We start from the raw sequence: 57,671 nt of genomic DNA on the forward strand, positions 1-57,671 counted from the left end.
ATTTAAGGCGGTTATAGCGACGGGGCTCACCTCTTACCTTTCCGAACAGAGAAGTTAAGCCCGTTAGCGCCGATGGTACTGCACCCGTGGGAGAGTAGGTCGTCGCCTTTTTTGAAGCCCCCAGCATCATTTGCTGGGGGCTTTTTGTTTTTGGACACTTCACCATTTATGGCGCATATATTATTTTACTGATAAAATTGCCTCTGTTAACTTGTTTTAATTTAGATAAAGGGTATAATACTCTATATTTTCACGTTAATCGTATTGAAGGCCATTGTCCTATGTTCTAATATGAGTTATAGGGTAATCGTTAAGTCTCGTCTTCAACTTCCTAAGAGTTTGGGTTATACTTTATTAACAATACTTAAAGATGTAATCGATTGAAAAAGTTCAACTAATTCACAGTACTTTCTGTTTGACAACTTATTTGATTGCCTCATATTCTTTGGGATTCCAGTTGTATTAAGGTTCTGTTTGCTTATCTATTAAGCATTGGGCTGTAAATAGTGCATATCAGTAAAAATATGTTAGTTTTTTTGTGGATATGATAATTAATTTCTACTTTAGTGTAATCGATTACAACATTATCTGTTTTTTTATCGAGTTACTGGATAGGAGTTTAACTGATTGAAGCTAAGCCACCGAAATCGTAGTAAATGGAATGCAAGTAACCAACTATAATCATTTAATACATGCCTAATGGTTAAAAAACTACTTTCCCTATTAGTGTTGTTGCTATTGGCAACCGAAGTCAGTTATTCTCAAGAAACCTTAATTGATTTCAATTTTCAAGAAACCGATATGCCCGAAGGTATTACATCGGATGGAACCATTTCAACTGGTGGTCCAGTTAACAATTGTACAGAATGTTCTGAGGGACGTCTTGTGGTAAGTACTGGAGGTTATTTGCAAGCCGATGTGTCTAGTTGTGCAATTTTTTTGGTTAAAATGAAATCTTCCGGAAGCACACCAAGAACTGTTACCGTAAAGTACCAACATTGGGGTTCGGAAGATTATATAATTGCTGGAGATATTTCTGTGGTGCAGTCTGGAACTGGACTATATGAGCTTACAGATTTTTTTCCTGCAATTCAAACACCTGGGACTACTTCCATTCGTTTGGAAAATGCTCCTAGCGGTGGGCAAGTACATATTCATGATTTATATATAGAATCTAGTGCCGATTTGTTTTCAGAAGCGGACATTCTTACGTTTAACTTGGCTGGTCAGGTAGGTGAAGAAATAATCGATACAGATGCCAATACTATTAGTGTATCAGTTCCTATTGGAATGGATTTAACTTCAGTGATTCCTGAAGAAATAGAAATATCTCCTTCGGCAACTATTTCACCTTCGGTGGATACAGCGAGGGATTTTTCTGTAGGAAATAATGTGAGTTATACAGTAACGTCACAAGATGGTAATACTATTAAAGAATGGTTGGTAAGTGTTTCCGAAGTGGTGTCCAGTGAAAAAGACATTACCGCTTTTACATTGGTCGAAAATCAAATAGGAGAAACCATCATTGACAGTGAAGCGGGAACGATTGAAGTGACCGTGCCAGAATCTGTGGATGTTACCAACCTTGTTCCAACGACGTTGACAATTTCGCCCTTTGCGGGCATAACACCTTCGGCAGATACCCCTCGAGATTTTTCTAGTCCAGTTGAATATATCGTGACGGCCCAAGACAACAGCTCAAAAACTTGGACGATTACTGTTTCTGAAGAATTGCCTGTTTACAGTTTGAACGTGTCAGTTACAGGAATTGGAAATGTGACTTTAAGTCCGGAAGGCGGTATGTATGAAGAAGGAACGGTGGTAACCCTTACTGCGGAGCCTATTTGGGATGCTACCTTTACTGGATGGGCCGGAGACTTAAGCGGCAATGAATTGGTAGAAACCCTTACTATGGATGGTTCCAAAAGTGTGACGGCAATTTTTTCAGCAGATGTGGAATTGGATTTTGAGATTCCTGTGGGATTTGCTTCCGTTGATACAGGTACTGAATATCAAAATTACGATTTCAGTTTTAATGGTCCTGTAAGCGGTGGTCAAGGAGCAGCGGATACGCTTTGGGTGAATGGTCCTGACGATTTTGACATGTTGGCTTGGCATTTATACTATAGAAATAGGGCCTACAAAGGACTTTCGGGAACCAATGGCGTTACCGCAACGCCAGAAGTCATTGTTTTCACAGAAGGGGTTTACGAAGAAGGAACTTCCGATTCTTCGGCTTGGGGGAATCATATGTTGACGGTTCAAGAGCAAGGAGATTTAACTATTATTGGTGAACAAAATGTGGTTTTGAAGTTTGGATTAAACATTAAGCGTTCTTGGAACGTATTGATTCGCAACCTGACATTTTATGATTATTATGATGACGGGATTAATATTGGAGAGCCAGAAACCCACCACATATGGGTAGACCACTGTACAGTTGGACATCCTGATGCAAGACCAGAAGATCAAGATCATCCTGATGGCGGTATTGACGTTAAGGGAGGAGCAAGTTATATCACCTTATCTTGGAATATTTTGAGAAATAGTTGGAAGACCAATCTTATTGGACATTCCGATAGCAATGGATCGGAAGATTTGGGGAAATTGAAAGTCACTCTTTATGCCAACCATTATTTCAATAGTAATTCCAGAAACCCAAGAGTGCGTTTTGGAGAAGTACACGTGTTGAACAATTTGGTGGAAGGGATCACGCTTTACGGTATAGCGGCGTCCAATCAATCGCAGGTGTATGTCGAAAATAATTTCTATCTCAATACGCGTTGGCCAATGTACGCCGATAGAACGGTTTCCGATTTTCAAGCTGTTTATGGTGTAAATACCGATAACACTTTTACTTCTAAAACGGGAAATTATCCAGCAACGGCATTGAAGCAAGTAGGGAATGCTTATGATGATAGTGAACTTCCTGTTATCACCTCACAAATCAATCCAGAGATGTTGAACCCGGGAGGCCGTTCGGTAAAATTTGATGAATTGAATCCTGAAGGAATTTTTGAACCCTCTTCCTATTACGACTATGAAGCATTTCCTGCCGATGTTGTTGAAGAATTGATCCCTCTTTATGCTGGAGCAGATGTTATTGATTTCTTTCAAACGGAGTCCCTTGGAGTATTGGATCTGGAGGAGCAGTTGTTTAAGTTATATCCAAATCCAGTTAGGGATTATTTGGTATTGCAACATACTTCTGCGGATAAAAATGGAACTGTAGATATTTACAATTTGTCTGGTGTAATTGTGATGTCTGTAAAAGTGGAAGAAATGAGTACACTCACACGTTTGGATCTAGGGGCATTGGCCAATGGATTTTACGTGATACAATATAAAGATGCTCAAAAGCAACAGCAATTCAGAATTGTTAAAGGATAATTTATAAAAGTATAGATATTGAATAAAGCCCTGAATAGTTTAAAGAGTTGGTAATTTTTGAGAAAGGGAAAGGTTCTCTTTTGACGGATTATATATTTAATTTTAAAACTAACATTATGAAAAAACAATTACTTAAACTTGCTATGATTGCCATTCCTGTTGTTGGATTGATGTCATTTAAGAGCTCCCCAATGTTTTTTGGACCAGGCTGGACTATTTATCAAGCTGATGTATTACCCGAGGCTTTTGAGCCACCTTTCCAAACCTCCAGTGCTGGAACTAATTTTTCAAACCAAATTGTTGTCGATCCAGATGATGGGAATAACAACTTATTAGTAATGGAATGCCCAGGAACTTCTTTTTACTGGAGAATGAATTTTGCCAATAATGATGTAACCGTTGATAATTTAACAGTGGTTATGAGGGTAAAAGGTAATCCAGCTTATGATGTTGCTTTAGATTTGGATATGCATTATAACGATATGCGTACTCGGGTGTCCTTCCAAAAGAATTATAATGAAGAAGCAAATGCGATAAGAGTAAGAAATGGAACGGGACCAGATGGCGCATCAAGTGGTCCTTTAGGAGTTAATATGGACGAATGGCACACCTATCGCTTTACCATGACAGCGGAACAAACCTTAATTTATGTTGATGAAAGTGATACACCTGTTATGACTATTACCCCATTATCAGCGGCTAGTAGTAACAGTCACTTCCGTTTTGGAGATGGGTCTTCCTCAGAGAATGAGTATGGTGCAACTATTGATTGGGTGGTATGGGATACTTCAGGAGCTTATTCGCCATCAGAAATGGCATTGCCAGCAGAAGTGTTGAGTGTAGATTCTTTTGCAACTAATAGTGCTTGGGTTGGACCAGTACCTACAAAGGATATTTTATACGTGAACCATCCTAACTCAAGTGGTGATTCTCAAATAAAGGTATTTAACCTTTCTGGGAAATTGGTAAAATCTATCGAAACCCAAGGGAATTTGGAGAGAACTGAAATTGACATGAGCGAATTGGCTGCAGGTTTGTATATTGTGAACTATAAAAACGGAAATCAAGAACAACAGTTCAAAGTTTTAAAAGAATAATTACAATTTGAGACTACAAAAAGTATTTAAAAACATAACACCAAAAACTTTTGTGCTAAGCAACCTTATAAAAATAGGGTTGCTTATGCCTTTTATGGGAATATCCCAAAATTTGGCATTTCCAACAGCAGAAGGATTTGGACGCTTTACCACAGGAGGAAGAGGCGGAAAAGTAATTAAGGTTACCAATCTTAACGATCAAGGCGAAGGAAGTTTACGTGCTGCAATCAAGGAAAAAGGTGCAAGAATTATTGTATTTGATGTTTCAGGAACCATTCAATTGGAGTCAAAGCTGGAAATCAAGAATAGTAATGTAACCATTGCTGGCCAAACAGCGCCTGGCGATGGTATTACTATTGCGGGATATTCTGTAGCCATTAAAACCGATAATGTTATTTTGAGGTATTTGCGTTTTCGGTTGGGGGATGTCAACAAAGTTCAAGATGATGCTATTGGGGGAAGAGATCGTAGAGATATCATCCTAGATCATTGCTCAATGAGTTGGGCGACCGATGAAGTGGCTTCTTTTTACCAAAACCACAATTTTACTATGCAATGGTGTATTGTGTCTGAAGCCTTAAACCATTCTGTCCATGAAAAAGGAAACCATGGGTATGGAGGCATTTGGGGAGGAGCCAAGGTGTCTTTTCACCATAATTTAATTGCTAGCAACAATAGTAGAACCCCTCGTTTTAGTGGCTCTCCTACAACGGAAAACCTTTCGGACGAATTTGTGGATTTTAGAAATAACGTTATCTATAATTGGGGAGAAAATAATATTTATGGAGGTGAAAGAGGTACTTATAATATGGTTAACAATTATTTCAAATTTGGTCCTGCAACACCAAAGTCCAAAAAAGATAGAATTGTCAACCCCTATGAACCCTATGGAAAGTTTTTCGTAGACGGAAACTTCATAGAAGGTTTTCCTGAAATTTCCAAGAACAATTGGGATGGAGGAGTACAATGTGACGATTTTGAAATGGCCAAAGCGAAAGGGATGTTTCCTATCGATCAAAATGTGGAAACCCAATCGGCCGAGGATGCCTATCAATTGGTATTACTGCAGGCAGGGGCCAGTTTGAGGAGAGATGCTGTTGATGAACGTATCGTGAATGATGCCAAAACAGGTACCGCTTCTGTTGGAAATGGCATTATCGATTCCCAAGCACAAGTTGGGGGGTGGCCGGAGTTAACAACTGAACCACCTTTGCAAGATACTGACTTAGATGGTATGCCCGACAGTTGGGAACAAGACCAAGGGCTCAATCCTCAAGAGAATGATACTGCGTTATTCAGTTTGGATAGCGTCTATACCAATATTGAGGTTTACATCAATAGTTTGGTAAAATAACAATAAGAGTTTTTATCAGTAAAAAAGTCCAACCATGCGGTTGGACTTTTTCAGTATGTATTGTTTGGATTAGTCTCTCAAGACGCCTCTAGAAATTACAATTTTTTGGATTTCTGAAGTTCCTTCGTAAATCTGGGTGATTTTGGCATCACGCATCAAACGCTCTACGTGGTATTCTTTTACAAATCCATTTCCACCGTGAATTTGAACAGCTTCAACAGTTTGTTCCATTGCCACTTTTGAAGCATATAATTTTGCCATGGCACCAGACATGTCATAGTTATTTCCTTGGTCCTTGTCCCAAGCAGCTCTGAATACCAACATGCGCGCAGCTTCAATTTCAGTAGCCATATCGGCCAATTTAAAAGCAATAGCTTGGTGGTTGCAAATTTCAGTTCCGAAGGCTTTTCTTTCTTTGGAATATTTTAACGCCAATTCATAAGCCCCTGACGCAATCCCTAAAGCTTGGGAAGCAATCCCGATGCGTCCACCAGATAAGGTTTTCATGGCAAACTTAAATCCGAAACCATCTTCTCCAATTCTGTTTTCTTTTGGAACTTTTACATCATTGAATTGAAGGGTGTGCGTGTCACTTCCTCTAATACCCAATTTGTCTTCTTTAGGACCAATGTGGAACCCTTCCATGCCTTTTTCCACAATAAAAGCGTTAATTCCTCTGTGTCCTTTTTCACGATCGGTTTGGGCAATCACCAAATAAACATCGGCACGACCACCATTGGTAATCCAGTTTTTTGTGCCGTTCAATAAGTAGTAGTCGCCTTTATCGATAGCAGTAGTAGATTGAGAGGTTGCATCACTACCAGCTTCTGGCTCACTTAAACAAAACGCTCCAAGATTTTCTCCTGTTGCCAATTTGGTAAGGTATTTTTCTTTTTGGGCTTCAGAACCATAGGCTTCAAGGCCATAACACACCAAAGAATTGTTCACAGATACCATTACAGAAGCAGAAGCGTCTATTTTAGACAGCTCTTCCATAATCAATACATATGAAATGGCATCCATTCCGCTTCCTCCATATTTAGGATCTACCATGATTCCTAAAAATCCTAGGTCTCCCATTTTTTTGACCAACTCATCAGGGAATTCCTGTTTGTTGTCACGTTCTATCACGCCCGGAAGCAATTCTGTTTGAGCAAAATCACGGGCAGCATCGCGAATCATTAGATGTTCTTCGGTAAGCTTAAAATCTATCATGAAAAATAAATTGTTGAATTATTAAAAAATGTGAGCAAATATAGTATTTTGCTACGATTTTTTCAATAAGGGTAATTATTTTTACATATATGGCAAAAGACCACTATGAAATTATAGGAGTGATGTCCGGAACCTCATTAGATGGGGTCGATTTGATTTGGGCTACTTTTCATTTTGATGATAAATGGAGTTATAAGATCCATCAGGCTGAAACAGTGGCATATTCCAAGGATTGGGAAGCTAAATTGAAGCGTTTGGTGGACTTTTCCAAAGAGGAGTTGGCACAAATAGACCAAGATTACACCCAATATTTGGTAGGATTAATAGGTCAATTTATGTCTAAATATCAAATAGCCTCTTTGGATGCGGTGTGCTCTCATGGGCATACAGCCTTGCACCAACCAAGTGAGGGATTGACTTATCAAATAGGAAATTTGCCTATCATTTCAAAATTGTTGCAACAAAAGGTGGTATGTGATTTTCGAGTTCAGGATGTGGAATTGGGAGGCCAAGGGGCACCGTTGGTGCCTATTGGGGATGCTCTATTATTTTCGGAATATGATTTTTGTCTTAATTTGGGTGGTTTCGCCAATATTTCAACAGATATTGAAGGGAACAGAATTGCCTATGATATTTGTCCAGTAAATATTGTGTTGAACTATTATGTAAGACAATTAGGTTTGGATTATGACGATGAAGGTAAAATTGCTCGTTCCGGTAATTTGGATGAAGGGCTTTTGGAACAGTTAAATTTGCTTGAATTTTATCAAAAGAGTTTCCCTAAATCTTTAGGATTGGAATGGGTAGAAACCTCCATACTTCCATTGATAGATGCAGCCCAGCTTCCTATAAAGGATGTGCTTCGTACTTTTATTGAACATGCGGCCATTCAAATTGCAAAAGAGTTTACTTCAAAATCTAGAGGTACAGTTTTAACAACTGGTGGAGGTGCCTATAATTCATTTTTAATAGAAAGGATTCAATCAAAAACTGAAGCAAAAATAATCATTCCCAATCCTGCGATTATTGAGTATAAAGAAGCCCTCATATTTGGATTTTTGGGAGTCCTTAAACTAGAGAATCAGCCCAACTGTCTAGCCAGTGTAACGGGCGCAAGGCATGACCATAGCTCAGGTCAAGTGTATTATCCGTAAAATAATTTTAAAATTGATATTTAGGGATTTTTAGTTTTTTATATTTGTTGCGCAAGAAAAACGACGAGTAATTGTATCATTTTTAAAAGAAATACGAATGATACAAATTATATACAATAGAGATTAATAGCATTACATGAAAGATTTACTTCAAAAGTACGAAGCAAAAGAACCAGAAATAATATTTAATTGGAAAGACCCCGAAACAGAAGCCGAAGGCTGGACAGTAATCAACTCCTTAAGAGGAGGTGCTGCAGGTGGGGGAACTAGAATGAGAAAAGGCTTAGACATGAACGAGGTGTTGTCACTTGCCAAAACTATGGAAGTGAAATTCACCGTGTCTGGACCAGCCATTGGAGGCGCCAAGTCGGGGATTAATTTCGATCCTCAGGATCCTAGAAAAAAGGGCGTTTTAGAACGTTGGTATAAAGCCGTATCGCCACTGTTGAAAAGTTATTACGGAACAGGAGGGGATTTGAATGTAGATGAAATCCACGAGGTAATTCCTATTACGGAAGAGAGTGGTGTGTGGCATCCACAAGAAGGGGTTTTTGAAGGCCACTTCAAGCCAACCATTGCTGATAAAATCAACCGTATTGGGCAATTGAGACATGGAGTAATCAAGGTTATCGAAAACCCTGTGTACTCTCCGGATGTACGAAGAAAATATACCGTTGCAGACATGATTACTGGATATGGTGTTGCTGAAGCTGTAAAACATTTCTATGATATCAAAAATGAGTCTGTGGTAGGAAAACGTGCCGTAGTACAAGGTTTTGGAAATGTTGGTGCCGCAGCTGCATTCTATTTAGCGCAAATGGGAGCCAAAGTGGTTGGGATTATTGATGTTGTTGGAGGCTTGATTAAGGAAGAAGGATTTTCATTTGAAGAAATCACAGAATTATACCTTAATAAGAAAGGAAACAATCTAGCAGCGGAAAACTTGATTCCATTTGCCGAAATGAATGAACGAGTTTGGGGCTTAAAAACTGAAATCTTTACACCATGTGCCGCCTCAAGATTGGTAACCAAAGAGCAAATTGATCAAATGATCGATAACGGGTTGGAAGTGATTTCATGTGGAGCCAATGTGCCATTTGCCGACAAGGAAATTTTCTTTGGACCAATCATGGAGTATACCGATAGTAAAGTAAGTTTGATTCCTGACTTTATTTCCAACTGTGGAATGGCAAGGGTATTTGCTTATTTTATGGAGCAACGTGTACAAATGACAGACGATGCCATTTTTGGAGATACTTCTAACATTATTAAAGAAGCTATTAAAAACGTACATAGTAAAAACAATACAAAAACCGGTATAAGTGCTACTGCTTTTGAAATTGCATTGAGCCAACTTATATAAACTTAACTTATGGAAACTATAATAGTATTAGTATTTGTAGTAGGCTATTTGGCCATAACCTTAGAACATAATTTAAAAATTGATAAGTTAATCCCTGCTTTGGTCATGATGGCCATTAGTTGGGCTTTGATTGCGTTGGGTATTGATGCCTTCCCGCAATGGTTTGATTCTGCTCAGCATACCTTAATGGAAAATTTTGGAATGCTTGAGCATGAGGAAAAAATGCACCTAATGGAAGAAACATTACTTCACCATTTAGGAAAAACTGCTGAAATATTGGTGTTCTTGTTGGGAGCCATGACCATTGTGGAAATTATAGATTACTTTGATGGTTTCGCAACCATTAAAGGATTTATCAAAACCAAGAACAAAAAGACCATGTTATGGATCTTCTCTTTAATGGCATTTGCCTTGTCAGCAATCATTGATAACTTAACTGCTACTATTGTATTGATTTCCATTTTGCAGAAATTGATTCAGGATAGAAACACTCGTATTTGGTTTGCCGGTTTAATAATTATTGCAGCAAACGCCGGTGGTGCTTGGTCGCCTATTGGGGACGTTACAACAACCATGCTTTGGATTGGTAAAAAAGTTTCTGCAGGACATTTGTTCGCATATCTGTTTGTGCCTTCATTGTTGTGTATGTTGGTACCAACATTTATCGCATCGTTTTTGCCAGCATTCAAAGGTAAAATCGAAAATGAAGAATCTGACGATGACGGACCGAAGTCTAAATTTAGTGGTACTATGTTTTACTTAGGTTTAGGTGGGATTGTTTCCGTTCCGGTATTTAAGCAAGTAACGCATTTACCTCCTTATGTTGGGATGATGTTGGCTTTGGGCGTGGTAGCAATTTTTGCTGAAATCTATAGTAATACCAAATTCACATTAATGGATTCAGGGTCTGATGACGAAGCCTTCCAAGGACATCACAGTCCGGTTCACCATTCTTTATCAAGAATTGAAATGCCAAGCATTCTATTCTTCTTAGGAATTTTATTGGCCGTAGCGGCTATGGAATCTTTAGGAATCTTGTTCGGTTTTGCACAATCTTTGCAGCATACTATGCCTATGTTGGGTACTGAGTTACATCACGAAGGCGTTTCAGATTTGGTGGTATTGCTTATCGGTGTTGGTTCAGCCGTTATTGATAACGTACCGTTGGTGGCTGCCAGTTTGGGAATGTTTTCTGAGCCTATGGATAATGAACTTTGGCATTTTATTGCCTATTCAGCAGGAACCGGAGGAAGTATGTTGATCATTGGTTCTGCAGCCGGTGTAGTTGCTATGGGAATGGAGAAGATTGACTTTTTCTGGTACGTGAAAAAAATCTCTTGGTTAGCACTTATCGGGTTCTTGGTAGGAGCGGCAGCATTTATGGTAACAAGAACTTTACTATAACATATACTTTAGTTAGAAAACGAACGTTAAAACAATAATTAACACTAAATCTCAAAATTTACAATATGATGTTATCTTTTAACCTACAAGAAGGTGCAGAATTGCTTACTGAGGAACAACCAGTTGAAAAAACACTTTCGATTATTGAATTGATCTTTAGCGGTGGAACAGCCGGAATAGTGATTATCGGAATTTTACTTATCCTATTGGTATTGGCCATCTACATTTATTTTGAACGTTTATTCGCCATCAAAGACGCCTCCAAAATAGATGCCAATTTCATGAATCAAATTAAAGACCATGTTAGTAATGGGAAAATTGATTCAGCCCAAATGTTATGTGCCCAAGTAAATACTCCAGTTTCTAGATTGATCAATAAAGGGATTACCCGTATAGGAAAACCTTTGGAAGATATCAATACCGCCATTGAAAGTGCCGGAAGATTGGAAGTTTATAGCTTAGAGAAAAATGTAAGTGTTCTAGCAACAATTTCCGGTGCAGCCCCAATGATCGGATTCCTTGGAACAGTTATCGGGATGATTTTATCCATTTTCGAAATTGCAAATTCAGGAGGTCAAATTGATATAAAATTATTGGCTGATGGATTGTATACTGCTATGACTACAACCGTTGCGGGGTTAATTGTTGGTATTGTTGGATACATTGCTTACAACCATTTAGTGGTAAAAACCGATAAGGTTGTGTACCAAATGGAAGCAAATTCTTTAGAGTTCTTGGATCACTTAAATGAGCCTATCTAATGAATTTAAGAGGAAGAAATAAAGTCACGCCAGAATTCAATATGTCGTCCATGACGGATATTGTATTCTTGTTATTGATCTTTTTCATGTTGGCATCTACCTTGGTAACTACAAATGCCATTGACATTTTATTGCCAAAAGCGAGTGGAAAAACCGAAAACAAAAAATCGGTTGCGGTTAGCATTACTAAAGATTTAAGATATTATATAGATCAAAAATTGGTAGGAGAAAGCATGTTGGAAAACCAATTGGTTTCTGCATTAGCTGGACAGGACAAACCAACGGTTGTGTTGCGTGCGGAGAAATCTGTACCTGTAGACAATGTGGTTAAGGTTATGGACATTGCCAATAGAAACAAATTCAAGGTTATTTTAGCTGTAAAACCGAATAATTAATATGAAATATTTTGAGACCAAATATGAGCGCAACTCGGCCAAGATTACCGCATTGATTACGGTGATTTTGATATTGTTGTTATTTGTAGTTGGCCATAAATATTTGGATCCCCCAGAAGAATATGGTGTAGCCGTTAATTTTGGAAATTCAGCTGTGGGCAGTGGCGATGTACAGCCCACAAAACCTTTGGCGCCACCTAAGGAAACTGTGGAAACACCTGTTGAGGAAGTGAAGCCAGAAGAAACGGTGCAGCCGCAACCTAAGGAAGTTACTGAAACGGCTTCCAAGGCAGAAGATATGCTTACTGAGGACAGTGCTGAAACGATTGCCATCAAGAAGAAAAAGGAAGCTGATGCCAAAGCCAAAGCTGAAGCCGAACGTGTTGAACGTGAAAAACGTGAAGCAGCCGAGAAAAAGCGTTTGGAAGAAGAGAAGAAAAGGCAAGAAGAGGCTAAAAAGAAACAGGCACTTGATGCATTGATTGGTGGTGTTAGCAATTCCAAAGGAACAGCAACTGGAGGTGAAGGTCCAGATGGAAAACCTGGAGATAAAGGCCAGTTGGATGGAGATCCGTATGCGCCAAGTTATTTTGGAGGTAGTGGACCAGGTAAAGGTGGGGTAGGCTATGGTTTGGGAGGTCGAGGAACACCGAGTAAACAAATATTCAGACAGGACTGTAATGAATATGGATTGGTGGTTGTACGTATCGAGGTTGACCGAAGCGGTAATGTAGTTGCTGCAGAACCCGGTATTAGAGGTACTACAAATACTCATCCTTGTTTGTTGGAACCAGCTAAAAAAATTGCCCTATCGCATAAATGGCCTGCAGATCCAAAGGCACCTGCCAGACAAGTTGGATTTGTGAGCATTAATTTTGATGTAACCCAGTAGACATATGAATTATCAGGAAACTGTGAACTGGATGTTTAAGCAGTTACCTATGTATCAAAATTTAGGTACATCTGCCTATAAGAAGGATTTGAGCAATACCTTGTTGCTGGCTTCAGAGCTAAATCATCCTGAAAATCATTTTAAAAGCATACACGTGGCTGGTACTAATGGAAAAGGATCTACCAGCCACATGTTAGCTTCTATACTTCAAGAAGCGGGTTATAAAGTCGGTCTGTATACTTCACCACATTTAAAGGATTTTAGAGAGCGTATCAAAATTAATGGTGAAGACATCTCTGAAGACTTTGTAGTTGATTTTATAAATAAGCATCGAGACTTTTTTCAAAACAATCACCTGTCATTCTTTGAAATGACGGTTGGGATGGCATTCGATTATTTTACCAAATTCAAAGTGGATATAGCTATCATTGAGGTGGGGTTGGGAGGAAGACTGGATTCTACTAATATTATTACGCCTTTGGTTTCGGTGATAACCAATATTGGTTTGGACCATACCCAATTTTTGGGGAATGACCTCGCGTCTATAGCCAAAGAAAAAGCAGGCATTATCAAAAGGAATGTTCCTGTCGTGATTGGGGAAACCCAAGAAGAAACCGAAGCTGTATTTAAGGATAAGGCTAGGGAAGAGGGGGCCGAAATTCATTTTGCGGATCAAGAAATAGGTTCTGTATATGAGAGTGATTTAAAAGGACTGTATCAGCAGAAGAACATCAAAACGGTGTTGCAGGCTATTCAATTGTTGCCAAAGGATGAATACTACATTTCAGAAGAAGTTATTCAATGTGGGTTAAAGAAGGTTTCCGCTAATACTGGATTGAAGGGACGTTGGCAGATTCTCGGAGAAAACCCAAAAATTGTCTGCGATACGGCTCACAATAAGGAAGGGCTTAAATATATCGTTGAACAATTATCTAAGGAAGTATATAAACAACTTCATATAGTTTTTGGAGTTGTTAATGATAAATCGCTGGAGCCAATTTTTGAGGTAATGCCAAAAAATGCGACTTATTATTTCTGCAAGCCTGATATGCCAAGAGGATTGGACGCTCGTGTTTTGAAAGACGAATTTTTGCAACATGGTTTTGTTGGAGAGGCCTATTTCAGTGTAAATGAGGCCTTAAAAAAAGCGAAAGAGAAAGCTAGTAAAAACGATATGATTTATGTTGGCGGAAGCACTTTTGTGGTCGCTGAAATAATTTAAAAAATTTTTCAAAAAAGTTTTTGAGATATGAAAAACTAGACTATATTTGCAGTCCAATTACGAAGGGCGCGTAGCTCAGTTGGTTCAGAGCACTTGGTTTACACCCAAGGGGTCAGGGGTTCGAATCCCTTCGCGCCCACAGAAAAAGCTTCTCACATCGAGAAGCTTTTCTTATTTATAGAGGTTCTTAAGTTTATTGGAAAGTAACAAAATGTCGTTTTAAAACGAAGTTTAAAATTTTTCAAAAAAATGTTTTGAGAAATCAAAAACTAGACTATATTTGCACCCGCAACAAGCAAGGGCGCGTAGCTCAGTTGGTTCAGAGCACTTGGTTTACACCCAAGGGGTCAGGGGTTCGAATCCCTTCGCGCCCACAGAAAAAAGCTTCTCTTAATGAGAAGCTTTTTTTATTTACAACAATTCCAAAATCCGTTCCAAGGCCATTCCTCTTGATCCTTTTATCAGGATAAATTCATTTTCAAGGGTAGTGGTCGACAAATGCTTCTTCAAGTCTTCAAATAACTCAAATTTTAAGGTGTTCTTTCCGTTTGCTGTGGTATTGTAAAAATGTTTTCCAATAATGTAAATAGAGCCGTTAAAATGCGATTCCAGATAGTTTAAGATTGCTTGGTGTTCTTCTGCAGAAGTGCTTCCCAATTCAAACATATCGCCTAAAAAAACAGTTTTGTGCAAATCGGTAGTATATTGAATAAAATTCTCCAGGGCGGCCTTCATGCTAGTTGGATTAGCATTGTAGGCATCCAATATAATCTTGTTGCTATCTTTCTCTAAAAATTGGGATCTGTTATTGCTTGGTATATAGTTTTCAATCCCTTTTTTTATGTTTGCCGTTGAAACTTCAAAGTAGGAACCAATAGCTATGGCACTACTGATGTTATTAAAATTGTAGAGTCCGGTTAGGTGTGATGTGATTTCTGTTCCATCAAAATTAACAGTAACCTCAGATTGAGCATTTGTTAGTTTGATATTGGCATCTGTAGCGCTCTCTTCCCCAAAAGTAAAAACTGGCTTGTAACTGCCTATTTGCTTTAGTTGTGTAGTGTCGTTTGTATTGATGAAAACTGTTTTATTATGGGCTTTCAAATAATCGTACAATTCCGATTTGGCTGTTATCACGCCTTCCAAACTTCCGAAGCCTTCTAAATGTGCTTTGCCAAAATTGGTGATTAAACCATAATTAGGTTGAGCAATAGAGCATAAAAAGGCTATTTCTTTAGGATGATTGGCGCCCATTTCAACAATGCCTATTTCTGTTTCTTGTGTCATCTCCAAAAGGGTCAAAGGAACACCGATATGGTTGTTCAGGTTGCCCTTGGTGGCAGAAGTTCTAAATTGGGTCGAAAGGACTGCGTTAATCAATTCTTTGGTGGTTGTTTTACCGTTGCTGCCTGTTAAGGCAATGATAGGAAGGTTTAATTTTTTACGGTGATAGGAAGCTAATTCTTGTAAAGCTGCCAGCACATCTTTCACCAAAATCATTTGGGAGTTGGTTGTGTATTCCTTCTCATCAATTACGGCGTATTTGGCGCCATTTTCAAGGGCTTGTTGCGCAAATTTATTGCCATTGAAGTTATCTCCCTTTAGGGCGAAGAAAATGGCATTGGCTGTGACTTTCCTGGTGTCGGTTGTAACCGAAGTGCACTCCAAAAAAGCCTTATATAAATGTTCTATATTCATGAATTAAATGTAATAAAAAAGTCCTAACAGCAATGTTAGGACTTTTTAGATTTATAACTAAGATATGATTAGTTCTTTGTTTTGTTTTTCATTTTAGATTTAGATCCAACTCTAGACATTGCACATCTGAATCCGATGTAATCTGTTGCCATGTCCTGAGGGAAATATCTACGTTGTGCAGGGTCTAACCAGTAGTCTCTATCTTTCCAAGATCCACCTTTGTAAACTCTTACATTATCGTTGATCAAAGAAGTTCTAGCGTTAGATTTGTCGTACTCCTTGATTAAAGCTCCAGCAGAGTCTCTTTCGATGTGGTGCTTAGGAGAGTTGTACATTTTGCTAGTTGAAGTTTTTCCTTCACCTTCTTCTTCACTCTCGTCAAAATTGTCTTGGTAATAACGAGATGATCTTACGTCACCATCTCTAAAGTTTCTGTTATCACTAGTGTCAAAGTTTGTTCTTAAGTAAGTTTCGTTGTCATCAACAGGAACCTGTAGGATTTCACCAGGAAGATTTCTTGCAACAATTTTACCATTACTTAAAGTATCGTAAACAATCTCGTCTGGAGTTACAATTTTAACTGTTCCGTCTTCTCCGATAGCGTTTTTAGTATAAACGTTTCCACGGTAGTAGTTGAAATCATTGAATTCATCATCAACGATTGGTCTATAAACGTCAGCTACCCACTCGGCAACGTTACCAGCCATATCATATAATCCGTAATCGTTAGGAGCGTAAGACATTACTTTTGCAGTGATATCTGCACCGTCATCAGACCATCCAGCGATTCCACCGTAATCTCCTTTTCCTTGCTTAAAGTTAGCTAATTGATCACCTCTTGATTTTCTCTTTCCAGATCTAGTGTAAGCACCAGTCCAAGGATATTTCTTTCTTCCTCTATAAACATTGTAGCTTCTCAATTCGCTCATACCTAAAGCTGCATATTCCCACTCAGCTTCAGAAGGTAGACGGTATTTTGGAGAGATTACACCAGTTTCTCTGCTTGCGTAAACGTTAATTTCGTTTCCTTCAGCATCTGTCATTGGCTTAACGTTTCCTCCTCTTAATACCTCTTCATTCCCTCCAAAAGTTTGTGTTGGGGAATTGATGTAAGTATCGGTGTTGAAGTTACTTTCAGCAGAAACATCTGTTAAGTGAGAATCTCTTTTAAGGTAACCTGCATCTTGTAAGTACATTTCGTTAACACGGTCTGTTCTCCAATTTGCAAATTCTACAGCTTGAATCCAGCTAACTCCTACTACAGGATATTCACCATAACCTGGGTGACGTAGATAGTTTTCTGTCATCATTTCGCTATATCCTAAACGATTTCTCCATACTAGAGTGTCAGGAAGGGCACCTTCGTAAATTAACTTAAAGTTTGGATCGTCTGGAGGGTAAACTCTCTTGATCCAATCTAAATACTCTAAGTACATCATGTTGGTTACTTCCGTTTCATCCATGTAGAAAGACTGAACGTGCTGTTGATTTGGAGCATTGTTCCAATCGTGCATCACATCGTCTTGCACTTTACCCATGGTAAAAGTTCCACCTTCAATGAAAACTAATCCAGGCGCAGTTTCTTGTTCTTTAAAGCTTGTGTTGTATTGGAACCCTCCTTCTCTGTCATTAATCGTCCAGCCAGTGGCTCTCGAATTATTCTTCGACGAGGAAGATTTGTTACAACTAAACAATGCTAAAGATAGCGTTAGGGCTAACAGTATCCTTAGATTTAAAACGTTTTTCATATCCATACTTTTAAGTAAGCTAAATTAATTTTAGAGACGCAATATAGTAATTAACGGCAAATTAACAACCTTTTTTTTAAAAATTTACCGATAAAAACTGTATTTCATCCTTTTTTTTGAGCATTACATCGGATTTTTTGCGGTTTATCGATGTATTTTGTCTTTAAATAACGGTAGGTCAATTTAATTATTGTTGTAATTTTGAGGAAAAATTTAGGGACTTATACTATATATGTTATCCACTCGTTAACTGATTATGAAAAAAACTATACACATTCTTGTTCTTTTAATATCATTTGTGGGGTTTTCCCAACAACAGCAATTCCAAATTGAATGGAATGGATCGAAAGTTCTGGAAACTTCTATTTCAAAAATAACGTTGCCTAGTTTTAATGATTCTAATTATGTATATGATGCCGAAAGAGGGCTTGTGTTTGTGTCGGCATTGGAAAATGTGTCTAGGATTGATGAGAGTTCAGTTCGTTTAACCAATATTAGTTACAGCACCATATCTAAAGCTGACTTAAAGGATTTACCATTAAATACTATTCCTTCGGAATCGAAAGTTAAAGCTTTCAACACAAACGCTCGTGGTGTGTTGGGTGTTCAATTTGAGGTAAGTCCTATTGTCGAAGACCAAGGCATCTATAAAAAAATCAACAATTTCACCGTAGAGTATAATTTAAGTAGCTCTGCCTATAGGAATGGACTTAGTACAATGGATGTTCCTGAAATTGTGAATTCCGTTCTTGCAAATGGAGACTGGTATAAATTTTATGTTGACAAAACCGGAGTGTTCAAATTATCCAAGAGTTTTCTGAATGAATTGGGGGCTAATACCAATGTTGATCCTAGAACTATTAAAATATATGGAAACGGAGGAGCGATGTTACCAATGGTGAACAATATAGAGTATCCTTTTGATTTAACCGAAAATGCAATACAGTTTGTTGGAGAAGAAGATGGGGTGTTTGATAATGGAGACTATATATTAATGTATGCCGAAGGTCCAACCGGATACAATGAAGAAAGTACTACAAATATCAATGCATATACTGATAAGGCTAATTATTATGTCAATATAAGTAGTGGAGAGGGTAAAAGGATCCAAACACTATCTCAACCAGAAGCAGAAGCAGAATTAATTATTGACACTTTTCAGGATTATCAATTTCACGAAGTAGATGATTACAATTTGGCCAAAATTGGTAGACGTTGGTTCGGTGATCGTTTTGGAATAGAAAATCAAAAGGAGTTTACCTTTAGTTTTCCAAATCTAGTGACTTCGGAGCAGGCTAAGGTAAGAGTATATACTGCTGCGGTATCTGAAGTTCAAACATCCATGGCGGTAAAACTGAATGGGAATGCATTAACCAATTTTAATTATGCGGCCATTAATAGTCCTAATTACGCAAGTGGTGGTAACTATGATGGAAATGTTTCGTTGAGTTCTTCTGAATTGGTATTCGAGTTAACATACAATAATAATGGTAATCCTTCATCCTACGGTTATCTTGATTTTATTTCGGTGGAAGCAACAAGGGAATTAAGATTTGAAGGAGCGCAATTACGTTTCAAAAACACTAGTGTGTCTAATGTTGGCGGCGTTGTTGAGTATCAATTGTCAAACAGTACTGCTGTTTCTCAAGTTTGGGATATCACTAATAAATATGAAGTTGCAAGTGTGGAAAACGAAACAAATAGTTCGGAGTTTAGTTTTAAGGCTCAAGCCGGAACTTCCCGAACCTATTTGGCCGTAACACCCTCAGACTATTACCAACCTTTAAGAGAAAGCAATACCTCTGTTGCCAATCAAAACATTAAGGGAACTATTTTAAAGAATAGCCAAGGAGAATTTGAAGATGTAGATTATGTCATTGTTGCTCCTAATGTTTTTGCGTCGCAGGCTGAGCGTTTGGCCCAAATTAACAGAGATCAATATGGTCTGGTTGTAAAAGTGGTGACTTTAAATGAGCTTTATACAGAATTCAGTTCAGGAAATCAAGACATCAGTGCCATCCGAAATTTAATGCGCTATGTATACAACAATGCCAGTACTCCAGAGAATAGAGTAAAATACCTATGTTTGTTTGGAGATGGTTCCTATGATTACAAGGATCGATTATCAGGAAATACCAATATAGTGCCGCCATGGTTGTCTTACAATAGTTTTAGTTTAACCTCTTCATTTGTTTCTGATGATTTTTATGGGATGATGGACTCTAACGAAGGAAATATGACAGCTTCCAATTTATTGGATATTGCCGTGGGAAGGATCTTGGCAGAAACTCCGCAACGCGCAACCGAGATGGTAGACAAGATCGAATCTTATCATAAATCAAGTTCCTTTGGAAATTGGAGAAATAATTTTGTACTTATTGCAGATGATGTTGACGAAGGCTGGGAAAGGGTTCTTCAAGAAACTTCCAATTCCATTGGAGATGTAACTACAACAGAACATCCTTCAATAAATGTGGTGAAAATCTTTTGCGATGCCTATCAGCAGGAAGCTTCTGCAGGAGGGAAAACTTATCCACAGGCTGAGGAGGCCATTATCAATGCTATCGAAGCAGGTGCGTTGGTAGTGAATTATTTTGGCCATGGAGGAGAAGATGGTTGGGCACATGAGCGGATTTTTTCCAAAATTGATTCTCAAGAGTTGCAAAATACCTGTAAATATGGTTGTTTTGTGACGGTTACTTGTGAATATACTAAGTTTGATGATCCCCAGAGACCTACTGCGGGAGAATATACTTATTGGAATACTCAAGGAGGAGCTATTGCTTTGGTTACTACAACCCGACAAATTGCTGTCACTTCTGGAGTGGATTTTAATAACGCTTTGGGCGAATACCTTTTTGAATTTGGAGATAATCAACATGTCTCCATCGCAGAGGCATTGAGAAAAACTAAAAATTCAACCTCTGTTTCTAAAAATATCCAAAAATATTTGGTGTTCTGCATAGGGGATCCAGCTTTAAAATTAGCAATGCCACGACCAGATATTCGGTTGACAAAAATAAACGATGTTCCTGTTGGAGGAGAAACCGATGTGTTGCAGGCTTTGGGTAAGGTGAAACTTTCAGGTGAAGTTGTGGACGAGCTAGGGAATGCAATGACTAATTATAACGGAGTGTTGACGGCTACTGTTTTTGACAAAAATATCCAAAGACAGACCTTGGGTAATGATGGAACCTCAGATAGCAATGGGGTTATCAAAATGGATTTTGAGACTTTGGGAGAAATCCTTTTTAAGGGCCAGGCAACCGTGACAAATGGTCAATTTAATTTTGAATTTGTGGTTCCTAGGGATATTGGTATTCCAGTAGGAAATGGAAAAGTAAGTTTCTATGCTAAAACTGAAAATCCTTTACAGGATCAGGCTGGAGCGAGTTTTGATATTCAGGTAGGAGGCATCAATGAAAATGCGGAGGAAGATAATATAGGTCCAGTCATCAATTTGTATATGAACGATACCAATTTTGTGTCGGGAGGGATTACCAATGAATCGCCTACATTTTTGGCGAAGCTGCAGGATGATAATGGAATTAACACTGCTAGTGGTATAGGTCATGATATAGTAGCTATTATTGATGGAGACGAAACCAATCCAATTGTGTTAAATGATTATTACACAGCCAATATTGACGACTATCAAAATGGGGAAGTTTCTTATCCGTTTCGTAACTTAGAGGCTGGTTTACACACTTTAACACTAAAAGCTTGGGATGTCTATAATAATTCGGCGACTTCAGAGTTACAGTTTGTGGTGCATGATAAGGACCAAGAATTAGTGATTAAGAACGTGTTGAATTATCCAAACCCATTTGTGGATTATACCGAATTTTGGTTCAACCACAATAGTTCTGATAATTTGGACGTTTCTATACAAATATTTACCGTTTCGGGTAAATTAGTAAGAACCATTAATGGTCAAACCAATGCCGATGGGGGATGTTGTAATGAAGGGGCTTCATCATTATCAAGAAGTATCACTTGGGATGGAAGGGATGATTTTGGAGAAAAAATAGGAAAAGGCGTGTATGTCTATAAACTAAAAGTAAGATCAACCTTGTTAAATAAGCAGGTTGAGAAAATCCAAAAGCTTGTGATACTCTAATAAACATTTATATTTGCGAGTGCTTGTTAGCACCAATACAGAAGAATTTTAATTAATAACATGAAAAAATACTTTTTAATACTTATCACATTAACGTCTTTCAATATTTCAAGAGCTCAAGAAAATACAGTGGTGCTTCCTAACCCTAACGATTCAAGAGTTATCACGACAGGAGTTCCTTTTTTGTTGATTGCTTCAGACGCTCGTGCAGGTTCCTTAGGAGATATGGGAGTGGCGACTGGAGTTGATACCTATTCTCAACAATGGAATCCTTCTAAATATGCATTTTCAGAAACTAAATCAGGTTTTGGAGTTAGTTATACACCGTATTTGAGTAAGTTGGTAAATGACATCTTTTTAGGTAACATTACTTATTTCAATAGAATTAATGAAAGTAGTGCCTTTGCGGCCAGTTTTAAATATTTCAGCTTGGGTGAGATTGAATTGGTTCAGGACGAATTTTCTCAGGCCTTAATTGAAAAGCCAAACGAATTGACTTTGGATGTGTCCTACTCACTTAGATTGGCAGATCAATTCTCAATGGCGGTTGCCATGCGTTATTTGCGTTCCGATTTAAGAATAAGCGCTGTAGATCCAGATGCAAGCGCTGCTGGTTCCATAGGAGTTGATATTGCTGGGTACTATCAATCTGAGGAAATGGCTTATAATGATTTTAATGGTCGTTGGCGAGGTGGTTTTGCTATTCAAAATATTGGGCCTACTATTAAGTATGATGATGGAGGCCAAGAAAACTTTATTCCAACAACCTTACGTTTGGGAGGAGGTTTCGATTTTATTTTCGATAATTATAACACTTTGTCTATCACTGGGGAGGTTACAAAGTTGTTGGTGCCTACACCTCCAATTTTGGGAACTGAATATGAATATGAAGATGTAAATGGTGATGGTAGATATGATGCTGATGAGGACATTTTAGGAGAAGCGATTTCAGCTTCAAATGGTTTGATATATTCAGGAAAGGATGACAATGTTAGTTTCTTTAAAGGGATGTTCCAATCGTTTGGAGATGCCCCGGGAGGTTTCAAAGAAGAAATGCAGGAAATAACTTGGGCCCTTGGTGCCGAGTACCGTTATCAAGAAGCCTTTGCTTTTAGAGCTGGATATTTCCACGAAAGTGAAGTTAAGGGAGCGAGACAGTTTTTTGCACTTGGTGCAGGGTTTAAATATTCTATGGTAAACATAGATATGTCTTACCTGTTCTCGGCATCTAAAGTGCAAAGTCCATTGGAAGGAACCTTGCGTTTCTCATTATCCTTTAATTTTGGAGATGGCGAGTATATGGAATATTAAAGATTTTCCATTCATTATAATAAAAAGCACTATTCTTTGGAATGGTGCTTTTTTTGTTTGCTCTGCTCATAATTCATTATTGTAATGTATGAAATCAATTTGTGGGGATATTTTTTTACCTTTAAAAGATAACTTACTATATGAAAGAGGTTAAAATTGAGTCCGTTTTTCAAGTGTATGAAACTATTTTGGAAACACCTGAAGAAGTCCAAGAGCTTATGGAAAGAGCTGTAGAGGCGAGGCAAAAGGCTTATGCTCCTTATTCGCAGTTTCATGTTGGTGTGGCACTTTTTTTGGACAACAACCAGGTAGTTACAGGAAGTAACCAGGAAAATGCCTCGTATCCCTCTGGGCTTTGTGCCGAAAGAACCGCTATTTATTATGCTGGTGCCCAATACCCAAACGCTAAGATTTTAAAAATGGCCATTACGGCCGCTTCACAGTTAAAACCAACTTTAAGTCCCATACCTCCTTGTGGTGCTTGTAGACAAGCCATTTCTGAGTATGAAATCCGTCAGAAAACACCTATTGAAATGTACTTTATGGGAGAAAGTGGAAAAGTGGTAAGATCTCACTCGTTATCAAATCTCTTGCCTTTGATATTTGATAAATCCCAGCTATAACGTTTTCGGTAAATTTTTATGAAATACGGTTTTTCATTAATAACTAATGTAGTATTTTTGTTATTCCGTTTATTAAATTAACGCCAAATGCAAAAAATAACAAAAGAAGTTTACCTGAAATGGTATGAGGACATGTTGTTCTGGAGAAAGTTTGAAGATAAGCTTGCTGCAGTATATATTCAACAAAAAGTAAGAGGATTTCTTCACTTATACAATGGTCAAGAAGCAATTTTGGCAGGAGCTTTACACGCTATGGACCTGTCTAAGGATAAAATGATCACTGCTTATCGTAACCACGTACAGCCTATCGGGATGGGAGAAGATCCTAGACGTGTCATGGCTGAGTTGTATGGTAAAGCTACAGGGACCTCGAAAGGTCTTGGAGGTTCTATGCACATTTTCTCTAAAGAGTTCGGTTTTTATGGAGGTCACGGTATTGTAGGAGGACAAATTCCATTAGGAGCTGGTATGGCTTTTGGTGACAAGTACAAAGGAAGCGATGCGGTAACCATTTGCTGTTTTGGTGATGGTGCAGCACGTCAAGGTTCTTTGCACGAAACCTTTAACTTGGCAATGCTATGGAAATTACCGGTAGTATTTGTTTGTGAAAACAATGGATATGCTATGGGAACTTCGGTTGAGCGTACTGCAAACCATACAGATGTTTGGAAGTTAGGATTAGGGTATGAAATGCCTTCTGGTCCAGTAGACGGAATGAACCCGGTTAAAGTTGCCGAAGCTTTCGATGAGGCTATCCAAAGAGCACGTCGAGGTGAAGGACCAACTTTCTTGGAGTTGAAAACTTACCGTTATAGAGGACACTCTATGAGTGATGCTCAGCATTATAGAACTAAGGAAGAAGTAGAAGAGTACAAGAAAATAGACCCTATTACTCAGGTTAAGGATATCATCTTGGAAAACAAATATGCTTCAGAAGCTGATATCAAGAAAATTGACAAACGCGTTAAGGATTTGGTTACAGAGTGTGAGAAATTTGCAGAAGAATCTCCATTCCCGGAACTTAACGTAATGTATGATGCGGTTTATGAACAAGAAGATTATCCATTTATACAAACTAAACTATAAGTAAGTTATGGCAGAAGTAATAAACATGCCGCGTTTGAGCGATACAATGGAAGAAGGGACTGTAGCTTCCTGGTTGAAAAATGTAGGTGATAAAGTTTCAGAAGGAGATATCCTAGCAGAAATTGAAACCGACAAAGCAACTATGGAGTTCGAGTCCTTCCACGAAGGAACTTTACTATATATTGGAGTTAAAGAAGGAGAAACTACAAAAGTAGATGAGCTTTTGGCGATTATAGGTGATGAAGGTGAAGATATTTCTGGATTGATTAGTGGAGGAGGAAGTGCAGCAACTGCACCTGCTGAAAAGGCAGAAACTCCTGCGCCGGCCAAAACTGAAGCTCCAAGTGCAAGTGCTGCTATTCCTGAAGGTGTAACTGTGGTAACTATGCCACGTTTGAGTGACACTATGGAAGAAGGAACTGTAGCTTCTTGGTTGAAAAAAGTTGGAGATGTTGTTGAAGAAGGTGATATCTTGGCGGAAATTGAAACCGACAAGGCTACCATGGAATTTGAATCATTCCAATCTGGAACTTTATTGTATGTTGGTTTGCAAGAGGGAGAATCTGCAAAGGTAGATTCTTTATTGGCGATTATTGGCCCTGCTGGAACCGATGTATCTGGATTAGCAGCTAATTTCTCCGCAGGAGGAACTACTGCGGCTCCTCAAGCTGAAGCAGCAAAAGCGGAAGCGCCAGTTGTTGCTGCTGAAGTTGCAAAAGAGGCCCCGCAAGCCGTTGCCACCACAACTTCTAATGGAAGATTGTTTGTATCTCCATTAGCTAAAAAAATGGCAGAAGAAAAAGGTGTTGATTTATCTCAAGTGAAAGGTTCTGGAGAAAGTGGACGTATTATTAAACGCGATATTGAAAACTTTACACCTGCCGCTGCCGTACAAAAACCAGCAGCAGCACCAACAGCTGCAGCGCCTGTTGTTACAGTACAAGGACAAGAACAATTTGATGAGAAACCAAATTCTCAAATGCGTAAGGTGATTGCTAAGCGTTTGGCGGAATCTAAGTTTTCGGCGCCACATTACTATTTGAATGTGGAGTTTGATATGGAAAATGCCATTGCCTTCCGTAAGCAAGTTAACGACCTTCCAGATACCAAAATTTCGTTTAACGATATGGTTGTGAAAGCTTGTGCTATGGCACTTAAACAACATCCTCAAGTAAACTCTCAATGGTTTGCTGACAAAATGCGATTGAACCACCATGTACATATTGGTGTGGCTGTTGCTGTGGAAGATGGTTTAGTAGTACCAGTGTTGAAGTTTGCAAACGAATTGAATTTGTCTCAAATTGGAACTGCAGTTAAAGACTATGCAGGAAGAGCTAGAAACAAAAAATTGACACCTCAAGAAATGGAGGGGAGTACGTTTACAGTTTCTAACTTAGGTATGTTTGGAATTGAAAGTTTTACTTCAATTATCAACCAACCAAACTCTGCAATTCTTTCTGTAGGTGCCATTGTTGAAAAACCAGTGGTGAAAAATGGACAAATTGTTGTTGGGCATACCATGAAGTTATGTTTAGCTTGTGACCATAGAACCGTTGATGGTGCAACAGGAGCACAGTTCTTACAAACTTTAAAGACTTATATTGAAAACCCTGTGGCAATGTTTATCTAAAACAGTTGCCTGTTAAATACTAAAAAAGCCATTACAACTGTAATGGCTTTTTAATTTTAGATGCTTTCGACCTTTCAAAGTTACTTTTCTATTGGAACGGCATTAAATGGTGAGACCATAGCAATAAAAAGAACACAAGGCCCTTTATAAAGGCATTTGGCCTTATGCGGTTTGCCTGCAGGTCCATAGGCATAGGTTCCGGATTTTAAGAGCGTTGTTGGCTCGTTTTCATAAGTGACTTCCATTTCCCCAGAAATCAATATCATTCGCTCGGGCGAATTATGGGTATGTGTAATGACTTCGGTGTTGGGTTCAACTTTAAAAAAGAAATCCAAATTAGGCTCAGTAATATCTCCATGTAAAATGGTGAATGAACAACCCGGAAAAAAATCTGGTGCAGGGTTCCATTTAAGGTCATTGTCATTGATGGTCTTGGCAATAGACATTTCATTGCTCATTCCATCTCCCTTTTGGGAATAACTTTGTGTTCCGTACAATAAAAGAAGCGTCCCAAAAAATAAGATCTTCCAGTTGTACTTGTTGGTGTTGATGTACATAATATTGAGTAATTGATTACAATTTTAATTGTAGGAACGAAGTTCGGGAGATAATACAGGCGACATTACTGTTTGGCAGCGGCGGTAGAAGGGTCGATAATCACCTTGACAGGTGCAACAGAATTGGCTGGAAATCCTCCTTTTTGGGCATGTTCTCTAACAAGTTCTTCACTTTTGGCCATGTATACACAATATACTTTGTCTCCAGTTACATAGCTGTGAAGCCATTTAATGTCAGACCCCATACTGTCAAGCACGCCACAGGAAGTTTTGGAGATGGCCTGTAATTCTTCGGTTGTTAAATTTCCAGCGCCAGGAATGTTCCTTTCTATAACGTACATGTTTAGACCTTTGTCATTGGCCAATTCATTGTTCAATAGTTCCACAGATTTCTCTTGTCCTAAGGCATTAAAAGAAGCTGTGATGATCATTAAAATTAATAAAGATTTTAAAGTTTTCATAATAATAAAGATTAAAGGTTAATAAATGAGTTGGTTATAAGTGGTTGGCACTTATAGGTATACTAAAATTATTTAGAAAGATTCCAATCTATTTGTAATTTTAATTCAAAGACTATGACGTATAGTTCATTTGTTTTTCTAAAGGGGATGGCATAAGTAACATTTTGTATAAACTTTATGATTTTAGGATGTTTTATGGGGACAAGAGATTTGTTATTTTTACATCTTTAATGAAATTCTCTATGAAAAAAATCTATATCGTACTACTTGTTGTCCTACTATTCAATTTTAAAAATTTTGACAGAACATCTGCTACAACAGAGGAAGAGATAAAGGAAATGGTTTCTTTTTTGGCTTCTGATGACTTAAAAGGCAGAAATACTGGAACTCTTGAAATCTCGGAGGCGGCTAAATACATTGAAGATAAATTTAAAAGTTATGGCATCAAACCTTATTTTGAGGGATATCAAGATGAATTTCCAATAGACAGTTTAAAAGGTTTTAATGTGGTTGGGGTTTTGGAAGGAAATGATCCAAAATTGAAAGATGAATATGTCATTTTGGGAGCACATTATGATCATATAGGTTACGGTAAAAAGGTTGAGCAGGATTCTATTGCCAATGGGGCCAACGATAACGCTTCGGGATCGGCCGCTGTTTTAGCAATGGCCAAGCATTTTGCAAGCGAAAAGACCAATAAACGTAGTATCATGTTTGTTTTATTTTCCGCGGAAGAGATGGGGCTTTTAGGGTCTGGACATTTAGCGAAAAAATTAAAGGAGGAAAATTTCAACCTTTACACCATGCTTAATTTTGAAATGATTGGTGTGCCTTTCACAGGTAGGGATTATGACGTGTTTGTAACGGGGTATGATTTATCCAATGTAGCCGAAAAATTAAATAACTACAATGGAAGCAAGTTTGTTGGGTTTTCTGAAATTGCTAAAAAGTACGGTTTATTTAGGGCTTCCGATAATTATCCTTTCTACCAAGAATTTAAATTGCCATGTCACACCTTGTCAAGTTGTGATTTAACCAACTATAATTTTTATCACAAAGTAGGGGATGAGGCCCAGCTGATGGATTATAAATATATGGCTAGCATTATCAATAAAATGATGCCGGTTATTGAAACCGTATGTAATACGCCTAGTCAGGAAATAAAAATGAATTAAGAAATGACAAAGAATATTATCATCACTGGGACTAGCAGAGGGATAGGGTTTGAAATGGTGCAAATTTTGTCCAGCCAAGGACATAACGTTTTGGCACTTTCAAGAAATCAAACTCCCATCTCCAACCTTAATCTCGCAAATGTGTCTGCTATGCCGTTCGATCTAGGCGATATGGAGGCCTATGAAAGGGTGAAAGATTTTATTGAGAAAGAGTGGGGGCAGGTAGATATTCTTGTCAATAATGCTGGGACTCTATTGAATAAACCTTTTAGTGAAACATCCTTTTCAGATTTTGAACAGGTATACAGAACGAATGTTTTTGGTGTTTCCGAAATGACAAGAACGGTATTGCCTTTTATGAAAAAAGATAGTCATGTGGTGACCATTAGTTCTATGGGAGGGGTTCAGGGCAGTATGAAATTTCCTGGTTTGGCAGCCTATAGTTCCAGTAAGGGAGCGGTCATTACTCTAACCGAATTGCTGGCAGAGGAATATAAAGAAACCGGTCCTTCTTTCAATGTATTGGCTCTGGGAGCTGTGCAAACAGGAATGTTGGAAGAAGCTTTTCCTGGCTATCAAGCACCTACAACGGCCGAGGAAATGGCAAATTATATAGCGGAATTCGCCTTAAATGGACATAAATATTACAATGGCAAATTATTGCAGGTATCCAATTCAACTCCATAACAAATGAAAAAGTACAAATGTGTCATTTTTGATTGTGATGGGGTTTTGGTAGATAGCGAACCCTTGAGCAATCAAGTGCTGGCAGACATGACCAATGAGTTGGGTGGGAATATTGATTTGGAGTATGCCTTGACCCATTTTAAGGGCAGGTCTATGCAAATGTGTTATGATAAAATTGCGAAATTGGTGCCGCAACCACTTCCCGATAATTTTAAGGACATGTATAGGGAGCGCAGTTTTGAGTTGTTCAAAAGCTCACTTAAACCTATAGAAGGTGTTTCCCAATTGTTGGCGAAATTGAATGTGCCCTTCGGCGTAGCCTCAAGTGGCACTGAGGAGAAAATAAAACATAATTTGGCATTAACAGGATTGTCCCCATATTTTGAAAAAAACATTTTTAGTTGCTACGAAATCCAAAAATGGAAACCAGATCCCGGTGTGTTTTTATGGGCAGCCAAATCCATGGGGTACCACCCAGAGGAATGTGTTGTTATAGAGGATTCATTTTTGGGAGCTACCGCAGCAAAATCAGGTGGTTTTGATGTCTTTGGCTTTGTGGCGCATGACTATAATAACGAATTGCCAGCCATTGCCACCCGCACGTTTGGGCATATGGATGAATTGGGAGATTGGTTAGTTAATTAGGAGAATTCCTGTATTTTTGAAAGATGCAAAAGACCCTTCAAAATTTTATTCCAGAAGCTGCCGTTGCTTATGTTGTTGAGCTTTTAAACCACGATCATTTATCGGTTAAAATAAAATCGGAGCGTAAAACCAGACATGGTGATTATAGAAGTTTACCTAATGGGAAACACCAAATTACAGTAAATTCAAACTTAAATTCTTACAGATTTTTAATCACATTGGTTCATGAAATTGCTCATTTTGAAGCTTACAGAAATTATGGGAGAGCTATCAAACCACATGGGAAGGAGTGGAAATATACCTTTCAGCATTTAATGTTGCCATTATTGCATCCTGCAATATTTCCAAATGAATTGTTGCCGCTTTTGGCGAAACATTTTAAAAATCCCAAGGCCAGTAGCGATACCGATGTTAACTTAGCGTTAGCTTTAAAGCAATTTGATGAAGCCAACAATAAAACTTATATTTTTGAAGTTCCTTTTGGAAGTCAGTTTAAACTTTACAACGGAAGGGTTTTCAAAATGGGGAAAAGACGTACGAAGCGTTATGAATGTTTGGAGTTGAGTACGGGAAAACTATATTTGTTCAACCCCAATGCAGAAGTGGAAGTATTGGCTTAAGATAGAATCAATCAACAAAAAGAATTAAGAGAAGAGACAAAAAACATTTATGAATAAAAATTATTATGCCATTTTAATGGCAGGAGGCGTAGGATCCAGATTTTGGCCAGTAAGCACAGAAAGTTATCCAAAGCAGTTTCACGATATGTTGGGAACCGGGGAAACCTTGATTCAAAAAACATTTGAACGTTTGGCAAGACTGATTCCTAAAGACCATATTTTTATTCTTACCAATGAACGTTACAACGATTTGGTTTTGGAGCAATTGCCAGAGGTATCCCAAAACCAAGTGGTTCTTGAGCCCGAAATGCGAAATACAGCACCTTGTATTTTGTATGCCTCTTTAAAAATTCAAAAGGAAAACCCAGATGCGGTTATGATTGTCGCTCCAAGTGATCATTGGATTGAAGATGAACAGGCGTTTATAGATAATGTTCAGCAGACTTTTGATTACTGTGCCCAACATGATGCATTAATGACCTTGGGAATTCAACCAACCTTTCCTAACACTGGGTACGGTTATATTGAATTTGATAAAGATTCTGAAACTCCTATAAAACATGTAAGTCAGTTTCGGGAAAAACCAGATTATGAAACCGCAAAACAATTTTTGGCTCAAGGTAACTTTTTATGGAATGCCGGGATTTTTATTTGGAGTGTAAAAAGCGTTGTAAAGGCATTTCAGAATAACCAAGAAGATTTGTTTGCTCTATTTCAAACAGGAATGGAGGCTTATAACACTGATCTGGAAAAAGACTTTATTGCAGAAAATTACAAAAGGGCAGAGAACATTTCAGTGGATTACGCCATTATGGAAAAGAGCGAAAATGTCTATGTATTGCCAGCAACTTTCGATTGGAATGATTTAGGAACTTGGGGAAGTCTATATGATAAATTGGAGAAGGATAGCAATGCCAATGCCATAGTCAATGCACAAACCCTATTGGAAGATGCTTCTGGCAATATGATTAGAAGTAAAAAGGATAAAATTGTCGTAGTAGAAGGCCTAAATGATTATATTATTGTTGACAAAGACGAAGTTTTACTTATCTTTCCTAAGTCAAAAGAACAAGATATAAAGCAAGTCCTCCAAACGGTGAAGGCCAAGTTTGGGGAAAATTACGGGTAAGTATGACCGAAAATAAATTCAATTTTTCTGAAGAAGAGGAGCAGAAAAAGCAGGCTTTGGAAGATCAAAAAAAGGACCAAGCAGTCGAAGAATCTAAACAAGCCTTAAAGGAAGACGCCAAAGGTCTTTTAAAAAGTAGCAAAACTTTTTTAAGTGAATTATTGGATTTCAGGGAAGACACCGATCGTGACGCTACCATTGAATCCATAAAGAATGATATTCCCTTCCAAGGAGCTACTGCTTGGATTTTAATCTGTTCTATATTCGTTGCCTCCATAGGATTGAATGCCGACTCGACAGCTGTGGTTATTGGAGCGATGTTAATTTCGCCTCTTATGGGACCTATTCTGGGGGTGGGGTTGTCCATTGGAATCAATGATATTGATACTCTGAGAAAATCATTGATCAATTTGGCGACTATGATTGTTTTGAGTTTGCTAACGGCATTTATGTTTTTTTACATATTTCCTTTAAGCGAAGATAATTCGGAACTATTAGGGCGTGTGAAGCCTGATATTAGAGACGTGCTTATTGCATTTTTTGGTGGTTTGGCATTAATAATTGCCAAAACAAAGAAAGGAACCATAGCTTCCGTAATTTTTGGAGTGGCAATTGCTACGGCGTTGATGCCGCCACTTTGTACGGCGGGTTACGGTTTGGCGAAAGGGAACATCACTTACTTCCTTGGAGCGATGTATCTCTTTACTATCAATACTATTTTTATTGCTTTAGCAACATTTTTAGTAGTGAAAGTGTTACGTTTTCCTATGCTGAAATACGCCAATTCCCAAAAGAGAAAATTGATAGCAAGAGCAGCTTCCATTTTGGCAATTATTGTAATGGTACCTGCTATTTGGACCTTTATTTTGGTGTTGAATGAAAGTAACTGGGAACGTGATGTGAATAATTTTTTGAAGAAAGAAATTGTGTCGCCTTTGCCACATCCAGACTACATGCGGAAAAATGCGAGCCCAGAATATAATGGAGGAAAAAACTCGATTATTGAATTGAATTCATTTGGTTTGGATGATATTCCTGAAGAGAATATAGCGGTATTAGAAGATAGAATGAGTACATACAAACATCTAAAAAATACGACTCTCTTCGTAAATCAAAATAAGTCCAAAAACCTAGACAATTTGAAGTATATGGAGCAAATCCGTTATCGTGATTCCATTGATTTAATGTCGCAGGGAGAACGTATTGTATTTTTGGAAGGGGAGTTGAAAAAACTCAATAAACTTGAGAAGAATTTGATTCCTTTTGAAGAGTTGACCAAAGAGGTTAAAATCAACTATGAGGATGTGGATAGAATTTCCTATTCCAATGTTATTACATCCAATTTTAAGAAGATTGATACCCTATCTGTGTTCACGGTAGATTGGAATGACAAGTTGAAGGAGAAAGACATTCCTGAGCGTCAAAAACGTTTGGAAGAATGGTTGAAAGTGAAATACAATTTAGATAGTTTGGTCGTAAAACAGGAGTAAGGAGTAGCGAAAGCTACTAACTGTTTTCGTCCTGATACATTTTACGTACCTTTTTAAACAGTTCGGAAGAGTACACAAAATCGGTTACCGCTTCATTATCCGTTTTAAAGATGGTTTTGTTAGAGCCAACCCATTCTTTATAACCATTTTTTAGGAACACAATTTTTTCGCCAATTTCCATTACCGAATTCATGTCATGCGAATTAATAACGGTTGTGATTTGGTATTCCTCGGTAATTTCTTTGATCAAGTTGTCAATAACAATAGCCGTTTTGGGATCCAGTCCAGAGTTAGGTTCATCACAAAACAAATATTTCGGACGGTTAACAATCGCTCTAGCAATAGCTACCCGTTTCTGCATCCCTCCGGAAGCCTCACTTGGCATTTTATGATGGGCGCCATCCAAATTCACGCGCTTCAAAACAAAGTCTGCTCGATCTTCCATTTCGCTTTTACTTTGTTTGGTAAACATTCGTAAAGGGAACATGACATTCTCTAGAATGGTCATGGAATCGAACAGGGCACTTCCTTGAAAAACCATCCCAATTTCGGCACGTAAATCGCGTTTTTCGTCCTCAGTCAAATTGTTGTAGACCCTTCCTTCGTAGATAATACTTCCTTTTTCATAAGGAAATAAGCCTAAGAGGCATTTTAAGAATACAGTTTTTCCCGAGCCACTTTGGCCAATGATCAAGTTGGTTTTCCCTTTTTCAAAAGTGGTACTGATACCTTTTAAAATATGGGTATCTCCAAACGATTTATGTAAGTTCTTTACTTCAATCATTAGCTCAATAACATTTGTGTGAGTAAATAGTTCAATAGGATGATTACCACACTGGTCCAAACAAATGAGGTGGTACTGGCTTTACCTACTTCCAAAGCGCCACCTTTCATATAGTAACCGTAGAAGGATGGTATGGTTGCCAATGCAAATGCAAATACAAATGTTTTGATGAAGGCGTAGGTAAGATGGAAGGGCGTAAAGTCTTGCTGCACTCCCATGATGTAATTATCTACCGATACAAAACCTCCAAAGTAACAGGCGGCCATTCCTCCTAAAATCCCTAAAAACATAGCAATGGAAATAGCGAATGGATACAATAGTAATGCGATTACTTTAGGGAACACCAAATAGTTAAGGGAGTTTACACCCATCACTTCCAAGGCATCAATTTGCTCTGTAACACGCATGGTCCCGATACTGGAAGTAATAAATGACCCTACTTTTCCAGCCATAATAATGGAAATAAAGGTAGGGGCAAATTCCAAAATCACCGATTGCCTAGTGGCAAATCCAACCAGGTATTTTGGGATCAATGGGTTGTCGATATTCAAGGCTGTTTGAATAGTTACTACTCCTCCAACGAAAAAGGAAATGAACGCAACAATTCCTAAGGAACCAATAATTAAATCGTCAATATCCTTTAAAATCAGCTGTTTCATCACAGACCATTTGGTTGGTTTGCGAAACATGTCTGCAATCATCAAAAAATATTTACCAATATTATTAAGGGCCGTCATACGAAATTTTGTTAGCGCTAAAGTAAAAAAAAGTTAGGGGTATTTAACCTTAAAATCCAATTATGATACCTAAAAAACAGTATTTTTGAGTTGCTTTGAATATTATCCTTGAGATCATTCTATGAAAAACCTTGTATGTCTGTTGGTTATATGTGCTTTTTGTTCATTTATAAGGGCTCAAAATAATACCGAAAATTCAATTTTTTCAACTCAAAATTCACAGATTTCAAAGCCTAAATTGGTAGTTGGGATTATAGTGGATCAAATGCGATATGATTATCTAACCCGTTATTATAATAAGTATGGCGAGGGTGGTTTTAAGCGGTTGATAAATGAAGGATTTAATTGTAAGAACAACCATTTCAATTACATTCCAACCAAGACGGGACCGGGGCATGCTTCTGTTTTCACAGGAACAACTCCCAAATACCATGGCATTATTGGTAATGATTGGTATGATATGAAAACTAGAGAAGAAGTTAATTGTGTTCAGGATGATAAGGTAAAGCCTTTAGGAACTAAAAGTGATGATGGGAAAAAATCGCCAAGAAGAATGTTGACTACGACATTTGCTGATGAGAATAGATTGTTCACGCAAATGAGAGGAAAAACCATTGGAATTTCAGTAAAACATAGAGGCGCCATTTTGCCGGCGGGCCATACCGCCAATGCTGCCTATTGGTTTGATTACGATCATAACGGTACAGGAAATTGGATTTCAAGTACATTCTATATGAAAGAACTACCAGAATGGGTCAATGAGTTTAATGCATCTGGTATTGCCAAATCCTATTTTAAAATTTGGGATACCGTGTACGATATTGAGACCTATACCGAAAGCGGTAGCGATGAAAATAATTTTGAAAGAATATTTGATGGTAAGAAAACTTCAACCTTTCCGTATGATTTAAAAGCTTTGAAATCTAAAAATGGAGGGTTTGAAATTATCGCCGATTCTCCATATGGTAATAGTTTAACAACAGATTTCACTTTAAAAGCTATTGATGTTGAAGCCTTGGGGAAAGATGATATCACCGATGTATTGACGGTGAGTTATTCAAGTACCGATAAGGTTGGCCATGATTTTGGAGTAAACTCCAAAGAGATTCAAGATACCTATTTACGCTTGGATTTGGAACTTGAGCGTTTACTAAATGCTTTAGATCAGAAGGTAGGGAAGGGAGAATATGTGGTGTTTTTAACTGCTGATCACGCTGCGCCAAATGTTCCAGCGTTTTTGTCTTCCAATAAAATTCCGGCAGGATTATTTGATGTCAGCAGTATGTTTGATGAGATGAATCGATTGTTGAAAGACAAGTACAGTGTTTCCAATTTAGTATTAAGTAGACTTAACAATCAATTGGTTTTGGACCGCGAAAAAATACAGGATAACAACTTGGATTTACAGGAAGTGAAAACTGTTGTAGCGAATAAATTGTTGACTTATGAACTAATCGATAAGGTCTACATCACTTCTGCTATCAACCAATTTGAAGGTCCCGAAGGGTATTTGGAAACTTTTTTGGCTAATGGTCATCACCAGAAGCGTTCTGGTGATATTTTGTTTGTATACACACCGGGGGTTTTCAAGGACTCCAAATGGAACAAAACGGGAACAGATCATGGCACAGGTTTTAATTATGATACCCATGTCCCATTGTTGTTTTTTGGAAAGGGAATTAAACATGGTGAAACACTTCAGCGAACTTGGATTACAGACATTGCGCCTACTATTTCGGCACTGCTAGGTATTAGCCTGCCCAATGCTGCTATAGGGGATCCTTTAGAATTTGTGTTGTTACATGACTAAACGTTTGGGGTTTGCTATTTTGGCACTGGGGCTAGGAGTAGGTGTCTTGTGGTGCAATGAACATTTGGAAAAGTTGGCTTTGGAAGAAGCCTTTGCTGAAGCAAGTATGCCAAAATCAGAAGCTAAACTTCGCTTACTGCCTATGAGTACAACGGGACAAGTGGTACATCATGACAGTTACTCGCTATCTTATAACGAAGAACATGAACAAGCAGAATGGGTGGCTTATGAACTTAGAAAAGACCACCTTTCGGATTTGGATTTTAAACGGCCATATTTTGAAATAGATTCAGTGGTAAAGACGGGTGCTGCGCATTGGCGTAACTATAAAAATTCGGGTTACGATCGCGGACATTTATGTCCTGCAGGGGATAGGAGGTATAGTTTGGAAGCTTATAATGAAACTTTTTTGACAAGTAATATCAGTCCACAGGATCATTATTTCAATGCAGGGGTTTGGAATAGGCTAGAGCAACAAACCAGGCGATGGGCAAAGGAGTATAATAGCGTTTTTGTAGTTACGGGAGGAGTCCTTACGGAGGATTTGGAAGTCATAGGCCAAGAGCAGGTTTCGGTGCCAAAGTACTTTTATAAAGTGATTTTGGATGATTCTAATTCGGAAGTTAAAATAATTGCATTTTTAATTCCTGCTAAAGAGAGTAGTGAGCACTTGAATAACTTTGTGGTCTCTGTAGATTCCTTGGAACAAATAACGGGTATTGATTTCTTTCCTGAATTGGAAGATAATTTGGAGAATACTTTAGAAGCTTCTGAAGAGTATAGTGATTGGGAGTTTTAGACTGGTGGGACTATCTGCCAAGAATGCCTTTCCATCGTAAGGATCGAATGAAATCACCTTCTGGTTTTGATACCAAATATTCCAATCCATTTTGCTTGGCCTTAAAGTAGCCCATGAGGTAGTCTTTAAAAAGGCTGGGACTTTTCTTTTTCATTGCCAATTTTAAAGCTGCAATACTGGTTATGGTAATTCCATAGCGCATTTTGTACATGGCCTCTCCCTGTATGTATTTGGAGTTTTTTTGGTACTGGGCTCCCGTTGGTTTTAGGTGTTTTACCTTTAGGTTAGTATCCGTGGCCATTTGCCAACCATGATATTGTGCCAAAAGTGTGTCGACCGTATCCCAGCCAATGGATCTTTTCAGGCCGCCAATATCTTCAAAACATTGTTTTCTATAGGCTTTTATTGGGCCTCTAACATGGGTTTGTTTGGCAATGTTTTCATAAATCCAGTGGCCATTTTTTTCAATGTGGAGAATACCTCCTGCAATCCCTATAGTGTTGTTACTTTTAAAAAGTGCAGCGACTTTTTCAAGATAATTGGGAGGGAAAATTAAATCGGCATCAAACTTACAAATGATGTCACATGCAACGTCTAAAGTTTCAAATCCTTTATAGAAGGCATTCACAACTTTGGAGCCAGGTTGATGTTCTTGTGATGAGGCAATATCAATAACCGAAATCCAGGGATATTTATTGGCAAATTCCTTCGCGACTTTTAGTGTTACGTCAGTTGAATTGTCGTTAACCACGACCAGTTGTTTCGGTAATAAGGTTTGCGCCACCAAAGATTCCAAAGTCACCTTTAGGGTAATTTCTTCGTTGTGGGCAGGTATGACTATGCTAAAATCCAAAAGATAAAGGTGTTTTCAGTTTAAACACGCTCAGCATATACAATATAGTATCTCGGCGTAAACCAACGTAAGATAGGTCTAATGCCAATCTTTTTGGTTGGATTGGTCCACTTGTTTGTTGCCACAATTTTCCATCCAGCTTTTTCCAAAAGCCAATCAAATTGCCAATCTTCAAATTCGTGGTAATGACGGTCCCAAGGATCTGTTTTGCTTCGGTATGCGGAGGAAAACCATAATTTTAAAGGGATACTTGCCACGAGTTTATCAGCCTTAATGGATTTAAGAACCGTATAAGGCGATAATAAATGTTCGAATATTTCAAAAGCTGTGACTACTTCGGCACTGGAATTAATAATGTTGGAAACATCTTCATCCAAATCTTCACCTTTCGTATTCGTCACTGAAAACCCATGTTCCTTCATTACTTCTGTAAATGGGTTGGGGACGCCAAGATCTAAAATATGAGCACTTGTTGGGACGTGGCTTTTTAAAAATTCTATGGTTTTCTTGTAGCGCTTATGCGGAAATTTTCCTTCGTACATTATTAATATTTGTAAACTATGGCGTTGATGTGCATTCCGGCACCAACACTTGCAAATATAATAACATCACCTTTAGATAGAGATTGATTTTCAATTTTATTCTGAAGCACCAAATCCAAAAGGGTTGGCACCGTGGCTACGGAACTATTTCCCAGTTTCGAAATGCTCATGGGCATGATTCCTTCAGGAATATTCGCTCTATAAAGTCTATAAAAACGCTTTAAAATCGCTTCATCCATTTTTTCATTGGCCTGGTGGATGAAAATCTTTTTTACATCCTCTATGCCGTAACCACTGTTGTCCAAACAGGTTTTCATGGCCTGAGGTACATGGGATAAGGCAAATTCATAAATCTTGCGCCCGTCCATTTTAATGTATCGGGTGTCTGGGTTGAGGTCTTTGTTATAGGAGTTTCCAAAGTGAAGGTAATAGGCTTCGTCATAGGAATAGGTCGCAGTTTCATGCGAAAGAATGCCCCCTTCTTCATCGGTGGCTTCAATAATACTAGCTCCAGCACCATCAGAATAAATCATGGAATCCCTGTCGTGTTTGTCTACTACGCGACTTAAGGTTTCAGCGCCAATTACGAGGCAACGTTTGGCGATTCCAGCTTTAATGAAGGCTTGTGCCTGAATGACTCCTTGAATCCATCCTGGACATCCGAAAAGGATATCATAGGCCACACATTTAGGATTTTTAATTCGAAGATTATGTTTTACCCTAGAGGCTAAACATGGCACCATATCGCTTTGTATGGTGTTGTGTTTAACGTCTCCAAAGTTGTGGGCCACGATGATATAATCTAAGGTTTCTGGATCGATGTTGGCGTTGGAAATGGCTTTTTCGGCGGCAAAAAAGGCAATGTCGGAACAGTTCAGCATGGGATTCACGTAACGCCTTTCCCCAATTCCTGTAATGGCCTTGAATTTTTCAATGATTACTTCATTGCTGTGGCCGAAACTTGATCCGTCTGAATTTAAAAAAATGTGTTGATTGAAGTCTTCGTTTTTTTCGATGGAGCTTGGAATGTAACTTCCAATACCAGTAATCTTAATATTCATAAAGAAGAATGCCTTTAATTTTCGCTAAGGTACAATAGGAAAATTAAAGGCATTAAATATTTAGTAACAATTTACGATGTTCAAACTAGTGTTTGAACATGTTTAGGCTTCCATATATTCTTCAATTGGAGCACAAGTACAGATAAGGTTTCTATCTCCAAATGCGTCATCCACACGTCTTACCGATGGCCAAAACTTGTTTTCTTTCACATAATCCAATGGGAAAGCAGCTGCTTCACGAGTGTATGGGAACAACCATTCATCCGATGTCAACATCTCCAAAGTATGTGGAGCATTTTTAAGAACATTGTTAGCGTCGTCTTTACTAGCCTGGTCAATTTCATTTTTGATAGAAATCATGGCGTCACAGAAACGATCCATTTCGTCTTTGCTTTCACTTTCGGTAGGCTCGATCATCAAGGTACCTGCTACTGGGAAAGATACCGTAGGAGCGTGGAAACCGTAGTCCATTAAACGTTTTGCGATGTCTGTAACTTCAATGCCATTAGCTTTAAAGGCACGACAATCAACAATCATTTCGTGAGCGGCACGTCCACATTCACCTGAATACAACGTGTCAAAACTTCCTTGTAAACGAGACTTGATATAGTTAGCGTTCAAGATGGCTGTTTTGGTAGCTTCTGTAACACCTTCAGCTCCTAACATTTTGATGTATCCGTAAGAGATCAAACATACCAAGGCAGATCCGTAAGGTGCTGCAGAAATGGCTGTGATCGCTTTTTTGCCTCCAGTTTTTACCAATGGGTTTCCAGGAAGGAATGGCACCAATTGCTTGGCAACACAAATAGGTCCAACTCCTGGTCCACCACCTCCGTGAGGAATGGCAAATGTTTTATGTAAGTTCAAGTGACATACGTCGGCACCAATGTTTCCTGGATTTGTAAGTCCAACTTGAGCATTCATGTTGGCTCCGTCCATGTACACCTGACCTCCGTTGTCGTGGATAATTTGAGTGATTTCCTTAATTGCAGATTCGTAAACTCCGTGTGTTGAAGGGTAAGTTACCATGACACAAGAAAGGTTGTCTTTGTGCAATTCTGCTTTTTGGCGTAAGTCTTCAACATCAATGTTTCCTTTGTCTGTAGATTTGGTAACCACTACTTTCATACCAGCCATAACCGCACTCGCAGGGTTAGTACCGTGTGCAGAAGAAGGAATCAAACAGATGTTTCTATGGTGGTCTCCACGAGATTCGTGGTAAGCCTTAATTACCATAAGACCTGCAAATTCTCCTTGAGCTCCAGAGTTAGGTTGCAAAGAAGTGCCAGCAAATCCAGTAATTTCTGTTAATTGGTCTTCAAGAGCCTTTAACATAGTCAAGTATCCTTTGGCTTGCTTTGCAGGAGCAAATGGGTGAATGTTGGTCCATTTTGCCCAGCTTAATGGCAACATTTCTGCCGCAGCATTAAGTTTCATGGTACAAGATCCCAAAGAAATCATGGAGTGGTTCAAAGAAAGGTCTTTGCGCTCCAAAAACTTGATGTAACGCATCAATTCTGTTTCAGAATGATACTTGTTGAAAACCTCTAGAGTTAAGAATTCTGAGTTTCTCTTAAGATCTTCAGTAATATGATTAGCTTCTTCAATAGAAGTTAATTTGATTGTTTTCTTTTTGGCAGCTTTTGCAAAAATTTCAATGATTTCATTCACATCACTTAAAGATGTTGTTTCGTTAATTGAAATAGTTACTGTATGCTTGCTTGGGTAGAAGAAGTTTACCTTATGGTCTTTAGCAATTTCTTTGATTTTTTTTGCTTTGGCTTCAATTTGAAGCGTATCGAAGAAGCTAGAGTTTAATTGCTTGTAACCCAATTTCTCCAAAGCAGCAGATAAACTGGCTGCAGAGTGGTGCACTTTATTGGCGATAAATTCCAAACCTTTTGGTCCGTGGTACACAGCGTACATTCCAGCCATAACAGCCAAAAGTACTTGCGCAGTACAGATGTTTGAAGTTGCTTTATCACGCTTGATGTGCTGCTCACGAGTTTGAAGCGCCATACGGAGAGCTCTGTTACCGTTGGTGTCTTTGGTTACTCCAATGATACGTCCAGGGATGTCACGCTTGTAAGCTTCTTTGGTTGCAAAGTAAGCGGCGTGCGGCCCTCCAAAGCCCATTGGGATTCCAAAACGCTGTGTTGTTCCTACTACCACATCGGCACCAAATTTTCCTGGAGCTTCCAGTTTTACCAAACTCAAAATATCGGCAGCAACAGCTACTTTAATTTGAACCAATTGTGCTTTTTCAATGAAAGTTTTGATATCTGTAACCTGACCGTCTTTTCCTGGATATTGTAAAATCGCTCCAAAGAAATCTGAAGAGAAGTCAAATTCAGCTTCATTTCCTACTACCAATTCAATGCCAATTGGCAAGGCACGGGTTTCAAGTAGGGATAAGGTTTGCGGTAAAATTAAATCGGAAACAAAGAATTTGTTTACACCAGCTTTCTTTTGGTCTCTAGAACGTACGGCAAACAATAAGCTCATAGCTTCTGAAGCAGCAGTACTTTCATCCAACAAAGAGGCATTGGCAAGCTCCATACCTGTAAGGTCTGTAATCATGGTTTGGAAGTTCAATAGGGCTTCCAAACGACCTTGAGCAATTTCTGCTTGGTATGGCGTGTAGGCTGTATACCATCCTGGGTTTTCAAAAATGTTACGTTGAATAACGGCAGGAAGGATAGTTGGGTGGTAGCCTAAACCAATATATGTTTTGTAAACTTTATTTTTATTAGAAAGTTCATGAATATGGTTGAGGTATTCGTTCTCTGTCATTGGAGCATCGAGCTTCAAGTCTTTCTGTAATCGAATATCATCCGGAATTGTTTCGTAAATGAGTTGGTCTAAAGAGTCAACACCTATTGTTTCTAACATCTTTTTTTGGTCTTCCTCTCTTGGACCAATGTGACGCAAAGCGAAAGCATTTGTATTCATTCTAAAAAAATTGTGTTTTTGAGGCGCAAAATTACGGAATTAATCATGGTTTTATGTTAATGATAATGAAAGTTTTTTAACCAAATGAAGCTCTTATTAACACTTTAATTATTTTTGTGAGGTGAGGTTTCTAAAACGTATTTTCAATTTTTACATCAACAGCAGTATTCACGTGGCTTTGGCGGTCTATGCCATATCTTGGATTACCCTAATGGAATACAATTTGCCTTACGATGAAACCGTGCTGTATTTTATATTTTATGCCAGTATTACAGGATATAATTTTGTTAAATTTTTTGGACTGGCCAAGTTTCACCACCGAAGTCTGGCCTATTGGCTCAAATTTATTCAGGTTTTTTCCTTTGTTTGTTTCTTATTGATGTGCTTTTATGCTGCGCGATTAGAGCTTAAAACATTACTTTATATTGCCTTTTTTGGAGCAGTTACTTTCTTGTATGCCGTCCCATTTTTACCAAGAAAAATGCTGTTTGACAAAAATCAAAACCTGAGAAGTATAAGCGGTATAAAGGTATATGTTATTGCTATGGTATGGGCAGGGGTTACAGTCTTGTTACCTTTGTTAAATGCAGATTATCCTATTGGTTTGGAAGAACTATTGCCATTTTTGCAACGATTTATTTTGGTATTGGTGTTGATATTGCCTTTTGAAATTAGGGATTTAAATTATGATAGCTTGAAGCTATCTACCATTCCGCAGAAAATAGGTGTCAAACGAACTAAAATTTTTGGAGGTATCTTGTTATTGGTCATGTTGGGATTGGAGTTGATAAGACATGGCCAAGGTATAAGATTTAAGCTTAGTCTTTTGGTGGTATCCTTGGTTCTGGGAGCCTTTTTATATTTTGCTAGTAAGAATCAAAGACCTTATTACTGCAGTTTTTGGGTGGAAGGGATTCCTATCTTTTGGTTATTGTTGCTCTTGGTTACGTAGAAAGGCATCAAAATTTTGATGTAGGTCTTGGCGTTCCTTTTCTTTTAGACATTCTATATTGGATTCCTTCATCACTTTAGTGAGCTTTTTGTTCTGTTTAGAGTAGGATCTGGTCATTTTGCACCAACAAAACCTGAAGTTGAATTTTAATTTTTCCCAAAAAGAGGCTTCTCCATATTGAGAGCGGTCGCATATTTCAAGTGCTTCATCACAGGATATAAAAAGGATACTTTTTTTCATAAAATTAAAACCAATTTTGTTCGAGGCATTCGGCCATTGCAGTTCTGGCCCTATGGATGATAACCCAAAGGTTAGACGGCGTTATTTTTAATTCATTACAGATGGTTTCGGTGTCCATCCCCTCAATGGTCTTCATTCTAAACACCAAGGCTTGCTTTTCAGGAAGTTTGCTCATGCACTCATGGATGGCATCTCCCAATTCTTTGTTTTCTAGTTTGCCTTCGGCTGTTTTATCAAGATCGGCAACGCGTTCTGCCAACCAATCGCCATCATCTTTTGGCGAATTATAGGAAATCCGTATTTCGGCCTGGCCTTTTTTGGAGTTTGATTTTCGATAGTAGTCAATAATTTTTCGCTTTAAAATTGAAATGAGCCAAGTACGTTCACTGGCTTCACCCTTGAAGTTTTTCATGGATTTCAATGCCGAAAAAAATGCTTCTTGAACCAAGTCTTTGGCGGTTTCCCTATCGTTTACCCTAGCAATGGTATAATTGAACAGATAATCGGAGTAAAGCGCGACCCATTTGGTAGGATCTAATTGGTGTTTTGGCATATTGTCTTACATCTGTTTCTTCAAATTTAGGATAAAAAAATCAGTTTCTATAGTCCTTACAGGTAATATGTTAAAAGGAATATTTAACTCGAACTGTTAGTTGTGAATTCTAAATTTAGTTAGAGAAACAAGGTTTAAACCAAAAAATCAACTGCACTAGAAACAACTATTGTTGAGTACAATTGATTTTTTATGGATTAGCATTAATACTGTAATAAAACTACCCTTAAAGAATTAGTTCGGAGTTCTATGGCTTCGGAGGCAAGTCGAAAGCTTTGGCCTCATGTTCAAAATGGTTGCGATGGCTGCCATCACAAAATGGTTTGTTCTCTGATCTTCCGCAGCGGCAAAGAGAGACTAAAGTTCGGCCTCCTAAACCGTAGACATTCCCTTCTTTATCGACAATTTCAAAATCGCCATCTACTTTTACGCTACCGTTGCTAAGTATTGTGAGTTTGGTTTTAGACATATTTGATATATTATTAGTTGTTCATAGCTAAGATATGCATTTTTAAAATTTCGTCTACAGTTTTGCGTTATATGTCGCCTAAATAAATGGTTATGAGTGAATTGAATTTTTGTTTGTTTGATTTTTAGTATCTTTAATACTCTCTCCTATAGCTGGTTATTGCATTCCATACTGATTTTTTTCTTTAAAATTTACAGTTTGGGCTCCCGTTTCTACTTCATTTAATCTTCTGTTCTGGGTTTAATAATTCAGTTTTCTGAATTCAAGTGCAATCAAACTTAAAAACTTATCAAAATGAAAAAATCATCAATTAGGGGAGTGGCTGCCATGTTGGTCCTTCTTGTATTTGGCTGTAGTTCTGAGCCAGTATCTCAATCAGACGCAACGGTTATTAACCCAACGCTTAATGGCGCTGCCGCTGATGCTAGCCGTAAGGAGGCAGGGTCTTTAAATGGTCCATTATTTGACCTAGCACTAAGTCCAAACAATAAAATTTTAGTTGCCGATGTGCCAATTGGTATTTCTAATTCACTTGGTGTATTGCAATTTTCGCTTCCAGGGGTAACATCTATTGCTCCAATAGGGAATGGAGTCATGTGGGCATCAAGAGGAGGAGGTGGCCAGAACACTATGGACTCTGGTCAAGCAATTTATCGTGTTGGAAATGGAGGTGTCAATCAAATTGCGAATCTATTTCTATTTGAGGAAGAAAATAACCCAGACGGGCAAGATGTAGATTCCAATCCTTATGCGGTTGCGGCCACAAATGCCAATGAAGCCTTGGTGGCGGATGCAGGCGCTAATGATTTGCTTAGGATCGACAATCAGGGTAACATTGAAGTGGTTGCCGTATTTCCCAATGAATTGGTGTCAACTGCAAATGTTCAGGCCTTAGTAGGCTGTCCAGAACCTATTCCGGGATTCGAGTTTCTTTGCAACGTTCCAATGATGCCTGCTCAAGCAGTTCCTACATCTGTAGCTATTGGTCCTGATGGCTATTATTATGTTGGAGAGTTAAAGGGCTTTCCTGGGCCTACAGGTGCGTCTAATATCTGGCGTATTGCTCCAGATGCTTCAGGAGCCATGTGTGGCTCAAGCGAAGATTGTGTAAAGTTTTTTAGCGGAGGTTTTACATCTATTGTGGATTTAACCTTTGGTCCTGATGGTAATTTGTATGTAGCAGAACTTGATGAACAAAGTTGGTTTGCAGTGGAAGTGTTACAAACAGGAATGGGTGGTAATATTAAGATGTGTAATATGGAAACTATGGAAGTTACAACTATTGCTACAGGTATTCCTTTGCTTACGGCTATAACATTTGATAAGCAGGGCAATCTATGGGCGACACAAAATGCCTTGATACCTGGCTTGGCCGAGGTGGTACAGATTTCTTATTGAGAAGAAAGATTCTATTATATCAAAAAGAAAAGGGCGATAATCATCGCCCTTTTTTATGTTAAAAACTATTGTTTTTCTATCAAACCAGCTCTTCTTAAAAGTGCTTCTGGTTGAGGTTCTTTGCCTCTAAAACGCTTGTAAAGTGTCATTGGGTCTTCGGTTCCACCTTGCGATAATATGTTCGCCATGAACTTTTGGGCCACTTGTTTGTTGAAAATGCCCTGTTCCGTGAAATACTCAAAAGCATCTGCGTCTAAAACTTCGGCCCATTTATAACTGTAGTATCCGGAAGAATAGCCTCCTTGGAAAATATGCGAAAAAGAGGTGCTCATACAGTTTTCTGGAACATCTGGGTAGAGTCTCGTGCTTTCAAAAGCTTCGATTTCATGTCTCTTCACATCCGTAATTGGTGAAGGATCTTGACCATGCCAGCTCATATCCAAAAGTCCGAAACTCAATTGTCTTAGGGTTTGCATACCTTCATGGAACGTTGCTGATTCCTTAATTTTATTCACTAATTCCATTGGAATTAATTCGCCAGTTTCGTAGTGCTTAGCAAACAATTCCAAGGCTTCCTTTTCATAGCACCAGTTTTCCAAAACTTGGCTCGGAAGCTCTACAAAATCCCAGAATACACTAGTTCCTGATAAGCTAGGGTAAGTAGTGTCTGCCAACATGCCGTGCAGGGCATGACCAAATTCGTGGAACAACGTAGTCACTTCATTGAAGGTTAATAATGAAGGTTTGCTTTTTGTAGGTTTTGTAAAATTGCACACAATGGAAATATGAGGTCTTTCATTGGTGCCATTTTTTCTAAATTGTGGTTTGAAAGATGTCATCCACGCACCGTTTCTTTTTCCCGGTCTAGGAAAAAAGTCGGCGTAGAAAATGGCCACTAAACCACCTTGTTCATTAGTAACTTTATAGGTAAGAACATCTGCGTGGTATTTGTCAATATCATGAATTTCTTCAAAATGAAGTCCATATAGTTTTTTAGCCACCGTAAAAGACCCATCAATCACATTTTCTAATTTGAAATACGGTTTTAGTTTCTCGTCATCCAAATCAAAAAGTTTTTGCTTCAATTTTTCAGCGTAATAAGAAGAATCCCATTTTTGAAGCACTTCAATGCCGTCCAATTCTTTGGCAAACTCTTGTAGGTTGGCAAATTCACGTTCAGCTGCTGGTTTAGCCTTGTCAAGTAATTCATAAAGGAATTTGTTGACGTTGTCTGGGGTTTTGGCCATACGCTCTTCCAAAACAAAATGAGCATGGGTTTTATAACCTAAAAGGTTGGCGCGTTGGTAACGAAGTTTAGCAATTTGCAACACGTTTTCCTGATTGTCCAGCTTATCGTTTTTGAATGCTTTGGCTCCAAAGGCAATGGCTAATTTTTTGCGTAATTCCCTATTGCTGGCATACGTCATGAACGGAATGTAGCTAGGGTAGTCCAAGGTGATGATCCAACCCTCCACGTTTTTGGATTCCGCCAATTGTTTGGCTGCTTCTTTAGCACCTTCTGGCAGTCCATCCAAATCGTCTTCATTGGTAATGAGCATTTCGAAGTTGTTGGTTTCAGCCAGTACATTTTCGCCAAACTTCAACTTAAGCTGACTTAATTTTTTGTCAATTTCCCGTAGCTGTTGCTTTTTGTCTTCGGGTAAGTTGGCTCCGTTTCTTGAAAAGCTTTTATATTTTTTATCCAATAAGGTGTGCTGTTCCGTCGTCAACTCCAATTCATCTTTCATCTCATAAACAGCCTTGATACGCTTAAAAAGATCCTCGTTTAAAGTGATGTCATTACTGAATTCCGATAATAAAGGAGAAACCTCTTGCGCTATTTTTTGAATTTCGTCATTGGTTTCAGCAGAATTTAAGTTGAAAAAAATGCTTGAAATACGATCCAATTGTTCCCCGGAAAAATCCAAAGCTTCCACCGTATTTTGAAATGTTGGCACTTCCGGATTAGTGGTAATAGCATCAATTTCGGCTTTAGCCTGAGCAATTCCTTCTTTGAAAGCTGGTAGAAAATCTTCGTTTTTTAGTTTTGAGAATGGGGCAGTATTGAACGGCGTATCAAATGGTTTGTTGAGAATATTCATATGGAGGGCATTAATTTGGCCTAGGTTGTACTCCTTTTCTTTAGGACAACAATTTTAGGATTAATTAACGATATTTTTTGATTTGTTTTTGAATTATATTGCTACTTTTGTCCTCGAATCATTAAAGGCGTCAGAAATGACTCTTAAAATAATTGATTAATAGCTTTAAAACCTCGACTTCCGTCGAGGTTTTTTTATTTATAGGTTTTTTGCCGATTCAATTACGGCAGCTTTAAGTCCTTCTTTGTAAACCATAATTTTATCCAAGACACATTTATCGGAGCTTCCAATAATTTGTGCTGCCAAGATACCTGCATTTTTAGCACCGTTTAAGGCAACAGTTGCCACAGGTACACCGCCTGGCATTTGCAAAATAGACAGTACAGAATCCCAACCGTCAATAGAATTACTACTTTTTACAGGAACTCCAATAACAGGAAGAGGTGATAAGGACGCAATCATACCTGGTAGGTGAGCTGCTCCACCTGCACCAGCAATGATTACGGAAAATCCTCTGGTATGGGCATTTTTGCCATAGTCGAACAATTTTTCAGGTGTACGATGAGCGGAAACAATATCCACTTCAACTTCAATGTCGAATCCTTTTAAAATATCAATAGCGTCCTGCATTACTGGCAGGTCGCTCTTACTTCCCATGATGATTCCTACTTTACTCATATTTTATTCGCTTATTACTTTTATTGTACTTTTTACTTGTTCGGCAACCCTTCTTGCTTCATTGATGTCTTCATTTACGATGGTAACATGTCCCATTTTTCTAAATGGTCGTGTTTGCTTTTTACCATAAATATGCGGGGTTACGCCATCCAGTTTCATGATGTCTTCAATGTTTTGGTAGACCACATTTCCTGTATGGTCTTCAGCACCTACTAAATTAACCATAATTCCGCCAACTTTGTTGTCGGTGTTTCCTAATGGTAAATTTAAAATGGCTCTTAGGTGTTGCTCAAATTGCGATGTGTAGCTAGCCTCAATGGTTTGGTGACCAGAATTGTGAGGTCTTGGAGCTACTTCGTTCACCAAAATCTCGTCATCTTTTGTTTGGAACATCTCTACGGCCAATAGTCCTACATGCTGAAATGCCTCCGATACTTTTAAGGCTACTGCCTTCGCTTTTTCGGCTACTTTATCGTCTATCCTTGCAGGACAAATAACATACTCTACTTGGTTGGCTTCTGGGTGGAATTCCATTTCTACCACAGGATACACTTTCATTTCTCCATCTGGAGTTCGTGCCACAGTAACTGCCAATTCATTTTTGAAAGGCACCATTGTTTCAGCAATGCACTCCACATTTGGCAGTTCCTTTAAATCTGCGATCTCTCGAACAATTTTCACGCCATTTCCATCATATCCAAATTGGGCGCTTTTCCAAACAAATGGCAGAGTAAGACCTCCATTGTGGATGGCTTCCTCAATTTCGGAAGTGTAGGCAAATCGGTTAAAATCTGCGGTTGGGATATTGTGGTCTCTGTAGAAGAGTTTTTGGGTAGCTTTATTTTGAATGCTTCTCAAGGTTTTGGAAGCAGGGTATACTTTAATTCCTTCTTTTTCCAAGGCTTCAAGAGCATCTACATTTACGTTTTCAATTTCAAAGGTAAGAACATCTACCTGCTTACCGAAGTTATAAACGGTATCAAAGTCCATTAAATCCCCTTGTTGGAATTGGTTGCAGGCAATTTTACAAGGCGCTTCGTTACTTGGATCAAGGACGTAGGTGGCAATGTCAAACTTTCTGGTATCATAGAGCATCATTTTGCCCAATTGCCCACCACCAAGAATACCTAGTTTAAATTCAGAAGAGAATAAATTCATATGTATTTCCCAGAAAAAAGGGAGTTGTTTTAGTTATACTTCAATCTTATAATGAGGCTACAAAAGTACAAATCAAAACCCTGTGAAAAAACTAAAAAACAAAACAATCTAAAGCAGAATTCGTAAATCCTTACTCAAATGATTATCTTTGCGTTTCTAAAATTAAAAAACAAGTGATCAAACTTCACGACTTATACTTTAAACCATTTGTTTCAGAACAAGAATTGGAGGGGACCGTACAGCGTATGGTGGACCAAATTTCTGAAGATTTGAAGGATGAGGTGCCCGTGTTTGTTGGGATTTTAAATGGATCGTTCATGTTTGTGAGCGATTTTGTGAAAAAATACCCTAAACCATGTGAGGTGACCTTTATTAAACTGGCATCCTACGAAGGCTTGAAGTCTTCCGAAGATATCCAGAGATTGATTGGCCTTACCCAGGATTTATCGGGACGTACGGTTGTAATTTTGGAAGACATTATTGATTCCGGAAGGACATTGGCAGAGGTGCACAGGATCTTTAAAAATGAGAATGTGAAGAAACTGATCATCGCCACTTTGTTCTTTAAACCGGAAGCGTACAAAAGAGATTTTAAACTTCATTATGTAGGTTTGGAAATTCCTGACAAATTTATTGTAGGCTACGGATTGGATTACGATGGATTGGGAAGGGACTTGCCTACCATATACCAATTAAAAACCACACAACACATGACAAACTTGGTGCTATTTGGACCTCCAGGGGCCGGAAAAGGAACACAAGCAGAATTTTTAAAACAGAAATACAATTTGGTACACATCTCTACAGGTGATGTGTTTCGATACAACATTAAAAATGAAACAGCCTTGGGGATGTTGGCTAAGTCCTACATCGATAAAGGTGAATTGGTTCCAGACCAGGTTACAATTGATATGTTGAATGCAGAAGTTGAAAAGAATGCCGATGCCAATGGGTTCCTTTTTGACGGATTTCCACGTACCAATGCCCAAGCCGAAGCTTTGGATAAGTTGATGGATAGCAAGGATTCTCAAATCAATGCTATGATTGCATTGGAAGTTGACGATGAGGTGTTGGTGGAGCGTTTGTTGGAACGCGGAAAGACCAGTGGAAGAGCCGATGATGCCGATGAAAGTATCATTAGAAACCGAATTGTGGAATACTACAATAAAACAGCAATTTTAAAAGATTACTATTCAGCTCAAAACAAATATTTTGGAGTGGATGGTGTTGGAAGTATCGAAGAGATTACCGAGAGGTTAAGTGCGGTAATTGACAAGCTGTAGTTTTCAGAAAGACATTTTAGCAGTTACCAAAGACTATCTTTAAATAAATCAGACCTTTTATATACAGGGGAATAATATGACGGAAGGAAATTTTGTAGATTATGTAAAAATCCATGTGTCTTCTGGTAAGGGAGGCCAAGGGTCTGCTCATTTACATCGTGAAAAGTACATTGCCAAAGGTGGTCCCGATGGGGGCGACGGTGGTCGTGGAGGGCATGTTATTATTAGAGGAAACAGTAACCTTTGGACATTACTTCACCTAAAGTTTAAACGACACGTGCGTGCTGGACATGGTGAAAACGGAAGCAAGGCCAGAAGTACAGGTGCCGATGGAGAGGATATGTACATCGATGTGCCTTTGGGAACTGTGATACGGGATACCGAAACCAATAAGATTCTATTTGAGATCACCGAGGATCAAGAAGAAAGAATCTTGGCCGAAGGAGGTATGGGAGGTCGCGGAAACTGGCATTTTAAGTCGGCTACAAACCAAACGCCTCGCTATGCGCAACCAGGAATGCCGCTTGAGGAGAAAGATGTCACTCTCGAGTTAAAGGTGTTGGCAGATGTTGGATTGGTAGGATTTCCAAATGCAGGGAAATCTACTTTGCTATCTGTGATTACTTCAGCAAAGCCTAAAATAGCGGATTACGAGTTTACGACACTAAAGCCTAATTTGGGAATTGTAGAACATCGTGATTTCCAGACCTTTGTAATGGCCGATATTCCTGGGATTATTGAAGGTGCTGCCGAGGGCAAGGGATTGGGACATTATTTCTTACGTCACATCGAGAGAAATTCTATTTTACTGTTTTTGGTGCCTGCCGATGCCAATGACATTTTAGAGCAATACAATATTTTGTTGGATGAGTTAAGACGTTATAATCCAGAAATGTTGGATAAGGAACGTATGGTAGCCATCTCAAAATGTGATATGTTGGATGATGAACTCAAAGCAGAACTAAAGGAAGAATTGGATAAGAGTTTGCCAATTCCGTATATGTTTATTTCCTCTGTAGCTCAACAAGGGATTACCCAACTTAAAGACAAACTATGGAAAATGCTTAATCCATAGAGACGATTACATCTAAAAATATAAAAGGCTTGGAAAGTTTCATTTTTCAAGCCTTTTTTGTTTTTTTACGCTTCCAACCATTAAATAATGAAAGCTTATCTAAAAAGTATTATAGAATTTAACGACAATAATAAAAGTAGGTTTTTTGCCTTTTTTATTCAAGCGCTAATTTTTGTTTCAATAGTGACTTTTTCTATTGAGACTATCCCTAATTTAAAACCTCAAATAAAAGTAGTTTTGAATTTCATCGAACTGTTTAGCGTTATTGTTTTTAGTATTGAATATTTGCTAAGAATATATGTGGCGGATAAAAAGTTTAAATTCATTTTTAGCTTTTTCGGAATAATTGATTTGTTAGCTATTTTACCTTTTTATTTATCATTTGGAATAGATTTAAGGTCGTTAAGAGCGCTAAGATTTTTGAGGTTGATTCGCATTCTGAAATTGGTGAGATACAACAAGGCACTGCGTCATTTTTCTCAAGCGATTAAAATGGCTAAAGAAGAGATTTTTCTTTTTTTGATAGTCACATTTATTCTTATCTATTTTGCGGCTGTAGGGATTTATTATTTTGAAAATTCAGCTCAGCCAGAGGTGTTTTCTTCGGTTTTTGATAGTCTTTGGTGGGCTATAGTTACACTTACTACAGTTGGATATGGCGATGTATATCCAGTTACAGTGGGAGGTAAAGCCTTTACTTTTTTTATTTTATTGATTGGTTTGGGAATTATTGCAATTCCAACAGGAATAATATCTTCAGCTTTAACAAAGTCTATTGACAGTAAAAATGCAGATTTGGAAGAATAACTTTCTCCTCTTTCTTTTTGTATCTTTATAAGAAAAATGAAGAACCGTTTTTCCGTCTTTATCTGCCTTCTTTTTTTGTCCTTGGTTGCTTGCGCTCCAGTTAGGGTTAATTATGATTATGAAAGGAACACAGATTTTTCTAAATATAAAACCTATAACTACTTTCAGGACTTGAATACAGGTTTCAGTGAATTCGATACCAATCGGTTTTTGGATGCCTTGGATACTGCTATCGCAGCAAAGGGCATGATGCTGTCTGATTCTCCAGATTTTTTAATAAATGTTCAGAGTAATGCCTATAACGTGGGAAGTCAAAGTTCCGTAGGCGTTGGTTTTGGTGGTAGCGGCCGAAATATGGGAGGAGGCATTTCTGTGGGAATTCCTGTTGGGCAATCTACCTTAAACAGGCAGATTCAAGTAGATTTTGTGGATCCCCAAGGAGGAGGCTTGTTTTGGCAGGCGATAAGTGAAGATTCCTTTTATCAAGATGATGCTCCTGAAGCTAAAGAAGCAAAATTTAAAACAATCGCAACTGAGATTTTAAAGGGATATCCTCCAACAAAAAAATAAATTAAATAATTGCATAAATAGAAGTCGTAAAATAAAATCATGGAAACATTAGAACATAAGGTTGCTCTAATTACAGGAGGAACAAAAGGAATTGGTTTTGGCATTGCCCAATCATTAATGGCACAAGGAGTGAATGTGGCAATCACGAGCAGAAGCAGTGCTACAGCACATGAAGCAGCAGGAATGTTGAATGCCCATAAAACGACTAAAGCCAAAGCTATTGGAGTAAAGGGAGATGTAAAGGATTTTGAAAGTTTAAAGGAAGCGGTGGCAGATGTCTTGAGTGAGTTTGGACAATTGGATATATTGGTTGCAAACGCTGGAGTTGGGCATTTTGATTCCGTTGAGGATTTAAGTATAGAGGACTGGAAAGATACTGTTGACACCAATCTTTCGGGAGTATTTTATACTCTTAAAGCTGGAGTTGAAGCTTTGAGGAAATCAAAGGGATATTTTATAACCATTTCCAGTTTAGCGGGAACCAATTTTTTTGCGAATGGTTCGGCTTATAATGCCAGCAAATTTGGGGTGACAGGATTTACCCAGGCTGCAATGCTCGACTTGAGAAAGTACGGAATTAAGGTGAGTACTATTATGCCTGGTTCTGTGGCTACTTATTTTAATAATCATGTGCCAAACGATGGCGATGCTTGGAAAATACAGAGTGAGGATATTGGCGAGTTGGTTGTAGATTTAGTTAAAATGAATCCTAGGACATTGCCGAGTAAAATAGAAGTGAGACCATCGATGCCTCCAAGTAAATAGTAAATGAGCCCGCTTTAGCGGGCTTTCTTTTTGTTAATTTTTAATGACTTTTTTTGTTGCAATAAGAATATTATTGGCGTAAAAATTGGCCAAGTAGATACCACTTTCAAGTTGACTGATGTCTAGTTGAGTTGTACCATTATTCAATTGTGAGGAGAAGATTCGTTTTCCGTTTAAATCACTAATTTCCACTGAAAGGTTTTGATTGGGTATTCTCGAATTTCAAAATATACGCATCTTTGTAAAAACAAGAAAGTGTCCTTATCTTTAATACTACAAGAACAGTAACTCTATGCGTTGGTTGATTTTATTAATCTTTTTGCCTTTGGTTGGGTTTGGTCAATTGGATCAGAAATTGGTTCGGACTTTAATCGAGAAAAAGGAATTCTCCCGTGCAGAAAAATTGCTGTTACCTCATACTGATGGTTTTGAAGATTTGGAAGCCATAGAGTTGTTGGGAGACGTTTATGGTCACCAAAAAGAATGGGATAAAGCGATTACAGAGTATGAAAAGTTGGTAGAGATACGTCCTAATATTGCTAATTATCAATACAAATATGGAGGCGCCTTAGGCATGAAAGCAATAAGCATTAATAAAATTAGGGCATTGGCCATTATTGGAGATGTGGAGGAGGCGTTCTTAAAAGCGGCTAGTTTGGACCCAACTCATATTGATACTAGGTGGGCCTTGGTGGAGTTGTATGTGAAGCTCCCCATAATTTTAGGTGGTGGCTTAGATAATGCTATGCAATATGCTATTCAGCTGGAGGAACTGTCTTTGGTAGATGGCTATTTGGCTAAGGGCTTTGTGTATTTCAATGGTGAGGATTTTGGCTTGGCCGAAACCTATTATAAAAGGGCCGTTGTGGTTGGGGGCTCTTTAACTTGTTATAAGAAGCTTATAGAATTTTATATGTCGCAAGGTGAATTGGAAAAGGCTCTGAAGAATCTACAAGAAGCTTATTTTAAATATCCAAGTGAAGCTCTTTTGAGTCAAATTGCGGAGATTGAACAAAAAATGTAATCTAAAAGTTGCATGCAAAACTTATGTAAGGAAGCTTCGGCCTTACAGTAGCAATCCTTATATTTGAACACTTACAAACCTATGTTATGAACGTACATTTTATAGCTATTGGCGGAGCAGCAATGCATAATTTAGCCATCGCATTACACAATAAAGGATATCAGGTAACTGGAAGCGATGATGAAATTTTTGATCCTTCCAAATCAAGATTGGAAAGTAAAGGCTTGTTGCCAGAAGCCTATGGATGGTTTCCAGAAAAAATTACTGCCGATTTAGATGCCGTAGTTCTAGGAATGCATGCCAAAGCTGATAATCCTGAACTTTTAAAAGCTCAGGAATTAGGATTGAAAATCTATAGCTATCCTGAATTTTTGTACGAACAATCCAAGCATAAAACACGTGTTGTTATTGGTGGAAGTCATGGTAAGACCACGATTACATCCATGATTTTACATGTCATGAATTATCATGATATTGATGTGGATTTTATGGTGGGTGCCCAATTGGAAGGTTTTGATGTTATGGTAAAACTTACCGAAGACAATGATTTTATTGTTTTGGAAGGTGACGAATATTTAAGCTCTCCGATAGATCGAAGACCGAAGTTTCATTTGTACCAACCCAACATTGCTTTGTTGAGTGGGATAGCTTGGGATCATATCAATGTATTTCCAACTTTTGATAATTATGTTGAGCAGTTCAAAATTTTTGTGGACAGTATTGTTAAGGGAGGAAGTATTTCATACAATGCCGAAGATGAAGCGCTGAAACGCGTTGTAGAAGCTAGTGAAAATACGATTAGAAAGTTGCCATACTATACACCGGAATATACTGTTGAAGATGGGGAAACTCTATTGGAAACACCAGAGGGACCACTTCCTATTGAAGTATTTGGAAAGCATAATTTGAACAATCTCGCTGGAGCCAAGTGGATTTGTCAGCATATGGGGGTAGATGAGGATGATTTCTACGAAGCCATTGCAACTTTTAAAGGAGCTAGTAAGCGATTGGAAAAGATAGCGGAAGGTAAGAGTTCTGTTGCTTACAAAGACTTTGCACATTCTCCAAGTAAGGTGTCGGCCACAACAACGGCTATGAAAGAGCAATATCCAGACAAAACTGTAGTGGCTTGTTTGGAATTGCATACTTATAGTAGTTTGAATGCCGAATTTTTAAAAGAATACAAAAGCGCACTGGATACTGCCGATGTGGCTGTGGTGTTCTATTCGCCTCATGCGGTAAAGATTAAGCAATTGGAAGAGGTGACGCATGAACAAATAGCGGATGCATTCGAAAGAGACGACCTGATTATCTATACCGATCCAGAAGCGTTTAAAGACTATTTGTTTTCACAGGATTTTACCAATAAAGCTTTATTGTTAATGAGTTCTGGAAATTATGGTGGACTTGATTTCAACGCGGTAAAATCAATTATCAAGTAATTGAATGTTGGGTATTTTGAATGTTCTTGGTTTTGAAATACCTATAGCATTCAATATTTAAAAATATAAGCAACATACCATAAACACTATCCTCAATAGGGATGGTGGCAATTCTAATGCCTAGGTTTTCACTATTGTTATACCAAACAATGGGAGCGTCCAACAAAGAACCTGTTAAAATGCCATTACTGGCTATAAAAAACGGTAATATACAGAGGTAGGTGAGGTAATGAAAAGCTAGGTTGATTTTCCTGAATTTTAGGTAGGTTAAATACAAGGCACAAAGGCCAAAGGCACTTAGCGTATAGAGTTTGTCAAAATTAAAAACTGCTATAATCGTAAAAAACAGAATTAGAATTGTTGTGATTTTTGCCTGAATTGTGTTCAATG

Annotated in this window: 51 protein-coding genes, 2 tRNA genes and 1 rRNA gene (1 of these 54 running past the window's edge); 35 read left to right on the top strand and 19 right to left on the bottom strand. The window is 38.3% G+C overall.

What is annotated here, in order from left to right; translation table 11 throughout:
- Positions 1-3 precede the first annotated feature (3 nt).
- The 4 genes from rrf (at position 4) to ZA06_RS09885 (ending at position 5,841) form a co-directional block, all read left to right on the top strand.
- Positions 4-111 (top strand): 5S ribosomal RNA (rrf, locus tag ZA06_RS09870).
- 588 nt (positions 112-699) lie between these two features.
- Positions 700-3,390 carry a pectate lyase family protein gene (locus ZA06_RS09875; protein WP_053977316.1) on the top strand — a complete coding sequence of 897 codons (2,691 nt, stop codon included), beginning with the start codon at positions 700-702 and terminating at the stop codon, positions 3,388-3,390.
- A gap of 116 nt (positions 3,391-3,506) precedes the next feature.
- Complete coding sequence (locus tag ZA06_RS09880) at positions 3,507-4,487, top strand: T9SS type A sorting domain-containing protein (protein ID WP_157503216.1); 981 nt, start codon at positions 3,507-3,509, stop codon at positions 4,485-4,487.
- 85 nt (positions 4,488-4,572) lie between these two features.
- Positions 4,573-5,841 carry a pectate lyase family protein gene (locus tag ZA06_RS09885; protein ID WP_053977318.1) on the top strand — a complete coding sequence of 423 codons (1,269 nt, stop codon included), beginning with the start codon at positions 4,573-4,575 and terminating at the stop codon, positions 5,839-5,841.
- A 69-nt stretch (positions 5,842-5,910) separates the two neighbouring features.
- On the opposite strand, the gene ZA06_RS09890 is transcribed toward ZA06_RS09885, so the two are convergent.
- Complete coding sequence (locus tag ZA06_RS09890) at positions 5,911-7,053, bottom strand: acyl-CoA dehydrogenase (RefSeq protein WP_053977529.1); 1,143 nt, start codon at positions 7,051-7,053, stop codon at positions 5,911-5,913.
- Positions 7,054-7,145: 92 nt separating this feature from the next.
- Between ZA06_RS09890 and ZA06_RS09895 the strand changes: the two genes are divergently transcribed.
- The 9 genes from ZA06_RS09895 (at position 7,146) to ZA06_RS09935 (ending at position 14,621) form a co-directional block, all read left to right on the top strand.
- Entirely contained in the window at positions 7,146-8,210 is a 1,065-nt protein-coding gene (locus ZA06_RS09895) for an anhydro-N-acetylmuramic acid kinase (RefSeq protein WP_053977319.1), read from the top strand.
- Between the two features lie 136 nt (positions 8,211-8,346).
- Positions 8,347-9,573: a Glu/Leu/Phe/Val dehydrogenase dimerization domain-containing protein gene (locus ZA06_RS09900; protein WP_053977320.1), complete on the top strand. Its 1,227-nt coding sequence runs from the start codon at positions 8,347-8,349 to the stop codon at positions 9,571-9,573.
- 9 nt (positions 9,574-9,582) lie between these two features.
- Positions 9,583-10,977 carry a sodium:proton antiporter NhaD gene (gene nhaD, locus ZA06_RS09905; protein WP_053977321.1) on the top strand — a complete coding sequence of 465 codons (1,395 nt, stop codon included), beginning with the start codon at positions 9,583-9,585 and terminating at the stop codon, positions 10,975-10,977.
- 68 nt (positions 10,978-11,045) lie between these two features.
- On the top strand, positions 11,046-11,738 hold the full coding sequence (locus tag ZA06_RS09910; protein WP_053977530.1) for a MotA/TolQ/ExbB proton channel family protein: 693 nt from the start codon (positions 11,046-11,048) through the stop codon (positions 11,736-11,738).
- Positions 11,738-12,133 carry an ExbD/TolR family protein gene (locus ZA06_RS09915; RefSeq protein WP_053977322.1) on the top strand — a complete coding sequence of 132 codons (396 nt, stop codon included), beginning with the start codon at positions 11,738-11,740 and terminating at the stop codon, positions 12,131-12,133. The genes ZA06_RS09910 and ZA06_RS09915 overlap by 1 nt, the downstream gene beginning before the upstream one ends.
- Position 12,134: 1 nt before the next feature.
- The gene (locus ZA06_RS09920) at positions 12,135-13,025 is read left to right on the top strand and encodes a hypothetical protein (protein WP_053977323.1); all 891 of its coding nucleotides are present in this window, start codon (positions 12,135-12,137) and stop codon (positions 13,023-13,025) included.
- Positions 13,026-13,029: 4 nt separating this feature from the next.
- Complete coding sequence (locus ZA06_RS09925) at positions 13,030-14,247, top strand: bifunctional folylpolyglutamate synthase/dihydrofolate synthase (protein WP_053977324.1); 1,218 nt, start codon at positions 13,030-13,032, stop codon at positions 14,245-14,247.
- A gap of 64 nt (positions 14,248-14,311) precedes the next feature.
- Positions 14,312-14,386 (top strand) — tRNA-Val (locus ZA06_RS09930).
- 160 nt (positions 14,387-14,546) lie between these two features.
- Positions 14,547-14,621, top strand: a tRNA-Val gene (locus ZA06_RS09935).
- 37 nt (positions 14,622-14,658) lie between these two features.
- Here the strand turns inward: ZA06_RS09935 and ZA06_RS09940 are convergent.
- Both ZA06_RS09940 and gldJ read right to left on the bottom strand, forming a co-directional pair.
- Entirely contained in the window at positions 14,659-15,945 is a 1,287-nt protein-coding gene (locus ZA06_RS09940; protein WP_053977325.1) for a UDP-N-acetylmuramoyl-tripeptide--D-alanyl-D-alanine ligase, read from the bottom strand.
- 68 nt (positions 15,946-16,013) lie between these two features.
- The gene (gldJ, locus tag ZA06_RS09945; RefSeq protein WP_171971852.1) at positions 16,014-17,699 is read right to left on the bottom strand and encodes a gliding motility lipoprotein GldJ; all 1,686 of its coding nucleotides are present in this window, start codon (positions 17,697-17,699) and stop codon (positions 16,014-16,016) included.
- A gap of 250 nt (positions 17,700-17,949) precedes the next feature.
- Here gldJ and porU point away from each other — a divergent pair, with 250 nt between their 5' ends.
- The 5 genes from porU to ZA06_RS09970 all read left to right on the top strand — a co-directional run bounded on the left by porU (position 17,950) and on the right by ZA06_RS09970 (position 26,463).
- Entirely contained in the window at positions 17,950-21,813 is a 3,864-nt protein-coding gene (gene porU, locus ZA06_RS09950; protein WP_053977326.1) for a type IX secretion system sortase PorU, read from the top strand.
- Positions 21,814-21,873: 60 nt separating this feature from the next.
- On the top strand, positions 21,874-23,124 hold the full coding sequence (porV, locus tag ZA06_RS09955) for a type IX secretion system outer membrane channel protein PorV (RefSeq protein ID WP_053977327.1): 1,251 nt from the start codon (positions 21,874-21,876) through the stop codon (positions 23,122-23,124).
- A 140-nt stretch (positions 23,125-23,264) separates the two neighbouring features.
- Positions 23,265-23,747, top strand: a complete 483-nt coding sequence (cdd, locus tag ZA06_RS09960; protein ID WP_053977328.1) for a cytidine deaminase — start codon at positions 23,265-23,267, stop codon at positions 23,745-23,747.
- A gap of 87 nt (positions 23,748-23,834) precedes the next feature.
- On the top strand, positions 23,835-24,833 hold the full coding sequence (pdhA, locus tag ZA06_RS09965) for a pyruvate dehydrogenase (acetyl-transferring) E1 component subunit alpha (RefSeq protein ID WP_053977329.1): 999 nt from the start codon (positions 23,835-23,837) through the stop codon (positions 24,831-24,833).
- 7 nt (positions 24,834-24,840) lie between these two features.
- Complete coding sequence (locus tag ZA06_RS09970) at positions 24,841-26,463, top strand: pyruvate dehydrogenase complex dihydrolipoamide acetyltransferase (RefSeq protein WP_053977330.1); 1,623 nt, start codon at positions 24,841-24,843, stop codon at positions 26,461-26,463.
- Positions 26,464-26,543: 80 nt separating this feature from the next.
- On the opposite strand, the gene ZA06_RS09975 is transcribed toward ZA06_RS09970, so the two are convergent.
- Together ZA06_RS09975 and ZA06_RS09980 are read right to left on the bottom strand one after the other, a co-directional pair.
- Positions 26,544-27,020, bottom strand: coding sequence for a cupin domain-containing protein (locus ZA06_RS09975; protein ID WP_053977331.1), 477 nt, complete (start codon positions 27,018-27,020; stop codon positions 26,544-26,546).
- A gap of 65 nt (positions 27,021-27,085) precedes the next feature.
- Positions 27,086-27,481, bottom strand: coding sequence for a DUF4242 domain-containing protein (locus ZA06_RS09980; protein ID WP_082332000.1), 396 nt, complete (start codon positions 27,479-27,481; stop codon positions 27,086-27,088).
- A 242-nt stretch (positions 27,482-27,723) separates the two neighbouring features.
- Between ZA06_RS09980 and ZA06_RS09985 the strand changes: the two genes are divergently transcribed.
- Genes ZA06_RS09985 through ZA06_RS10010 form a run of 6 tightly spaced genes read left to right on the top strand, consistent with a single transcriptional unit; the run spans position 27,724 to position 33,227 of the window.
- Positions 27,724-28,656: a M28 family metallopeptidase gene (locus tag ZA06_RS09985; protein ID WP_053977533.1), complete on the top strand. Its 933-nt coding sequence runs from the start codon at positions 27,724-27,726 to the stop codon at positions 28,654-28,656.
- Positions 28,657-28,659: 3 nt separating this feature from the next.
- Positions 28,660-29,343, top strand: a complete 684-nt coding sequence (locus ZA06_RS09990; RefSeq protein WP_053977332.1) for an SDR family NAD(P)-dependent oxidoreductase — start codon at positions 28,660-28,662, stop codon at positions 29,341-29,343.
- A gap of 3 nt (positions 29,344-29,346) precedes the next feature.
- The gene (locus ZA06_RS09995; protein ID WP_053977333.1) at positions 29,347-29,988 is read left to right on the top strand and encodes an HAD family hydrolase; all 642 of its coding nucleotides are present in this window, start codon (positions 29,347-29,349) and stop codon (positions 29,986-29,988) included.
- Positions 29,989-30,011: 23 nt separating this feature from the next.
- Entirely contained in the window at positions 30,012-30,608 is a 597-nt protein-coding gene (locus ZA06_RS10000) for a SprT-like domain-containing protein (protein ID WP_053977334.1), read from the top strand.
- A 49-nt stretch (positions 30,609-30,657) separates the two neighbouring features.
- On the top strand, positions 30,658-31,737 hold the full coding sequence (locus ZA06_RS10005) for a mannose-1-phosphate guanylyltransferase (RefSeq protein WP_053977335.1): 1,080 nt from the start codon (positions 30,658-30,660) through the stop codon (positions 31,735-31,737).
- Between the two features lie 2 nt (positions 31,738-31,739).
- Entirely contained in the window at positions 31,740-33,227 is a 1,488-nt protein-coding gene (locus ZA06_RS10010) for a DUF389 domain-containing protein (RefSeq protein ID WP_053977336.1), read from the top strand.
- A 16-nt stretch (positions 33,228-33,243) separates the two neighbouring features.
- Here ZA06_RS10010 and ZA06_RS10015 read toward each other — a convergent pair whose 3' ends face one another.
- Both ZA06_RS10015 and ZA06_RS10020 read right to left on the bottom strand, forming a co-directional pair.
- Positions 33,244-34,011, bottom strand: coding sequence for an ABC transporter ATP-binding protein (locus ZA06_RS10015; RefSeq protein ID WP_053977337.1), 768 nt, complete (start codon positions 34,009-34,011; stop codon positions 33,244-33,246).
- The gene (locus ZA06_RS10020) at positions 34,011-34,748 is read right to left on the bottom strand and encodes an MlaE family ABC transporter permease (protein WP_053977338.1); all 738 of its coding nucleotides are present in this window, start codon (positions 34,746-34,748) and stop codon (positions 34,011-34,013) included. Before ZA06_RS10020 ends, ZA06_RS10015 begins: the two co-directional genes overlap by 1 nt.
- A 121-nt stretch (positions 34,749-34,869) precedes the next feature.
- Here ZA06_RS10020 and pafA point away from each other — a divergent pair, with 121 nt between their 5' ends.
- Together pafA and ZA06_RS10030 are read left to right on the top strand one after the other, a co-directional pair.
- Positions 34,870-36,558 (top strand): alkaline phosphatase PafA, encoded by a 1,689-nt coding sequence (gene pafA / locus ZA06_RS10025; RefSeq protein ID WP_053977339.1) that lies wholly within the window; start codon positions 34,870-34,872, stop codon positions 36,556-36,558.
- Positions 36,551-37,357, top strand: a complete 807-nt coding sequence (locus tag ZA06_RS10030) for a DNA/RNA non-specific endonuclease (RefSeq protein ID WP_053977340.1) — start codon at positions 36,551-36,553, stop codon at positions 37,355-37,357. Before pafA ends, ZA06_RS10030 begins: the two co-directional genes overlap by 8 nt.
- Positions 37,358-37,367: 10 nt before the next feature.
- On the opposite strand, the gene ZA06_RS10035 is transcribed toward ZA06_RS10030, so the two are convergent.
- From ZA06_RS10035 to gcvP, 4 genes are all read right to left on the bottom strand, one after another.
- Entirely contained in the window at positions 37,368-38,210 is an 843-nt protein-coding gene (locus ZA06_RS10035) for a glycosyltransferase family 2 protein (RefSeq protein ID WP_053977341.1), read from the bottom strand.
- Positions 38,211-38,230: 20 nt separating this feature from the next.
- Positions 38,231-38,752 carry a class I SAM-dependent methyltransferase gene (locus ZA06_RS10040; protein WP_053977342.1) on the bottom strand — a complete coding sequence of 174 codons (522 nt, stop codon included), beginning with the start codon at positions 38,750-38,752 and terminating at the stop codon, positions 38,231-38,233.
- A 2-nt stretch (positions 38,753-38,754) separates the two neighbouring features.
- Positions 38,755-39,813, bottom strand: a complete 1,059-nt coding sequence (locus ZA06_RS10045) for a 3-oxoacyl-ACP synthase III family protein (RefSeq protein ID WP_053977343.1) — start codon at positions 39,811-39,813, stop codon at positions 38,755-38,757.
- A 102-nt stretch (positions 39,814-39,915) separates the two neighbouring features.
- Positions 39,916-42,765: an aminomethyl-transferring glycine dehydrogenase gene (gcvP, locus tag ZA06_RS10050; RefSeq protein ID WP_053977344.1), complete on the bottom strand. Its 2,850-nt coding sequence runs from the start codon at positions 42,763-42,765 to the stop codon at positions 39,916-39,918.
- Positions 42,766-42,886: 121 nt separating this feature from the next.
- Here gcvP and ZA06_RS10055 point away from each other — a divergent pair, with 121 nt between their 5' ends.
- Positions 42,887-43,717, top strand: coding sequence for a UbiA prenyltransferase family protein (locus ZA06_RS10055; protein ID WP_053977345.1), 831 nt, complete (start codon positions 42,887-42,889; stop codon positions 43,715-43,717).
- On the opposite strand, the gene ZA06_RS10060 is transcribed toward ZA06_RS10055, so the two are convergent.
- The 3 genes from ZA06_RS10060 to ZA06_RS16770 all read right to left on the bottom strand — a co-directional run bounded on the left by ZA06_RS10060 (position 43,694) and on the right by ZA06_RS16770 (position 44,979).
- Positions 43,694-43,957 carry a hypothetical protein gene (locus ZA06_RS10060; protein ID WP_053977346.1) on the bottom strand — a complete coding sequence of 88 codons (264 nt, stop codon included), beginning with the start codon at positions 43,955-43,957 and terminating at the stop codon, positions 43,694-43,696. The genes ZA06_RS10055 and ZA06_RS10060 overlap by 24 nt on opposite strands.
- A 4-nt stretch (positions 43,958-43,961) precedes the next feature.
- Positions 43,962-44,510 (bottom strand): sigma-70 family RNA polymerase sigma factor, encoded by a 549-nt coding sequence (locus ZA06_RS10065; protein WP_053977347.1) that lies wholly within the window; start codon positions 44,508-44,510, stop codon positions 43,962-43,964.
- A 247-nt stretch (positions 44,511-44,757) separates the two neighbouring features.
- Positions 44,758-44,979, bottom strand: a complete 222-nt coding sequence (locus ZA06_RS16770; protein ID WP_076663355.1) for a CDGSH iron-sulfur domain-containing protein — start codon at positions 44,977-44,979, stop codon at positions 44,758-44,760.
- A gap of 294 nt (positions 44,980-45,273) precedes the next feature.
- Here ZA06_RS16770 and ZA06_RS10070 point away from each other — a divergent pair, with 294 nt between their 5' ends.
- Positions 45,274-46,377 carry a ScyD/ScyE family protein gene (locus ZA06_RS10070; protein WP_053977348.1) on the top strand — a complete coding sequence of 368 codons (1,104 nt, stop codon included), beginning with the start codon at positions 45,274-45,276 and terminating at the stop codon, positions 46,375-46,377.
- A 65-nt stretch (positions 46,378-46,442) separates the two neighbouring features.
- Here the strand turns inward: ZA06_RS10070 and ZA06_RS10075 are convergent, their stop codons facing one another.
- From ZA06_RS10075 to ZA06_RS10085, 3 genes are all read right to left on the bottom strand, one after another.
- Positions 46,443-48,479, bottom strand: a complete 2,037-nt coding sequence (locus tag ZA06_RS10075; protein WP_053977349.1) for a M3 family metallopeptidase — start codon at positions 48,477-48,479, stop codon at positions 46,443-46,445.
- Between the two features lie 198 nt (positions 48,480-48,677).
- Entirely contained in the window at positions 48,678-49,157 is a 480-nt protein-coding gene (gene purE / locus ZA06_RS10080) for a 5-(carboxyamino)imidazole ribonucleotide mutase (protein WP_053977350.1), read from the bottom strand.
- A 3-nt stretch (positions 49,158-49,160) separates the two neighbouring features.
- A complete protein-coding gene (locus ZA06_RS10085) occupies positions 49,161-50,315 on the bottom strand; it encodes a 5-(carboxyamino)imidazole ribonucleotide synthase (protein WP_053977351.1) in 1,155 nt (384 codons plus the stop codon).
- A 173-nt stretch (positions 50,316-50,488) separates the two neighbouring features.
- On the opposite strand from ZA06_RS10085, the gene ZA06_RS16775 reads away from it, so the two are divergent.
- The 5 genes from ZA06_RS16775 to ZA06_RS10110 all read left to right on the top strand — a co-directional run bounded on the left by ZA06_RS16775 (position 50,489) and on the right by ZA06_RS10110 (position 54,815).
- Complete coding sequence (locus tag ZA06_RS16775; protein ID WP_082332001.1) at positions 50,489-51,598, top strand: adenylate kinase; 1,110 nt, start codon at positions 50,489-50,491, stop codon at positions 51,596-51,598.
- Positions 51,599-51,674: 76 nt separating this feature from the next.
- Positions 51,675-52,673 (top strand): GTPase ObgE, encoded by a 999-nt coding sequence (gene obgE, locus ZA06_RS10095; RefSeq protein WP_053977352.1) that lies wholly within the window; start codon positions 51,675-51,677, stop codon positions 52,671-52,673.
- A gap of 87 nt (positions 52,674-52,760) precedes the next feature.
- Complete coding sequence (locus ZA06_RS10100; RefSeq protein ID WP_053977353.1) at positions 52,761-53,480, top strand: ion transporter; 720 nt, start codon at positions 52,761-52,763, stop codon at positions 53,478-53,480.
- Between the two features lie 36 nt (positions 53,481-53,516).
- Complete coding sequence (locus ZA06_RS10105; protein ID WP_053977354.1) at positions 53,517-54,050, top strand: DUF4136 domain-containing protein; 534 nt, start codon at positions 53,517-53,519, stop codon at positions 54,048-54,050.
- Between the two features lie 39 nt (positions 54,051-54,089).
- Entirely contained in the window at positions 54,090-54,815 is a 726-nt protein-coding gene (locus ZA06_RS10110; protein WP_053977355.1) for an SDR family oxidoreductase, read from the top strand.
- Between the two features lie 33 nt (positions 54,816-54,848).
- Here the strand turns inward: ZA06_RS10110 and ZA06_RS17270 are convergent, their stop codons facing one another.
- Entirely contained in the window at positions 54,849-55,028 is a 180-nt protein-coding gene (locus ZA06_RS17270; RefSeq protein ID WP_082332002.1) for a T9SS type A sorting domain-containing protein, read from the bottom strand.
- A gap of 88 nt (positions 55,029-55,116) precedes the next feature.
- Here ZA06_RS17270 and ZA06_RS10115 point away from each other — a divergent pair, with 88 nt between their 5' ends.
- Both ZA06_RS10115 and ZA06_RS10120 read left to right on the top strand, forming a co-directional pair.
- A complete protein-coding gene (locus ZA06_RS10115; protein WP_240472237.1) occupies positions 55,117-55,839 on the top strand; it encodes a tetratricopeptide repeat protein in 723 nt (240 codons plus the stop codon).
- An 86-nt stretch (positions 55,840-55,925) separates the two neighbouring features.
- Entirely contained in the window at positions 55,926-57,281 is a 1,356-nt protein-coding gene (locus ZA06_RS10120) for a UDP-N-acetylmuramate--L-alanine ligase (RefSeq protein WP_053977357.1), read from the top strand.
- Here ZA06_RS10120 and ZA06_RS10125 read toward each other — a convergent pair.
- On the bottom strand, positions 57,274-57,671 hold the 3' portion of the coding sequence (locus tag ZA06_RS10125) for a lycopene cyclase domain-containing protein (protein ID WP_053977358.1). The gene runs 310 nt beyond the window's last position; 398 of the gene's 708 nt are visible here — the last part of the coding sequence; its start codon lies off the right edge, out of view; its stop codon occupies positions 57,274-57,276. The genes ZA06_RS10120 and ZA06_RS10125 overlap by 8 nt on opposite strands.

This window comes from Mangrovimonas xylaniphaga (assembly GCF_001280435.1).
Lineage (GTDB): Bacteria > Bacteroidota > Bacteroidia > Flavobacteriales > Flavobacteriaceae > Mangrovimonas_A > Mangrovimonas_A xylaniphaga.

Excerpts from the sequence above, each read along its gene's own strand:
- purE (WP_053977350.1), bottom strand. The coding sequence starts at position 49,157 with ATGAGTAAAGTAGGAATCATCATGGGAAGTAAGAGCGACCTGCCAGTA.
- ZA06_RS09885 (WP_053977318.1), top strand. The coding sequence starts at position 4,573 with ATGCCTTTTATGGGAATATCCCAAAATTTGGCATTTCCAACAGCAGAA.
- ZA06_RS09875 (WP_053977316.1), top strand. The coding sequence starts at position 700 with ATGGTTAAAAAACTACTTTCCCTATTAGTGTTGTTGCTATTGGCAACC.
- pafA (WP_053977339.1), top strand. The coding sequence starts at position 34,870 with ATGAAAAACCTTGTATGTCTGTTGGTTATATGTGCTTTTTGTTCATTT.
- ZA06_RS09910 (WP_053977530.1), top strand. The coding sequence starts at position 11,046 with ATGTTATCTTTTAACCTACAAGAAGGTGCAGAATTGCTTACTGAGGAA.
- ZA06_RS09880 (WP_157503216.1), top strand. The coding sequence starts at position 3,507 with ATGAAAAAACAATTACTTAAACTTGCTATGATTGCCATTCCTGTTGTT.
- ZA06_RS10000 (WP_053977334.1), top strand. The coding sequence starts at position 30,012 with ATGCAAAAGACCCTTCAAAATTTTATTCCAGAAGCTGCCGTTGCTTAT.
- ZA06_RS09915 (WP_053977322.1), top strand. The coding sequence starts at position 11,738 with ATGAATTTAAGAGGAAGAAATAAAGTCACGCCAGAATTCAATATGTCG.
- ZA06_RS10020 (WP_053977338.1), bottom strand. The coding sequence starts at position 34,748 with ATGACGGCCCTTAATAATATTGGTAAATATTTTTTGATGATTGCAGAC.
- ZA06_RS09990 (WP_053977332.1), top strand. The coding sequence starts at position 28,660 with ATGACAAAGAATATTATCATCACTGGGACTAGCAGAGGGATAGGGTTT.
- cdd (WP_053977328.1), top strand. The coding sequence starts at position 23,265 with ATGAAAGAGGTTAAAATTGAGTCCGTTTTTCAAGTGTATGAAACTATT.
- ZA06_RS10045 (WP_053977343.1), bottom strand. The coding sequence starts at position 39,813 with ATGAATATTAAGATTACTGGTATTGGAAGTTACATTCCAAGCTCCATC.
- ZA06_RS10105 (WP_053977354.1), top strand. The coding sequence starts at position 53,517 with ATGAAGAACCGTTTTTCCGTCTTTATCTGCCTTCTTTTTTTGTCCTTG.
- ZA06_RS09970 (WP_053977330.1), top strand. The coding sequence starts at position 24,841 with ATGGCAGAAGTAATAAACATGCCGCGTTTGAGCGATACAATGGAAGAA.
- pdhA (WP_053977329.1), top strand. The coding sequence starts at position 23,835 with ATGCAAAAAATAACAAAAGAAGTTTACCTGAAATGGTATGAGGACATG.
- ZA06_RS09925 (WP_053977324.1), top strand. The coding sequence starts at position 13,030 with ATGAATTATCAGGAAACTGTGAACTGGATGTTTAAGCAGTTACCTATG.
- ZA06_RS09980 (WP_082332000.1), bottom strand. The coding sequence starts at position 27,481 with ATGAAAACTTTAAAATCTTTATTAATTTTAATGATCATCACAGCTTCT.
- ZA06_RS16770 (WP_076663355.1), bottom strand. The coding sequence starts at position 44,979 with ATGTCTAAAACCAAACTCACAATACTTAGCAACGGTAGCGTAAAAGTA.
- ZA06_RS10085 (WP_053977351.1), bottom strand. The coding sequence starts at position 50,315 with ATGAATTTATTCTCTTCTGAATTTAAACTAGGTATTCTTGGTGGTGGG.
- gldJ (WP_171971852.1), bottom strand. The coding sequence starts at position 17,699 with ATGGATATGAAAAACGTTTTAAATCTAAGGATACTGTTAGCCCTAACG.
- ZA06_RS10015 (WP_053977337.1), bottom strand. The coding sequence starts at position 34,011 with ATGATTGAAGTAAAGAACTTACATAAATCGTTTGGAGATACCCATATT.
- obgE (WP_053977352.1), top strand. The coding sequence starts at position 51,675 with ATGACGGAAGGAAATTTTGTAGATTATGTAAAAATCCATGTGTCTTCT.
- ZA06_RS09940 (WP_053977325.1), bottom strand. The coding sequence starts at position 15,945 with ATGAATATAGAACATTTATATAAGGCTTTTTTGGAGTGCACTTCGGTT.
- ZA06_RS09995 (WP_053977333.1), top strand. The coding sequence starts at position 29,347 with ATGAAAAAGTACAAATGTGTCATTTTTGATTGTGATGGGGTTTTGGTA.
- ZA06_RS10060 (WP_053977346.1), bottom strand. The coding sequence starts at position 43,957 with ATGAAAAAAAGTATCCTTTTTATATCCTGTGATGAAGCACTTGAAATA.
- porU (WP_053977326.1), top strand. The coding sequence starts at position 17,950 with ATGAAAAAAACTATACACATTCTTGTTCTTTTAATATCATTTGTGGGG.
- porV (WP_053977327.1), top strand. The coding sequence starts at position 21,874 with ATGAAAAAATACTTTTTAATACTTATCACATTAACGTCTTTCAATATT.
- ZA06_RS10120 (WP_053977357.1), top strand. The coding sequence starts at position 55,926 with ATGAACGTACATTTTATAGCTATTGGCGGAGCAGCAATGCATAATTTA.
- ZA06_RS10075 (WP_053977349.1), bottom strand. The coding sequence starts at position 48,479 with ATGAATATTCTCAACAAACCATTTGATACGCCGTTCAATACTGCCCCA.
- nhaD (WP_053977321.1), top strand. The coding sequence starts at position 9,583 with ATGGAAACTATAATAGTATTAGTATTTGTAGTAGGCTATTTGGCCATA.
- ZA06_RS10065 (WP_053977347.1), bottom strand. The coding sequence starts at position 44,510 with ATGCCAAAACACCAATTAGATCCTACCAAATGGGTCGCGCTTTACTCC.
- ZA06_RS10110 (WP_053977355.1), top strand. The coding sequence starts at position 54,090 with ATGGAAACATTAGAACATAAGGTTGCTCTAATTACAGGAGGAACAAAA.
- ZA06_RS10040 (WP_053977342.1), bottom strand. The coding sequence starts at position 38,752 with ATGTACGAAGGAAAATTTCCGCATAAGCGCTACAAGAAAACCATAGAA.
- ZA06_RS09985 (WP_053977533.1), top strand. The coding sequence starts at position 27,724 with ATGAAAAAAATCTATATCGTACTACTTGTTGTCCTACTATTCAATTTT.
- ZA06_RS10005 (WP_053977335.1), top strand. The coding sequence starts at position 30,658 with ATGAATAAAAATTATTATGCCATTTTAATGGCAGGAGGCGTAGGATCC.
- ZA06_RS10030 (WP_053977340.1), top strand. The coding sequence starts at position 36,551 with ATGACTAAACGTTTGGGGTTTGCTATTTTGGCACTGGGGCTAGGAGTA.
- ZA06_RS10100 (WP_053977353.1), top strand. The coding sequence starts at position 52,761 with ATGAAAGCTTATCTAAAAAGTATTATAGAATTTAACGACAATAATAAA.
- ZA06_RS09895 (WP_053977319.1), top strand. The coding sequence starts at position 7,146 with ATGGCAAAAGACCACTATGAAATTATAGGAGTGATGTCCGGAACCTCA.
- ZA06_RS09920 (WP_053977323.1), top strand. The coding sequence starts at position 12,135 with ATGAAATATTTTGAGACCAAATATGAGCGCAACTCGGCCAAGATTACC.
- ZA06_RS10010 (WP_053977336.1), top strand. The coding sequence starts at position 31,740 with ATGACCGAAAATAAATTCAATTTTTCTGAAGAAGAGGAGCAGAAAAAG.
- ZA06_RS09975 (WP_053977331.1), bottom strand. The coding sequence starts at position 27,020 with ATGTACATCAACACCAACAAGTACAACTGGAAGATCTTATTTTTTGGG.
- ZA06_RS09900 (WP_053977320.1), top strand. The coding sequence starts at position 8,347 with ATGAAAGATTTACTTCAAAAGTACGAAGCAAAAGAACCAGAAATAATA.
- gcvP (WP_053977344.1), bottom strand. The coding sequence starts at position 42,765 with ATGAATACAAATGCTTTCGCTTTGCGTCACATTGGTCCAAGAGAGGAA.
- ZA06_RS10070 (WP_053977348.1), top strand. The coding sequence starts at position 45,274 with ATGAAAAAATCATCAATTAGGGGAGTGGCTGCCATGTTGGTCCTTCTT.